55 protein-coding genes and 1 pseudogene (2 of these 56 running past the window's edge) are annotated in these 55,367 nt (G+C 70.9%); 23 read left to right on the forward strand and 33 right to left on the reverse strand.

Going from position 1 to position 55,367, the window contains the following annotated elements; genetic code table 11:
* Positions 1-1,073, reverse strand: partial view of a catalase gene (locus tag PV396_RS09650; protein WP_319202555.1) — the 5' portion only. The gene continues 586 nt to the left of window position 1, outside the view; 1,073 of the gene's 1,659 nt are visible here — the first part of the coding sequence; the start codon lies at positions 1,071-1,073; its stop codon lies off the left edge, out of view.
* Between the two features lie 204 nt (positions 1,074-1,277).
* Here PV396_RS09650 and PV396_RS09655 point away from each other — a divergent pair, with 204 nt between their 5' ends.
* Positions 1,278-2,243 carry a YihY/virulence factor BrkB family protein gene (locus tag PV396_RS09655; protein ID WP_319202557.1) on the forward strand — a complete coding sequence of 322 codons (966 nt, stop codon included), beginning with the start codon at positions 1,278-1,280 and terminating at the stop codon, positions 2,241-2,243.
* 70 nt (positions 2,244-2,313) lie between these two features.
* On the opposite strand, the gene PV396_RS09660 is transcribed toward PV396_RS09655, so the two are convergent.
* From PV396_RS09660 to PV396_RS09685, 6 genes are all read right to left on the reverse strand, one after another.
* The gene (locus tag PV396_RS09660; RefSeq protein WP_319202559.1) at positions 2,314-2,613 is read right to left on the reverse strand and encodes a hypothetical protein; all 300 of its coding nucleotides are present in this window, start codon (positions 2,611-2,613) and stop codon (positions 2,314-2,316) included.
* Positions 2,614-2,774: 161 nt separating this feature from the next.
* Entirely contained in the window at positions 2,775-3,941 is a 1,167-nt protein-coding gene (locus tag PV396_RS09665; protein WP_319202561.1) for an RNA polymerase sigma factor, read from the reverse strand.
* On the reverse strand, positions 3,938-4,357 hold the full coding sequence (locus PV396_RS09670) for a YciI family protein (protein WP_319202564.1): 420 nt from the start codon (positions 4,355-4,357) through the stop codon (positions 3,938-3,940). The genes PV396_RS09665 and PV396_RS09670 overlap by 4 nt, the downstream gene beginning before the upstream one ends.
* Before the next feature lie 138 nt (positions 4,358-4,495).
* Complete coding sequence (locus tag PV396_RS09675; protein WP_319202567.1) at positions 4,496-5,350, reverse strand: DUF3592 domain-containing protein; 855 nt, start codon at positions 5,348-5,350, stop codon at positions 4,496-4,498.
* Positions 5,351-5,812 carry a hypothetical protein gene (locus tag PV396_RS09680; protein WP_319202569.1) on the reverse strand — a complete coding sequence of 154 codons (462 nt, stop codon included), beginning with the start codon at positions 5,810-5,812 and terminating at the stop codon, positions 5,351-5,353.
* A gap of 26 nt (positions 5,813-5,838) precedes the next feature.
* Positions 5,839-6,261: a hypothetical protein gene (locus PV396_RS09685; RefSeq protein WP_319202571.1), complete on the reverse strand. Its 423-nt coding sequence runs from the start codon at positions 6,259-6,261 to the stop codon at positions 5,839-5,841.
* Between the two features lie 150 nt (positions 6,262-6,411).
* Here PV396_RS09685 and PV396_RS09690 point away from each other — a divergent pair, with 150 nt between their 5' ends.
* The 5 genes from PV396_RS09690 (at position 6,412) to PV396_RS09710 (ending at position 13,569) form a co-directional block, all read left to right on the forward strand.
* Positions 6,412-7,785: a hypothetical protein gene (locus PV396_RS09690; protein ID WP_319202574.1), complete on the forward strand. Its 1,374-nt coding sequence runs from the start codon at positions 6,412-6,414 to the stop codon at positions 7,783-7,785.
* Positions 7,785-9,101, forward strand: a complete 1,317-nt coding sequence (locus PV396_RS09695) for a hypothetical protein (protein WP_319202577.1) — start codon at positions 7,785-7,787, stop codon at positions 9,099-9,101. The genes PV396_RS09690 and PV396_RS09695 overlap by 1 nt, the downstream gene beginning before the upstream one ends.
* Before the next feature lie 3 nt (positions 9,102-9,104).
* A complete protein-coding gene (locus PV396_RS09700; RefSeq protein ID WP_416071369.1) occupies positions 9,105-12,095 on the forward strand; it encodes a hypothetical protein in 2,991 nt (996 codons plus the stop codon).
* A gap of 213 nt (positions 12,096-12,308) precedes the next feature.
* Positions 12,309-12,965, forward strand: a complete 657-nt coding sequence (locus PV396_RS09705) for an ATP-dependent Clp protease proteolytic subunit (protein ID WP_319202579.1) — start codon at positions 12,309-12,311, stop codon at positions 12,963-12,965.
* 1 nt (position 12,966) lies between these two features.
* On the forward strand, positions 12,967-13,569 hold the full coding sequence (locus PV396_RS09710; protein ID WP_319202581.1) for an ATP-dependent Clp protease proteolytic subunit: 603 nt from the start codon (positions 12,967-12,969) through the stop codon (positions 13,567-13,569).
* 30 nt (positions 13,570-13,599) lie between these two features.
* On the opposite strand, the gene PV396_RS09715 is transcribed toward PV396_RS09710, so the two are convergent.
* Positions 13,600-14,007: a helix-turn-helix transcriptional regulator gene (locus PV396_RS09715; RefSeq protein WP_319202583.1), complete on the reverse strand. Its 408-nt coding sequence runs from the start codon at positions 14,005-14,007 to the stop codon at positions 13,600-13,602.
* Between the two features lie 264 nt (positions 14,008-14,271).
* Here PV396_RS09715 and PV396_RS09720 point away from each other — a divergent pair, with 264 nt between their 5' ends.
* Positions 14,272-15,159 carry an RNA polymerase sigma factor SigF gene (locus PV396_RS09720; RefSeq protein WP_319202585.1) on the forward strand — a complete coding sequence of 296 codons (888 nt, stop codon included), beginning with the start codon at positions 14,272-14,274 and terminating at the stop codon, positions 15,157-15,159.
* Positions 15,160-15,281: 122 nt separating this feature from the next.
* Here the strand turns inward: PV396_RS09720 and PV396_RS09725 are convergent, their stop codons facing one another.
* Positions 15,282-15,734 carry an ATP-binding protein gene (locus tag PV396_RS09725; protein WP_319202587.1) on the reverse strand — a complete coding sequence of 151 codons (453 nt, stop codon included), beginning with the start codon at positions 15,732-15,734 and terminating at the stop codon, positions 15,282-15,284.
* Positions 15,735-15,845: 111 nt separating this feature from the next.
* Positions 15,846-17,192: a DUF6777 domain-containing protein gene (locus PV396_RS09730; protein WP_319202589.1), complete on the reverse strand. Its 1,347-nt coding sequence runs from the start codon at positions 17,190-17,192 to the stop codon at positions 15,846-15,848.
* 158 nt (positions 17,193-17,350) lie between these two features.
* Between PV396_RS09730 and PV396_RS09735 the strand changes: the two genes are divergently transcribed.
* Positions 17,351-18,640 carry a streptophobe family protein gene (locus PV396_RS09735; protein WP_319202591.1) on the forward strand — a complete coding sequence of 430 codons (1,290 nt, stop codon included), beginning with the start codon at positions 17,351-17,353 and terminating at the stop codon, positions 18,638-18,640.
* Positions 18,641-18,674: 34 nt separating this feature from the next.
* Positions 18,675-19,112, forward strand: coding sequence for a nuclear transport factor 2 family protein (locus tag PV396_RS09740; protein ID WP_319202593.1), 438 nt, complete (start codon positions 18,675-18,677; stop codon positions 19,110-19,112).
* 26 nt (positions 19,113-19,138) lie between these two features.
* Here PV396_RS09740 and PV396_RS09745 read toward each other — a convergent pair whose 3' ends face one another.
* The 4 genes from PV396_RS09745 to PV396_RS09760 all read right to left on the reverse strand — a co-directional run bounded on the left by PV396_RS09745 (position 19,139) and on the right by PV396_RS09760 (position 23,594).
* Complete coding sequence (locus PV396_RS09745; RefSeq protein ID WP_319202594.1) at positions 19,139-20,155, reverse strand: serine/threonine-protein kinase; 1,017 nt, start codon at positions 20,153-20,155, stop codon at positions 19,139-19,141.
* Positions 20,155-20,757 carry a hypothetical protein gene (locus tag PV396_RS09750; protein WP_319202596.1) on the reverse strand — a complete coding sequence of 201 codons (603 nt, stop codon included), beginning with the start codon at positions 20,755-20,757 and terminating at the stop codon, positions 20,155-20,157. Before PV396_RS09750 ends, PV396_RS09745 begins: the two co-directional genes overlap by 1 nt.
* Positions 20,758-20,771: 14 nt before the next feature.
* On the reverse strand, positions 20,772-23,114 hold the full coding sequence (locus PV396_RS09755; RefSeq protein ID WP_319202598.1) for an FHA domain-containing protein: 2,343 nt from the start codon (positions 23,112-23,114) through the stop codon (positions 20,772-20,774).
* Positions 23,115-23,183: 69 nt separating this feature from the next.
* Positions 23,184-23,594, reverse strand: a complete 411-nt coding sequence (locus tag PV396_RS09760) for a hypothetical protein (protein ID WP_319202601.1) — start codon at positions 23,592-23,594, stop codon at positions 23,184-23,186.
* A gap of 332 nt (positions 23,595-23,926) precedes the next feature.
* Here PV396_RS09760 and PV396_RS09765 point away from each other — a divergent pair, with 332 nt between their 5' ends.
* Entirely contained in the window at positions 23,927-24,133 is a 207-nt protein-coding gene (locus PV396_RS09765; protein WP_319202602.1) for a hypothetical protein, read from the forward strand.
* 18 nt (positions 24,134-24,151) lie between these two features.
* On the opposite strand, the gene mgrA is transcribed toward PV396_RS09765, so the two are convergent.
* Positions 24,152-25,147: an L-glyceraldehyde 3-phosphate reductase gene (gene mgrA, locus PV396_RS09770; RefSeq protein ID WP_319202604.1), complete on the reverse strand. Its 996-nt coding sequence runs from the start codon at positions 25,145-25,147 to the stop codon at positions 24,152-24,154.
* A 119-nt stretch (positions 25,148-25,266) separates the two neighbouring features.
* Between mgrA and PV396_RS09775 the strand changes: the two genes are divergently transcribed.
* Both PV396_RS09775 and PV396_RS09780 read left to right on the forward strand, forming a co-directional pair.
* Positions 25,267-26,154 (forward strand): LysR family transcriptional regulator, encoded by an 888-nt coding sequence (locus PV396_RS09775; protein WP_319202606.1) that lies wholly within the window; start codon positions 25,267-25,269, stop codon positions 26,152-26,154.
* 28 nt (positions 26,155-26,182) lie between these two features.
* Entirely contained in the window at positions 26,183-26,698 is a 516-nt protein-coding gene (locus PV396_RS09780; RefSeq protein WP_319202608.1) for a mycothiol transferase, read from the forward strand.
* On the opposite strand, the gene PV396_RS09785 is transcribed toward PV396_RS09780, so the two are convergent.
* On the reverse strand, positions 26,680-27,759 hold the full coding sequence (locus PV396_RS09785; RefSeq protein ID WP_319202610.1) for an adenosine deaminase: 1,080 nt from the start codon (positions 27,757-27,759) through the stop codon (positions 26,680-26,682). The genes PV396_RS09780 and PV396_RS09785 overlap by 19 nt on opposite strands.
* A gap of 41 nt (positions 27,760-27,800) precedes the next feature.
* Complete coding sequence (locus tag PV396_RS09790) at positions 27,801-28,220, reverse strand: VOC family protein (RefSeq protein WP_319202612.1); 420 nt, start codon at positions 28,218-28,220, stop codon at positions 27,801-27,803.
* A 211-nt stretch (positions 28,221-28,431) separates the two neighbouring features.
* Here PV396_RS09790 and PV396_RS09795 point away from each other — a divergent pair, with 211 nt between their 5' ends.
* Together PV396_RS09795 and PV396_RS09800 are read left to right on the forward strand one after the other, a co-directional pair.
* Positions 28,432-29,313, forward strand: coding sequence for a phosphatase PAP2 family protein (locus PV396_RS09795; RefSeq protein WP_319202614.1), 882 nt, complete (start codon positions 28,432-28,434; stop codon positions 29,311-29,313).
* Positions 29,249-29,956, forward strand: a complete 708-nt coding sequence (locus PV396_RS09800; RefSeq protein ID WP_319202616.1) for a dienelactone hydrolase family protein — start codon at positions 29,249-29,251, stop codon at positions 29,954-29,956. The genes PV396_RS09795 and PV396_RS09800 overlap by 65 nt, the downstream gene beginning before the upstream one ends.
* Before the next feature lie 215 nt (positions 29,957-30,171).
* On the opposite strand, the pseudogene PV396_RS09805 reads toward PV396_RS09800, so the two are convergent.
* The 7 genes and pseudogenes from PV396_RS09805 to PV396_RS09835 form a co-directional block, all read right to left on the reverse strand.
* A pseudogene (locus PV396_RS09805) lies at positions 30,172-31,116 on the reverse strand (hydrolase); the annotation flags it as partial.
* A 212-nt stretch (positions 31,117-31,328) separates the two neighbouring features.
* Entirely contained in the window at positions 31,329-32,228 is a 900-nt protein-coding gene (locus PV396_RS09810) for an aldo/keto reductase (protein ID WP_319202618.1), read from the reverse strand.
* 109 nt (positions 32,229-32,337) lie between these two features.
* Positions 32,338-33,708, reverse strand: a complete 1,371-nt coding sequence (locus tag PV396_RS09815; protein ID WP_319202620.1) for an RICIN domain-containing protein — start codon at positions 33,706-33,708, stop codon at positions 32,338-32,340.
* Positions 33,709-33,996: 288 nt separating this feature from the next.
* Complete coding sequence (locus PV396_RS09820) at positions 33,997-34,572, reverse strand: DoxX family protein (protein WP_319202622.1); 576 nt, start codon at positions 34,570-34,572, stop codon at positions 33,997-33,999.
* A gap of 562 nt (positions 34,573-35,134) precedes the next feature.
* On the reverse strand, positions 35,135-36,460 hold the full coding sequence (locus PV396_RS09825) for an aldehyde dehydrogenase family protein (RefSeq protein ID WP_319202623.1): 1,326 nt from the start codon (positions 36,458-36,460) through the stop codon (positions 35,135-35,137).
* A 165-nt stretch (positions 36,461-36,625) separates the two neighbouring features.
* Positions 36,626-37,066 carry a MarR family winged helix-turn-helix transcriptional regulator gene (locus PV396_RS09830; protein ID WP_319202625.1) on the reverse strand — a complete coding sequence of 147 codons (441 nt, stop codon included), beginning with the start codon at positions 37,064-37,066 and terminating at the stop codon, positions 36,626-36,628.
* Between the two features lie 89 nt (positions 37,067-37,155).
* Entirely contained in the window at positions 37,156-37,509 is a 354-nt protein-coding gene (locus tag PV396_RS09835) for a YciI family protein (protein WP_319204036.1), read from the reverse strand.
* A gap of 98 nt (positions 37,510-37,607) precedes the next feature.
* On the opposite strand from PV396_RS09835, the gene PV396_RS09840 reads away from it, so the two are divergent.
* On the forward strand, positions 37,608-38,657 hold the full coding sequence (locus PV396_RS09840; protein WP_319202627.1) for an acyl-CoA dehydrogenase family protein: 1,050 nt from the start codon (positions 37,608-37,610) through the stop codon (positions 38,655-38,657).
* Positions 38,658-38,747: 90 nt separating this feature from the next.
* Here PV396_RS09840 and PV396_RS09845 read toward each other — a convergent pair whose 3' ends face one another.
* The 3 genes from PV396_RS09845 to PV396_RS45070 all read right to left on the reverse strand — a co-directional run bounded on the left by PV396_RS09845 (position 38,748) and on the right by PV396_RS45070 (position 40,880).
* Positions 38,748-39,896 carry an LLM class flavin-dependent oxidoreductase gene (locus PV396_RS09845; protein WP_319202629.1) on the reverse strand — a complete coding sequence of 383 codons (1,149 nt, stop codon included), beginning with the start codon at positions 39,894-39,896 and terminating at the stop codon, positions 38,748-38,750.
* A 148-nt stretch (positions 39,897-40,044) separates the two neighbouring features.
* The gene (gene ssuE, locus PV396_RS09850; RefSeq protein WP_319202631.1) at positions 40,045-40,599 is read right to left on the reverse strand and encodes an NADPH-dependent FMN reductase; all 555 of its coding nucleotides are present in this window, start codon (positions 40,597-40,599) and stop codon (positions 40,045-40,047) included.
* Positions 40,600-40,796: 197 nt separating this feature from the next.
* A complete protein-coding gene (locus PV396_RS45070) occupies positions 40,797-40,880 on the reverse strand; it encodes a putative leader peptide (protein ID WP_360812333.1) in 84 nt (27 codons plus the stop codon).
* Between the two features lie 218 nt (positions 40,881-41,098).
* On the opposite strand from PV396_RS45070, the gene PV396_RS09855 reads away from it, so the two are divergent.
* A complete protein-coding gene (locus PV396_RS09855) occupies positions 41,099-41,539 on the forward strand; it encodes an SPW repeat protein (RefSeq protein WP_319202633.1) in 441 nt (146 codons plus the stop codon).
* A 115-nt stretch (positions 41,540-41,654) separates the two neighbouring features.
* The gene (locus tag PV396_RS09860) at positions 41,655-41,939 is read left to right on the forward strand and encodes a GlsB/YeaQ/YmgE family stress response membrane protein (protein ID WP_319202635.1); all 285 of its coding nucleotides are present in this window, start codon (positions 41,655-41,657) and stop codon (positions 41,937-41,939) included.
* Positions 41,940-41,975: 36 nt separating this feature from the next.
* Here the strand turns inward: PV396_RS09860 and PV396_RS09865 are convergent, their stop codons facing one another.
* Positions 41,976-42,752, reverse strand: coding sequence for a GNAT family N-acetyltransferase (locus PV396_RS09865; protein ID WP_319202637.1), 777 nt, complete (start codon positions 42,750-42,752; stop codon positions 41,976-41,978).
* A 119-nt stretch (positions 42,753-42,871) separates the two neighbouring features.
* On the opposite strand from PV396_RS09865, the gene PV396_RS09870 reads away from it, so the two are divergent.
* Positions 42,872-43,363 (forward strand): nucleoside deaminase, encoded by a 492-nt coding sequence (locus PV396_RS09870; protein WP_319202639.1) that lies wholly within the window; start codon positions 42,872-42,874, stop codon positions 43,361-43,363.
* A gap of 19 nt (positions 43,364-43,382) precedes the next feature.
* On the opposite strand, the gene PV396_RS09875 is transcribed toward PV396_RS09870, so the two are convergent.
* Positions 43,383-44,285 carry a GNAT family N-acetyltransferase gene (locus PV396_RS09875; RefSeq protein ID WP_319202641.1) on the reverse strand — a complete coding sequence of 301 codons (903 nt, stop codon included), beginning with the start codon at positions 44,283-44,285 and terminating at the stop codon, positions 43,383-43,385.
* A 201-nt stretch (positions 44,286-44,486) separates the two neighbouring features.
* On the opposite strand from PV396_RS09875, the gene PV396_RS09880 reads away from it, so the two are divergent.
* Positions 44,487-46,106: an alpha/beta hydrolase gene (locus tag PV396_RS09880; protein ID WP_319202643.1), complete on the forward strand. Its 1,620-nt coding sequence runs from the start codon at positions 44,487-44,489 to the stop codon at positions 46,104-46,106.
* A 60-nt stretch (positions 46,107-46,166) separates the two neighbouring features.
* Positions 46,167-47,264: a chemotaxis protein gene (locus PV396_RS09885; RefSeq protein WP_319202645.1), complete on the forward strand. Its 1,098-nt coding sequence runs from the start codon at positions 46,167-46,169 to the stop codon at positions 47,262-47,264.
* On the opposite strand, the gene PV396_RS09890 is transcribed toward PV396_RS09885, so the two are convergent.
* Positions 47,258-47,692, reverse strand: a complete 435-nt coding sequence (locus PV396_RS09890; RefSeq protein ID WP_319202647.1) for an SsgA family sporulation/cell division regulator — start codon at positions 47,690-47,692, stop codon at positions 47,258-47,260. The genes PV396_RS09885 and PV396_RS09890 overlap by 7 nt on opposite strands.
* A gap of 485 nt (positions 47,693-48,177) precedes the next feature.
* On the opposite strand from PV396_RS09890, the gene PV396_RS09895 reads away from it, so the two are divergent.
* Entirely contained in the window at positions 48,178-49,599 is a 1,422-nt protein-coding gene (locus tag PV396_RS09895; RefSeq protein WP_319202651.1) for a PP2C family protein-serine/threonine phosphatase, read from the forward strand.
* A gap of 5 nt (positions 49,600-49,604) precedes the next feature.
* Here PV396_RS09895 and PV396_RS09900 read toward each other — a convergent pair whose 3' ends face one another.
* On the reverse strand, positions 49,605-51,101 hold the full coding sequence (locus tag PV396_RS09900) for a hypothetical protein (RefSeq protein ID WP_319202653.1): 1,497 nt from the start codon (positions 51,099-51,101) through the stop codon (positions 49,605-49,607).
* Between the two features lie 245 nt (positions 51,102-51,346).
* Between PV396_RS09900 and PV396_RS09905 the strand changes: the two genes are divergently transcribed.
* Together PV396_RS09905 and PV396_RS09910 are read left to right on the forward strand one after the other, a co-directional pair.
* Positions 51,347-52,492, forward strand: coding sequence for an aminoglycoside phosphotransferase family protein (locus tag PV396_RS09905; protein ID WP_319202655.1), 1,146 nt, complete (start codon positions 51,347-51,349; stop codon positions 52,490-52,492).
* Between the two features lie 235 nt (positions 52,493-52,727).
* Complete coding sequence (locus PV396_RS09910) at positions 52,728-54,728, forward strand: N-acetylmuramoyl-L-alanine amidase (RefSeq protein WP_319202657.1); 2,001 nt, start codon at positions 52,728-52,730, stop codon at positions 54,726-54,728.
* An 88-nt stretch (positions 54,729-54,816) separates the two neighbouring features.
* Here the strand turns inward: PV396_RS09910 and PV396_RS09915 are convergent, their stop codons facing one another.
* The gene (locus PV396_RS09915) at positions 54,817-55,314 is read right to left on the reverse strand and encodes a hypothetical protein (protein WP_319202659.1); all 498 of its coding nucleotides are present in this window, start codon (positions 55,312-55,314) and stop codon (positions 54,817-54,819) included.
* A 46-nt stretch (positions 55,315-55,360) separates the two neighbouring features.
* Positions 55,361-55,367: the 3' end of a CGNR zinc finger domain-containing protein gene (locus PV396_RS09920; RefSeq protein WP_319202661.1), read on the reverse strand. The gene runs 638 nt beyond the window's last position; only the last 7 of its 645 coding nucleotides appear in the window; its start codon lies off the right edge, out of view — the gene reads right to left on this strand; the stop codon is at positions 55,361-55,363.

Raw genomic sequence — 55,367 nt, forward strand, 5'->3', positions numbered from 1 at the left:
TGGGTGTCGCTGTAGGAGAAGGTGCGGCCGACCAGCATCTTGTCGTCGGAGAAGTCCAGGCCGTCCACGAGCACACCGGTCCCGAAGGAGATCTGCTCGTTCTCCGCGAAGAAGTTCTCAGGCATGCGGTCGAGCACCATCCGGCCGACCGGCCGAGGCGGGAAGTCCTGCTCCGGCCACGTCTTGGTGTCGTCCAGCGGGTCGAAGTCCAGCTCCGGGTGGTCGTGGTCGTCCATCAGCTGTACGAGGAGTTCCCACTCCGGGTGATCGCCGCGGGCCACCGCCTCGTAGAGGTCCTTGGTCGCGTGGCCGAGCGACTCCGCCTGGACGTTCGCGGCGTCCTCCTCGGTCATGCTGCGTACGCCCTGCCTCGGCATCCAGTGGTACTTGACCAGCACGGTGCGGCCCTCGTCGTTGACCCACTTGTAGGTGTTGACGCCGAAGCCCTGCATATGGCGGTAGTCGGCCGGGATGCCGCGCGGGCTGAACAGGTTGACCAGCATGTGCATCGCCTCCGGCGTCTGCGACATGAAGTCGAAGATGCGCCTCGGCTGCTGTTCGAAGGTCACCGGGTCGGGCTTGAGGGCGTGGATGACGTCCGGGAACTTGATCGCGTCCCGGATGAAGAAGACTCCCAGGTTGTTGCCGACCATGTCCCAGTTGCCGTCCTCCGTGTAGAACTTCACCGCGAATCCCCGCGGGTCCCGGGCGGCCTCGGAGGAGTCACGGCCACCGATCACGGTGGAGAAGCGGACAGCCAGATCGGTGCGCCGGCCGCGCTCCTGGAAGATCTTGGCGCGGGTGTACCGGCCGATCGGCTCGTCGCCCCAGCTGCCGTACGCCTCGAAATAGCCGTATGCCAGGACCCCGCGCGCGTGCACGACTCGCTCCGGGATGCGCTCCCGGTCGAAGTGGCTGATCTTCTCCAGGAACTGGTAGTTCTCCAGCGTGGCGGGGCCACGGGCACCGACAGTGCGCTGGTTCTGGTTGTCGTGGACCGGGTGGCCCTGCCGGTTGGTGAGCACCTTGCGGTCGTCGCCGGGCGCGGGGCCGGTACTGGATACGTCCGTCATGATCGTGAACTCCTTAGGGGCTGACCCACGGCCGCGCGTGGGGGGTGGTGCTGCCGGGTACCCGGCAGCACCACGTCAGTCACTCGATCGGGAGCCCGTTCGAAACGCCCGGCGGCAACGGCCGGTGAACCGGCGGTTCGGGGGCAGTCGACAGGGCACGCACCGGGGCTGGCCCCGGGATCGAACGGAGGGAGCAGGTACTCGATGGGAACCGCCGTCCACGTCCCGCAGACCAGGGACATGATCGGGGAGGAGCTCTCCGGGGACGAGGCGCTCACCGCCCTGCGGCGGTACGGCGGCATACGGCTCCTGGTGGACTCGTTCACCCGGTTCCGCTACGCCGACGGCTTCACCAACGCGCGCGCCCTGGCCTTCCAGATCGTGCTCGGCCTCGTTCCCCTCAGCCTCGCTCTGGTGGGCCTCGCCACGTCCGTGCACACCGAGGCGGTGGGCCGGGTCGTCGAACGGACTCTGGGCGACATCGTCCCCGGGGCCGGCGCCGGCGTGCTCGACGAGGCGTTCGCGGGGACGCGGCGCAGCGCGCACGGCGATGTGTGGAGCACCCTCGCGCTGTGGCTGGGGCTCGCCTTCGCCGTGCTGAACCTCGCTTCGGCGATGGGCCAGATCGAGCGGGGCGCCAACCGCATCTACGGCATCGAGCGCGACCGCCCTTTCACCCACAAGTACGGTCGGGCGCTGCTGCTGTCGGTGGCGGGCGGCCTGCCGATGGTGCTCGGGTTCGTGGTGCTCGTCGCCGGTGAGGCGGTCGGGGACGCCGTCGCCCGGACCCTGGGCTCCCCGAGCGGCGGCGACCACTGGTGGGGGGTCCTCGAGGTGCCGGTGGGACTGGCTCTGGCGTGGATCGCCTCCGCCGTGATCTTCCGCTGGTCGCCGCGCCGCGGCCAGCCCGGCTACACCTGGCTCGCCTTCGGCAGCGCGGTCCATATCGTCCTGTGGGTCACGGCCACCTGGCTGCTGTCCCTGTACGTCGGCAAGAGCGCCGCGTTCGGTGCCGTGTACGGTCCGCTCACCGCGTTCGTCGCCCTGCTGCTGTGGGCCAACGTCACCGGCATCGCCCTGTTCCTCGGTATCGCCTTCGCCGCCCAGCTGGAAGCGGCCCGCGCCGGGATCGAGTCCGCCGTACGTCCGGATCCCGGGCCCGGTCGATGACCCGTTTGATGCCCTGTCGCTGACTTCCGGGGCGGCCGCCACCGCCGCCCCGGAGACGGCCCCGCCTCGCTCAGGCGGCGCCGGTGACCCCAGGGGCGATGAAACGCCTGTACAGGGGGCTGAAGTCGGTGTTCGGGGCGCCTTCGATGCCCGCCTTCTCGATCGCGGGGGCCAGTCGCTGGGCGAAGAAGGTCTGGAAGGCCTCCTCCGATTCCCAGACGTCGATCACATGGAGCCCCTGCACGTCGAACCAGGCCACGTGCACTTCAGCACCGGCCGGGGCGACCTCCTCCCAGCCGACGGTCTCCCGCACGGTGTCGTACTGCTCAGGGCTGACTCCGGCCCAGCTCAGCGACATCACTACAGACATTTTCCGCCCCCTGTGTCCAGCTCCGAATGTGCTCGAGCATCCTCTCGCCGCGGCGTCCGCCGACGAAGAGCGCACAGAGGCGCGGCCTCCCGGCACTCCGCCCCCGCACGCCGGGCGTGCGGGGGCACGCCGGACACACCGGAACCCGGGCGCCCTTCAGGTCAGGGAGACTCCTGGCGGGACCGCTCCCGCATCCGGGTGTTGAGCCGGGCGGCCTGGCGGGTCAGGTGGTCGCGTTCGGCGAGGTTGGGGGCCTTTCGCGCCGCCTCGGCGTACAGCCTTGCCGCTGTCGTCAGGTCGCCGTCACGCTCGTGGAGGTACGCGGCCACGGCGGTGTGGCGCGGCAGTGATTCGTCCAGGGTCGCGAGCGCCGCCAGACCGGCGCGCGGACCGTCCGCCTCGCCGACGGCCACCGCTCGGTTGAGCCGGACGACCGGGCTGTCGGTCAGGCGCGCGAGTTCGTCGTACCACTCGACGATCTGCACCCAGTCGGTCTCCTCGGCGGTGGGCGCGTCCGCGTGGAGTGCCGCGACGGCGGCCTGGGCCTGGAACTCGCCCAGCCGGTCGCGGGCGAGGGCCGCCTGGAGGATCGCGACGCCCTCGGCGATCGAGGCGGTGTCCCAGCGGCCGCGGTCCTGCTCGGCGAGCGGCACCAGACTGCCGTCGGGCGCGGTGCGGGCGGCGCGGCGGGCATGGTGGAGCAGCATGAGGGCGAGCAGCCCGGACACTTCGGGGTGGTCGGCCTGGGCCGCGAGCTGGCGGGTGAGCCGGATGGCCTCGGCGGCGAGGTCGACATCACCCGAGTAGCCCTCGTTGAAGATCAGGTAGAGGACGCGCAGGACGGTGGCGACGTCGCCGGGCCGGTCGAAGCGCACGCCGGTCACAGTGCGTTTGGCCCGGCTGATGCGCTGGGCCATGGTCGCCTCAGGCACCAGGTAGGCCTGGGCGATCTGGCGGGTGGTCAGTCCGCCGACGGCGCGCAACGTGAGCGCGACCGCGGAGGACGGCGTCAGCGACGGGTGCGCGCACAGGAAGTACAGCTGGAGTGTGTCGTCCGCCGCGGGGGCGGGCCCCGGCGTCGGCTCCTCGTCTACGCGGTCCTCACGCCGGCGGCGGGCCGCGTCCGCGCGGGTCGCGTCGAGGAACCGCCGCCACGCCACGGTGACCAGCCAGCCCTTCGCGTCGCGTGGCGGATCGTCCGGCCAGACGCGGACCGCCTCGAGCAGGGCGTCCTGTACGGCGTCCTCGGCCGCCGCGAAGTCTGCTCCGCGGCGGACGAGAACGGCGAGCACGGTCGGGGTGAGGCTGCGCAGCAGGGCCTCGTTCATCGGTGCGGGCACTCCGTGGTGCTGGGCGACGCGGCCAGGAAGGGGCGCAGTTCGAGCCACTCGTGGATCGGCTTGCCGCCCGCGCCCGGAGCGGCCGACAGCTCCCCGGCGAGTTCGACGGCGCGTTCGTAGCTGTCGACGTCGATGATCATCCAGCCGGCGATGAGGTCCTTGGTCTCGGCGAACGGGCCGTCGGTGACCGGCGGACGGCCCTCGCCGTCGTAGCGGACGAACGTCCCCTCGGGGGCGAGTGCCTGGCTGCCGACGAACTCGCCGGTCTCCTCGAGCCGGGCCGCGAAGTCGGACATGTACCGCACGTGGTCGGTGATCTCCTGCGGTGTCCACTGGTCCATGGGGATGTCGTTGACCGCGGCCGGGGCGCCTCGGTAGTGCTTGAGAAGCAGATACTTGGCCATGACGGCTCTCCTTGGTGCGGGTGCGACCCATTGTGGTCGCGTTCACTACGGAGACGGAGCCGGGCACGGGTTCTCGACATCGCCGGCGGAAATCGCCGAAAGATTTCTGTGAGGGCCGGGAGACCGGGCCCCGGGGGGTCACAGGGCGATCGCTCCGGCGACCACGGCCGCGATGCCGACGACCACCAGGATGACGATCCACCCGACGGCCCTCTCACTGTCCCGGCGCTCGGCCGCCAGGTCGGGCGTGTGGACCGTGGGGTCGTCGGGGGCGTAGTGAATGGTGAGGTGGCGGCCGAGTGATCGGCCGGGGTCGGGGATGCCGTCGCGAGAGAGGACGGTGACGTGGACGCCCTCCCGGGTGGTGAAGGTGACGACGGGTGCGTGGTTGACGATCTTGCTGCCCTCCCCGTCCTCGTATTCGTCCTTGGTGACCGCGACGACACGCGCCGGAACGGCGACGGCCGACGACAGCAGGGCGTCGCGGGTGCGCACGGCGCGGAGGTCGGCGCCGCTCGCCATGGCGACGGTGAGCAGCGTGCCGAAGCCGAGCAGCGCCCATGGCCGGCCCCGGGCGACGGCCGCGTGGATGACCAGCCCGATCAGGAGCAGGGCGACCGTGCAGTTGGGCACGACCCGGCCGCGCTTCTCGTCCGCGGGGTCGAGCACGACGCGGAACCGGTCCGGCCGCCCGCGGCGGTAGCGCACCGTGAGTTCACGGCCGACCCAGGCCGCCTCGACGCCCCGGCCGTGCCTGCCGGCGTTCGGCAGGACGAACTCCCGCCCGCTGTCCGGGTCCTGGAAGGCAATCGTCACCGGAATCCCGGGGTCCTTGGCCGCGCCGTGCGCCGGCTGTCCCACTTCGACGATCCGTGCCGTCACCCAGACCGCTCGCTGGGCCGGGGCGAGTCCGACCAGGGAAAGCCCGTAGCCGAGCAGCGCGACACTCGCCGGCACCACCCACCACAGTTCCCACAGCTCGTGCGTGCTCACTCACAGCTCCAGGCGGAACAGACCGCGGCCCGGATCGACCACGGCGGTGAACCTCAGGCCCATGCGCAGGGCGGGGTGCGACGAGCGCTTCCATGTCGTTTCGAACGTCCGCACCCCGGGTCCGCTGATCCGCAGCCCGACGGTGACGCCGCGCGACTCGCCGTCGTCCCAGTCGCTCAGGTCGGTGACTTCCGCCGTCGCCGCGACCCCGACGGCGTCGAGCCGCCGGTTGTTCTCCCTCTCCAACTCCGTGTGGAACCAGAGTCCGAGGCCCATCGGAACGAAGAGCACCGTGCACAGGACGCCCGCGAGCAGGACGCCGACACCGGCGCCGAAACCGCAGGCCAGCAGGCCCGGTCCGCACAGGCCCATCAGCACGGCGCAGACGCGAAGGAACAGCGCGTCGAACGGGCCCAGCCTGTCCACCCGCGTCGGCTCTGGGCTGTCCGTGCTGTCCGGCATCCCGGGTCGCCCGTCCCGGCCTCGGGTCACGGGGTCACACCGTCACCGGCGTAGAGGTAGCCACCGGGGCGGGCGGGGTCGGCGACGAGCAGTACCTGGTCGCCGGGGCGGGGTATGCGCAGCTTGGAGACGATGGTCTGGAGCGTGACGCGGTCGGCGGCACCGGGCGGCTGGAGGACGAGGTCGACGACCGGATCGAAGTTGACCAGCTTGCCGGTGTCGCTGATCGACACGACAGCGGCGGGTACGGTCGGCACGCCCGCGGCGAGCAACTGCTGTACGACATGGCCGGAGTTGTACGCGCCGATGGACTGCTGGACCTTGGCGAAGTCCGACTCGCCGAGGAACGCCCGCGTGGTCCGCCCGTAGAAACCCTTGCCGCTCGCCACCTTGCCCACGATCTCGGCGGCCTTCTCCTCACGGCTCTTGCGCCGCCCGAAGATTCCCATGGTGCTCTTCCCCTCTACCGATGGCTGATCCGCGGGACTGGTCCGCGTGACTGGCCGGCCGACCGGCCGACAATGTGGACGCTAGGCGGCCCTGATCGCCTACCGATCCCAGGTTCGTACGCACATCCGCCTCCGGCGTACGCTCCTGACATGCCGTCTCCCAGCCAGCCGACCGGCGAGCGCCGACCGCGCGCCCTGGTCATCGACCACGCCTGGCGCGGACTCGGCGCGGGCCTCGAACCGCTGAGCGGTCCCGGCGGGGCGCCGCTGACCCGGACGGTCAAGCTGATCGTGCTGCCGCTGATCGTCAGGCCGACGCTGCGTCCCGAACTCGCGGGGGACTTCCTCGCTCCGGGGGAGGCCGCGCTCGTCGAGGAGCTGATCGTGGAGTCCGCCGCGCCGCTGACGGCGACAGCGCAGTGGTTCACGCTGCTCAAGAAGGCCCGCCGGGCGCTGGGCGTGGTGGCGGGCAATCCGCAGGACCTGTACTTCCAGCGCTGCTTCGAACTGGCCACCGAGCACGGGGTGCCCCGGGACGGTGCCGACGCGTTGGCCAGGGCCTTGGTCGAGGAGGTGGCCCACTCCCCCGGCGGACGCACGGTGGACGCGCTGAAGGACCATCTCGCCGACCCCGCCCGGCGCTCCCGGCTCGACGCGGAGCTGGCCGCCGCCTGGGAGAGCCGTCCCCCGGCCGTCGACGCGACCTCGGTGATCTCGGCTCTCGAACGGGCCGCCGATGCCCTGGACGCCTGCGGTGCGCCGGGCCCGGCGAGCACCTCCCCCTCGTACGCGGCCATGGTCGAAGCGGGTGACGGGGAGTCGTTCGGCCGGGCTCTGTGGGCGGGCACGAGCGGTGTCTGGGGCCTCGACAGCCTGCCGACACATCTGGGACTGACCGGGCGGCCGGTACCTCCGCGTCCGGAGGTGGGCAGGGGCGCCTCGACCGCCACGCTGCCCGCGCCGCTGGACCGCACGCTCTTCGAGCGGCTGTTCACGGTCCTTCAGTCGTCGGCCCACCGGGAGGAGTTGGCGACAGTGGCGGAACTCGTCGCGCGGGAGACCGGCCGCAGTTGCGCGCCGCTCGGCCTGCACGACGAGAGCCTGCGCGTCACCGTGGTCCTCGGCGGACACCTCGCGGCCGGCCTCGACCCGTTGGACACCGGGGAGGGCCCGCAGGGACGGACCACCGCGCACCGGGCCGTCAACAGCCGCTGGCGGCGGGAGGCTTCGGTCCTGCGCGCCCGCAGGATGACCGTCTCCGCGCGCCCCGACCCGGACGGCGGCGTCCTGGACGCCCTCGCCCAGGACCTCCGCACCCCGTGGGCCGCCTATATGCGGCGGCTGTGGGTACGGCTGCACGGCCGCGACGTCCGCGACGCACCCCTGGCAGACCTCGCGTCGGCCTGGGCGGTGCTCGACGGGGTGGCCCGCTCGGTGATGATGGACCACCGCGCCCGGGTGCGCTCGGCACTGCGCGCCCTGGCCACGGACCCCGCCCCGGCGGCCGAACCGAGGAGCGCGTGATGGCGCGGGGGGACGAGGTCGTCGACGTCCGGGTGACACGCGGCGAGGACGGCACGGTCCTGCTCACCGCCGGCCCCGGCCGCCGTCCTGTCGACGCGTACGACGATGTCGCCGCCGTCGGCCTCGACTTCACCCGGGCGGTCCTGGAAGTCGCGGGCGCCGTTCTGACCTGGTCCGTCCTAGGCGACCCGGGGCTGCCGTCGGCGGAGGTCCATGACGCGGGGCGGGCCCAGCAGTGGCTGTGGGCGCTCTACGGCGAGCGCGTCGCCGTCGCCGTCCACGGCTGTGCGGCGGGACAGGCAGACGTGCGGGTGACGGCGGAGGTGACGGGACTGGCGGGGGCAGCCGCCCGGCTCGGCCTCGGTCACTGGGCGGCCCGGTGGTGGCCGGCCTCGTACGCGGACGGGATACCCGAGCTCGAACCGGCCCTGCTGGGACTGGAGTTGGCCGCGCTCACCCACCGCTGCCAGCAACTGTTCGACGACGAAGGCGACCAGCTTGACGACTGCGCGGCCGAACTGATCGAGGAGAGCCTGGGCGCCCTCGATCCGCTGATCCAGTGGTGGCGCGCGCAGGCGGAGCCGTCGGACACGGCTCGCCATCTGGAGAGCGTCCTGCGGCTGCTCGACGACGCGGCGGACAGCGTCGGCCTGGACGGGCCGGCGCTGCACCGGCTCCGGTCCTCCCTGGACCTGCGCGGTCCGGCGGGTACACCGGTCGACCTCGGCTCACTGTTCGCTCGGAGGGACGGATTCGCACTCACGGCGGGTGAAACGCTCCCGGTGGGCGGCCGGGTGATCGCCCGGGGATCGGGGACCAACGACTGGCGCCGATACCCGCCGGGCTTCGTCGACGCCGCCGAGCACGCGGTGTCATGGACCGCTCGCGCGCTCGGCGCCCGGCGGCTGATCGAGATCGAGGCCGTCGCACACAGCGCGGCACCCGCGACAGACGCTCTCCTCTTCGCGGAGGTGAACGTGAACGACAGTGCGGCACATCGGGTGCCCCTCGCGAGACGCGACGACCTGTGGACCGGTCACTCGGACCTGCCGTCGGCTCTGCCGGCGGGGATGCAGGTGCCGCGTATCGAGGTCGGTGTCCTGCTGCCGGGCTTCGACCCCGGCCCCGGCACACCGGCCGAGACCGACGTTCGCGTTCAGCGCGAAGCCGTTCGCGCCCTGGTCCGACGGCGGCTGGCCATCGCGGCACAGCCTTCGGCCACCGACACGTCGCCACTCGACACCTCACCTCTCGAGACCTGCTCGGCACCGTTCCTCGCCGAGACCGCCGCCGCTGCCACCGACGAGGACTACTGACACATGCCGGACGCCGGGATCGAGCAGGGCGAGCAGGCCGGACAGGCCGACAGGGGCGCGGGAGTGATGTCGCTGTACGGGGAACCGTTCGACAGCGGTTTCGCCCTGGCCGAGGAACATCAACTGGCGGCCGATCTCACGGGCGCGTGTGCCGTCTACGCAGAGTTGCTCACCGTGGCGGAGTCCGTCGAGGACTCCCCCGACGTTCGGTTTCTGCGGGCGCATCTGTTGTCCGATCTGGCGAGTGTCCGGCTGTCCGCCACGGACCTGGTCGGGGCCGAGGAGGCCGTAGAGTGCTCCCGCGCCCTGCTCGACGACATCGCCGACGTCCCGATGGGACCGCGCGGTCGTCAGCTGTGGCTGGAAGTCCGGCTGAAGACGCTGCTCGCCGGAGCCGATCTGCGGCGCCGGACCGGGCGTCTGGACGAGGCGATGGACTGTCTCGACGAGGCGGCTCTCACGCTGCACGAGTTCGACGATCCCGAAGGGCTGCGCACCGCCGAACTCGGCTCGAACCGCGTGCTGTTGCTGATGGAGCGGGGCGAGTGGGGAGCCGCCGAGGAACACGCGACTGCGTTGCTGTCCACCTTGGAGGCGACCGAACTGGAGACGGTGCCACGGGTGTTGACCGCCCTCGGCATGATCTGCTCCTCGACCGGCCGGTTCGACGAGGCCGAGGACCACCTCGCCCGCGCGGAGGAACGCTTCCGGGCCCTGGGGGACGTCGGCGAGCAGCACTCGCTGCTGGCCAACCGGGCGTACGTCGCGATGCAGCGGGGCGAACTCGACCTCGCGGAGCGGCTGTTCGCCGAGGCGTCCGCGTTCTTCGAGCGGCACCGGTGGTTCGGGAACCTGGCGGTCTGCGAACAGGCACGCGCCTTCCTCGCCGGTCGGCGGGGCGACAACACCGGTGCGGGCGCCCTGATGACGGCGAGCCTGACCCGCTTCGAGGAGATCGGCGCCTCGATCGCCGCCGCCGACACCATGCTGCTGGGCGCCCAACTCGCCTACAACCGGGGCGACATCCCCGAGCTGAAACGGCTGGCCCAGGGGGCCCGCGACGTCTATCAGGCGCGGGAGGTGTACGAGCGGTGCGCGCAGGTCGACCTCATGCTCGCGCGAACCCTCGAGGACAATCTGAACCGCACCGACCACGGCGACCACGAGAGGCGGTCCATCGACAACGCGCTGTCCCTCGCGTTGCCCGCCGCCCTGACCCTGCAGGCGGCACGCTATGACTTCGCCACCGCCCACGCACGTCATCAGTGGCTCCAACTCGCGGACGAGGCGATGGAGTTGGCCTTTCGTCTCGCCGTGCGCCGCCAGGATCAGGGGCTGCTCTTCGAGCTGGTGGAACACCGCAGCGCGGGCACCCTGCTGGCGCTGGACCGTACACCGCCTTCGGCGCCGCGCACCTCGCCCCACGGGCCCGCCGAGGACTCAGAGCACGCCGGGTCGGTCTTCCCGAGCGCGGCCATGAAGACGTACGCACCCGCCGACGCTCCCATGGCCCTGGGCGGTTTGGCGGCCGAGGCCGCGGCCTCGGCCGGGCTGCGCGTCGCGCCGCCGCCGAAGGTACGGATGGCCGCCCAGGGGCCCGGGCGTGTCGCACTCCAGGAGTACATCGCCGGCGCCGAGTTCCGCTATCAACGGCGGATCGTGGACGACGAAGAGGTCCCGTTCTGGTTCACCGACGATCTGACCGGCCGCCCGGTGGTGCAGGTCCGGCTGGCCGACGCCGGCGACCTGTTCATGACCTGGACCTGGGCCGGCGGCGCCCGTGGCTTCGGCACCGGCCAGGGCCTCGCCGCCGAGGTCGATCTGGCGGTGCGGGAGTTGGCAGCAGCGCTGCCGGGGACCGGCGAGGGAGCGGCGGGGGTGCGCAGGGCGTTCGACTCGGGAGCGCTGGCGGAGCCACGGGCCGAGCGACGGCTCGCCCGATTGCTGGCGGAGGCGCTGTGGCCGGAGGGGCTGACGGCGCAGATACGTCAGGTGTCGGAGCAGGCGGGCCGTCCGCTGATACGGATCCAGCCCTCGCCCCGGGTCGCCCAGGTCCCCTGGGAACTGCTCGCGGTCGACGCCGAGTCCGACGTACGGCTCATCGAGCTGGCGGACGTCGTGACCACCGCGCCAATGTCAGTGCGCCGCCAGGCAACCGCGGCCCGCCCGACCCCGGACACGGACACGGACACGGACACGGACACAGGTACGGGTACAGACCCAGTGGTTCTCGTCCTTGACCCCCGGATCCCCGGTTTCCGGGCCGACTCCCCGCTCGGCTCGGTCCTGGGACCGCCCGGATCGGACCCGGAGCTGCTGTCCCTCGTACAGAGACGTCTCGACGAGGGTGCCGTCATGCCGACCGTGTCCTCCCCGGCCGAAGCGCTGCGCCGTACCGATCTGGACCGGGACTGGCTGAGCGCCGTACTGCGCAAGGGCGCCCGCAGGCTTCTGTACGTCGGGCATGTGAGCGGCGCGCCGGTCGAGGGCGGGCAGAGCGAGGACGGCACGCTCCATCTGTGCTGCGGTCCGGGAACCACCGGCCTGTCCGAACCGGTGCGCGGCCACCGCCCGTTGTCGGCGAAAGACCTTCTGCTGGGCGCTCTGCCCCTGCGGGCCGACGGCGAACCCGGGGCTGTGCTGTGGCCCGCGCCGCCGCGGGTCGCGCTCATCGGCTGCGAGAGCGGCGGCGACCTCCGCTTCACCGAGTCGTTCGGCCTCGCCACAGCGATGATCCACAACGGTGCCGACCTTGTCACCGCCACCCGCTGGGTGCTTCCGACCAGCTTCGCCTTCCACCGGCTGGCGGGTCTGCCCGAATCCGTACGCCCGCTGACGGAGGCGATCGTCGCCGTCGACAACGCCCACGAGGACCCGGACCCCGTGGACCGGCTCGGGCGCTGGCAGCGCGAGCGGCTCGAGCGGTGGCGGTCCGGCGGCCGGATCGAGCACTCGCCGCTGCTGTGGGCGGCCATCACCTCGATCACCGTGTGAGGCCCAGGACTTCTCAACAGGAGAAGAACAACAGGTCGAGCGCGAGAGGACGAGCAGGACAGGGCAGGCCGGCGCCTCTGCCGTCGGCGAATCTGCTGCGGGCCGAGAAACCGGCCGGAGGCGTGGAGTCGGGCCGAGAGTGGGAGTGCGGCGCCGTCCGCCGTACGACGAACGTACGACGAGCCACCACCCACGACTCGACAAGGAGCCCCGATGTCCCCGTTCACCACCGCCGGCCCCTGGCCCGCGCTGCTGCCCCGGGCCGAGGAGAGCGACACCCCCGCCTCCCGGTTCGACGACCATCTGGCGGCCCAACTGCTCGGCCAGCGCATCGTGTTCCTCGGTACGCAGGTCGACGAGGTCTCCGCCAACCGGATCTGCGCCCAGCTTCTCGTGCTGTCCGCGGAGGACCCACGCACCGACATCAGCCTGTACATCAACAGCCCCGGCGGCTCCGTGACGGCGGGCCTCGCCATCTACGACACCATGCAGCTGATCCCGAACGACGTGTCCACGCTCGCCATGGGATTCGCGGCCAGCATGGGCCAGTTCCTGCTCAGCGTGGGCGCACCCGGCAAGCGGTACGCGCTGCCGAACGCGCGGATCATGATGCACCAGCCGTCGGCCGGCATCGGCGGCACCACCTCCGACATCGAGATCCAGGCGGAGAACCTGGAGTTCACCAAGCGGACCGTCGAGCGGATCACCGCCCAGCACACCGGCCAGAGCGAGGAGACGATCTCCCGGGACGGCGACCGCGACCGCTGGTTCACGGCCGAACAGGCCAGGGAGTACGGCATGGTGGACCGGGTGGTGGGCGCGCTGGCCGACGTACGCCCGGCCTCCTCACGACGACGGATGGGGCTCTGACATGGGGACGTACACGATTCCGAACGTGGTCGAGCGCACCCCGCAGGGCGAGCGGTCGTACGACGTGTTCAGCCGGCTGCTGTCCGAGCGGATCATCTTTCTCGGCACCGAGATCGACGACGGGGTGGCCAATGTCGTCATCGCGCAGCTCCTGCATCTGGAGTCGTCGTCCCCGGAGCGCGAGATCGCGATCTACATCAACTCGCCCGGCGGCTCGTTCACTTCGCTCATGGCGATCTACGACACGCTGACGTTCGTCCAGGCGCCCATCTCGACGTTCTGCGTCGGCCAGGCCGCGTCGACGGCGGCGGTGCTGCTGGCCGGGGGTGATCCCGGGCGCCGGTTCGTGCTCGAACACTCACGGGTGCTGCTCGGCCAGCCGGCGAGCAACGGTCACCGGGGCACGGTCTCCGACCTGGCCGTGCGGGCCAGGGAGATGGTCCGCATCCGCGCGCAGGTCGAGGAGGTGCTCTCCCGGCACACGCACCACGACGTGGCGACCCTGCGCGCGGACATGGACCGCGACAAGGTGTTCACCGCGGCGGAGGCGGTGGCGTACGGCCTGGCCGACGAGGTGCTGAGCCGGCGCCTCGTCGGTTTCTGACCGGCCGGCCGTACGACGGGCGCGGGTCGGCTAGGCGGCCAGGCAGAGCCCGTTGTACGGCGCCGAGGTCGTCGTCCGCGCGTGGGTGCGGCTTCGGTTGTGCCGGGTCAGCTCGCTCTGGGCCAGGGACAGCAGGTCTCCCAGGTCCAGGCCGAGGGCGTGGGCGGCGGCCGCGAGGACCTCCGAGGAGGCTTCCTTGCGGCCCCGCTCCAGCTCCGACAGGTAGGGCATGGAGATCCTGGCCGCGTCGGCGACGTCCTTGAGCGTGCGTTCCTGCGCGACTCTCTCGCGACGCAGGACGTCACCGACCAGGTCGCGGAACAGCGGTTCCCTGGGCGCGGGCTGCGCCGGGGTCACCGGAGCGGCGGGAGCCGGTGTCGGCGCGGTCTTTGGACGCAGCGGGATCACCCGGGCCTGGTTCGGCGCTTGATTGCTCACCCCCTCAGCCTAGATGCCCTCGCCCCACAGGGAAGACATCGGCATTCCGCCCTGGGTGGAATCAGCACGCGCGACGAACCACGAAGAGGGCGAACCGCCAGGTCAACACCCTTGGTTTCGCACGACCTTCGCACCTCGCGTCCACCAGTTTCTCTTGCACGGAGCAAAATAGTGGGCATGCACGGCGCTCGACCGGGTACGCGCGCAGTCGGGAACCGTTCCATCGTCCGCAACTCGATGTTTTCGTGGGAGAGGTAACAGGTAATGGACACCGCCATGATCCGGTCGAAGGCAGAGGTCGTCGTGGACACCGCCGGGGCCAGGACAGGTGACGACCCACTGCCCGGAGTCCCGGAACCGCGAAAGGTGGCCCCGCGTGACGCGCGGGAGCTGTCCCGCCAGTTCTTCCAGCGCCTGTCCGAACTCGAAGAGGGCACGCACGAACACCAGTACGCGCGAAACACCCTGATCGAGATGAACATGTCGCTCGTGCGGTTCGCAGCCGGGCGTTTCCGGGGTCGCGGCGACGACATGGAGGACATCGTCCAGGTCGGGATGATCGGCCTGATCAAGGCCATCGACCGGTTCGAGCTGTCCCGTGAGGTGGAGTTCACGTCGTTCGCGGTGCCCTACATCGTCGGGGAGATCAAGCGGTTCTTCCGCGACACGACATGGGCGGTGCACGTACCTCGCCGGCTCCAGGAGCTGCGTGTCGAGCTGGCCAAGGCGCGGGAGGAACTGTCGAGCAGGCTGGACCGCGATCCGACGGTCGCCGAACTCGCCACGCTCATGAACCTGTCCGAGGACGAGGTGGTCGAGGGCCAGATCGCCTCCAACGGGTACAACTCTTCGTCTCTCGACGCCGCGTTGACCGGTGACGGACCCGATGACGGCGAGGCGGTGCTGGCCGACTTCATCGGGGTCGAGGAGCACGGGATGCGACTGGTCGAGGACTTCCAGTCGCTCGCCCCGCTGCTGGCCGAACTCAGCGACCGGGACCGGGAGATCATCCATCTGCGGTTCGTCGAGGAGGCCACCCAGGCGGAGATCGGTGAGCTGCTCGGCTGCTCGCAGATGCATGTGTCGCGGCTGATCAAGCGCATCATCACGCGGCTGCGCGAGGGCATGCTGGGGGAGCTCGACTACGCCTGACGCGCGCGCCGGCCCGGCGACGGGCAGGCCTGTGCTGCCCCTCACTCGCTCGATTCGAGCTGATCGGTGAGGGGCAGCACTCACTCGCTCTCGCCGGGAAACTCCCCTAATGGGTGAGGGGCCTACTGGGTGAGGGGCAGCACGGCCCTCACGCACTTGCCGACCGGGACCCTGCGGGCGGTCACCTCGGTGGCGAGTGCGTGGACGATCTCCAGACCGTGCCGGCCGATGCGTTCCGGGTCCCTGGGGTAGCGCATGGGCAGCGTGGCGCTGCTGTCGTACACGGAGACCGTGACCGAGGTGTCCGTGCCCTCCAGTTCGAGGACGTAGGGGCCGTGACTGTGCCGGTCCGCGTTGGTGACCAACTCGCTGACCACCAGCATCAGTTCACCGTCGAGACGCGTGTCGCTCGGGGCGCACCACTCCTTCCTCAGCTGCTCGAGGAAGATCTCGGCGAAGACGCGTGCCTCCGCGATGCACCCCGGCTCGCCGGTGTAGTGCGTCGCCCGTCGCAGCGGTTCGACGGGCTTGTCGAGACCAGTCGGTGTCACTGCTCCGTCCAGGTGGTCGATCATGCGTTTCTCTCTCGGTGGCCGGTCCGGCAGAACCCGGTCGCACCACTGCTCGTACCCCGAGCCGCGCGTCGCAGTCCCCCCTCTCAGAGGTGGCGTTCGTCTCCGGGGACGTCAGGAGGACGACGAGGTGAGGGCCGGCTGGGACGTACTCCCGGAGAGGTTGTCGTCGGGCGGCGACCGGAGCGACTCGGGGGCCGAGGACGGGGGTGAGGAGGAGGGGGCTGCGGATGTCGTCGGGCAGGGGGTGGCCGACGGACTCGCGGTGTTCGGTGTGGCGGGTGACGCGGGCGATGCCGGTGTCCGGGGTGCGGCGGCGGGCGAGGACACGCACGGCAGCGGTGACCTCGGCGACAGCAGGCCGGGCGCTTCGGATGTCGGCTCCGATGACTCCGCGGAGGGTTCCGAGGACGCTGTCGACGGTTCCGAGGACGCCGTCGAGGGGGTCGACGAACTCACCGACGGGGAAGGCCGCACGGCAGGCGGGGCGGTCTTCTGGTCGTGCCTGCCGGTGTCGCCGTGGTGGCGGTGGAACCAGTCGCGGTGGTCCGGGTCGTAGACGACGAAGACGTTGATGACGGTGGTGGAGGGCGCCACGACCACCACATTGGAGCTGCGGTACGCGGGCCAGGCGTCGCCCCGCTGGTGCGGGGTGGTCTGCTGTCGTACCGGGTCGGCGAGCGGGTTGCCGCACGCGCAGCGCACGCGCGGCCGGCCCCGGTCGTCGACGAGGACGGCCGTCCCGGTCTGCAGAACGGCCTGGTAACTGGTGGCGGCCCCGTCGCGGTAGCCGTGGTTGGTGACGCGGGTGTCCATCCGCAGCTGTACGGGGGTGAGTGAGCGCAGATACGCGGGAACCCCGGCGGGCCGCAGGCCGAGGACCGACGCGAACGCCCCGTTCTTCGCGGGGGCCGCCCCGAGCACCCGGATCTGCTTCTCCACGTCGCAGCTGGCGACCTTGCGGGTGCCGCCGTACAGGCCGGCCGCGCCGCCGTCCACGCGTCGTACGACGTTGGCGGCGGCCGTCTCCGAGACCGTGGCTGTGGGGGTGACGGCCGGCGGGGCGGAGCTGTCCTTGGCCGTGGACTGGGTGAAGGGGTACGGCCCCGACTTGTCCGCGGCCTGGAGAAAGATCTCGCCGCCCGCCCGGTCGGAGGTGCCTTCGGAGCGGGTGAGCACGACGATCAGGGCCACCGCGGCCAGGACGGAGGCGGCGAGCACCGCGATCCGGGGCACCGACCGCCACCAGGGCCGGCCGGGTCCGGACCCGGGTCCCGTTCCGGACCCGCCACTCGCGCCTGCGCCTCCGCCCTCTCCCCCGCCCCCGGGCCCGACACCGCTCCCGCCTCCGCCGTCGGCGGGTGGCTGGGACGGGGGTCCCACGGGGGGCTGGGTGGGGCCCGAGAGAGGGCCGGAGGGCGGCCCTGTGGGGCGGTCGGAGGACGGCTGTTCGACGCTCACGGGCTCTTCTTCCGACGTGGGCTCGCGACATACACCCCGATTTATGCCGTTTTCTTCCACAACGTGCCCATTGTGCGCCCTGGTCCCGGGTCGCCCGCAAGCGGAGGCCTCGCTCCTCCCGACAGGCGCACCCGCCGAGCGCTGCTTAGCGTGGCAGGGTGAGCACGCGAACCCCCGCTCCCGTGCCGGCCCTCGCCGAGGAGCGGGCCGTCTCCCGGCACGGCTGGGCACAGGCCCTGGCCGCGGTGCTGACCGGACTCGCCTCCATGGTGCTGACCGCAGGGCTGGGGCTGTGGGCCGCCGGGGCCGGCGATCTGCCGGACGGGGCCTTCCCCCGGGTCGTCGCGGCCACCGTCGTGACGGCGGTCGGCGGCAACGTCGAACTCACGGGCGACGCCGGAGACCTCGCCGAGACAGCGGGCGGTCTGACCGTGATGCCGCTGTCCGTGACCCTGGTCGGGGCACTGGTGACCGGCGCGGGTTTTCTGCGCCCGTTGCGGCACCGGGCCGTCGCCGGAGCACCTGAGCTGGCCGGCTGGGCCGTGCGCATCGCCGTCCTGTGGGTGCTGGGCCTGACCGGCCTGGCGTTCGCGGCCCGCCAGACCTTCGCGGTGTCGCTGGGCGAGGGAACTCTCGGCGACATCGGCGACGTCTTCGGCGACGCACCGAGGATCGGGTTCGCGGCGGACGTACCGCTGACCCTCCTCTCGGGCGTGCTGTGGCTGGCCGGAGTACTGGCGCTGGCCCTGCTGGTCTCACGCGGGGCTCCTCTGCCCCCAAGGCTGCTGCGGTTCCAGGAGTCGGTGCGCCCGGCCGCCCACGCCATGGTCGTACTGCTGCTCTCGTTCGTGGCCCTGGGGACCGTGATCGGGCTCGTCCTGGCGGTGACACGCGGGCAGCCCGCGCAGTCCCTCGCGCTGGTGCTGCTGGGTATGCCGAACTTGGTCTGGCTGGCCCTCACCACCGGGCTGGGCGCCACCTGGGAGGGGCGCGTCGACGGTCCCTTCGGGCTGCCGATGCCCCATGCCCTCGACGAGGTCCTGCGCACTTCGGATACCGCCACGCTCAATCTGGGCACCCTCGCCGACTTCGACGGCAAGGTGTGGTGGCTGGTGGTGGTCGACGCCGTACTGCTGCTGGCCGTCGCCTTCCTGATGGCGGCGCACTCACCCGCCCGGACGCGGGCCTGGCAGCACGCCGTGCACATGGCGGTCGCGCTCACGCTCACGGTCCTGATGATCTGCCTGGTCGGACGGATCTCCGCCCACTACGGTCTGTCCGTGCTGGGAGTCGGGGACCTCGGCGGCAATCTCTCCGGCACCCTGTTCCTGCACGCCCGGTTGTGGGGTGCGCTCGGCTTCGCGCTGCTTTGGGGGCTGGTCACCGGATTCCTGGGTGCGCTGTTGGCCCGGCGGGTGCACCGGCGAGGCGAGGTCGACAACCGCTAGGCGGGGCTCGGGGAGGCGTGGGAGGGTGGCCCCCATGGCGCTGAGTGTCGAAGACCGGTTGGCCGTGGCGGAGTTGATCGCCCTGCACGGTCATCTGGTCGACGAGGGACAACTGGCCCGTATGGCGGAGGTGTTCACCGAGAACGTGGTGTACGACCTCTCCGACGTCGGCCAGGGCCAGGTCAGCGGCCTTGCCTCGCTGACCGACGCGGCGCTCGCCCGGGGCCCGGCGAATCCGGTCGCTCATCACGTCACGAACGTGGTGGTCGCCGAGCGGCCCGACGGGCAAGTGCAGGCCCGCTCCAAGGGTTTGGCCGTCATGGCGGACGGCACCTGCGGCTCGGTGACGTACGACGACACGGTGGTGCGGGGTGACGGGGGCTGGCGTATCTCGTACCGGAAGGTGTCGGCGCGGCGCGTGCCGTTGGGTGGGCTCGGGCGGGAGCAGGACCAGCCGCCCGTCTCCGCGTAGGACAGCCGCGCGTCGTCCGGGGCCCGTTATCTCGGTCGCCGGTGGCCGATGCGGGTGAACACCGGGCGCGCCCAGGCCGGTGGGCGGGGTGGCCCTTCCTCGGCGGACCCGGGCAGCCGGACCACCTGGGTCGGTGCGTGGCCGGTGTGCGCGGCACCCGTCGAGGCCATGCGGAGGGCGGCGACGAAGTCGAGGCACGAGTCGTAGCGGTCGTCGGGGCTCTTGGCGAGGGCTTTCGCGAACACCGGGTCGACGGCGGCGGGGAGTTCGGGGCGCTGCTCGGTCAGCGGCGGTGGCTGGTCGTACTGGTGGGCCCACAACAGGGCCATGTCGTCGTCGCGTTGGAAGGGCGGGCGGCCCGCCAGGACCTCGTGGACGACGCACGCGAAGCCGTAGACGTCGCAGCGTCCGTCGACCGGGCGCCCGGAGATCTGCTCGGGCGCCACATAGTCGAGGGTGCCGACGAACTGGCCGACGGTCGTGAAGCCGGTGAGCGACAGCGACTTCTTCGTCAGGCCGAAGTCGGTGAGGTAGACGTGCTCGGGATGGTCGCTGTCGGTGCCCCGGGCGACCAGGATGTTGCCGGGCTTGACGTCCCGGTGGACCAGGCCGTGTTCGTGGGCGGCGTCCAGCGCGGAGGCGACCTGGGCGGCGATGCGGATGGCGACCGGGAGCGGCAACGGGCCCTTGCTGTCGAGGAGATGGCGCAGATCGCTGCCGGCGACGTACCGCATGGCGATGTAGAGGATGCCGTCGGTCTCGTCGGCCTCGAAGACCGGGACGATGTGCGGGTGGTCGATCGCGGCGGCCACCCGGGACTCGTGGGTGAAGCGTTTACGGAAGGTGTCGTTGCGGGCGAGTTCGGGGGCGAGGAGTTTCAGGGCGACGGTGCGATCGAGCCGCAGGTCCCTGGCCCGGTAGACGACGGCCATGCCACCGCGGCCGATCTCCTCCTCGACGCGGTAGCCGGCGATCTGCTTCCCGAGCAGGTCGGAGGGCCGTCCCGCATGCGACCGGGTGTCGTGGTCCGGGCCGCGCTGCATCAGCCGTCACCGTCGGCGCCGCCGATGCCGGCGTCCCCGACCACCCGGGTGTGCGCGTGGCCCAGGTCGGGCACCACCTGGGTCGGCTCATGGGTGGGGGCGGCGGGTTCCCGGTCGGCGGCGTACGTGCTCAGCCGGGTGCCGTCGGTGTAGACCCAGCGTTCGTGCTCGGCGTCGTACAGCCATACGGACTCGCCGTCGACGACGATCCCGATGCGCTGTCCATGAGTGAGCCCCCGGAAGGACTCCCGGTCGAGTGCGCCCTCGGTGAGCTCCTCCACGGCGCCGCGGTAGCGGGTCAGCGCCTGTTCGGCGCGGGCCAGCAGCGGGCGGGGGTCGGCGGTGCGGGCGAGCGGGGCGCCGGCGGCGGGCGGGTCCTGGGGTACGGCGACCAGGAGCCGTCCGTCGATCCAGGCGGACCAGCCGTTCGCGCACCGGACCTGCCCCCAGTCGCCACGCCGTTCGACCAGTTCGACCGGCAGCAGCGCGTCGAGCGGCACGGTGGGCCTGGCCGGGTCGGGCTCCTCCCAGGCGGCCAGACCGCCCTGCGGCACGACGTGCGTGGGCCGGAACCCGGAGATCCGGAAACCCGGGGACGTCATCTCGCCCACCCCCTCTACTTCCGCATGACAGCCGGTTCGTGCCGCCGCAGCAGCCGCAGGACCAGGTATCCGAACACCGCCGAGAGCACGACCAGCATGCCCGCGTTGATCAGCCAGATCCCGGCCGAGTGTTCGAACAGCGGGTCGCCGGTCAGGTCGCCGGGGACGATCCGCGACAGGCCGATGGTGCCCGCCATCGCCCCGAGCGCCCATCGCGACGGCACCAGCCAGGAGAGCTGTTCGATGCCGGGGACGCCGTCGAGTTTCAGCAGGGCCCCGCAGAACACGACCTGGACGATGGCCAGGAGCACCAGCAGCGGCATCGTCACCTCTTCCTTGCGGACGAGGGCCGAGACGAGGAGGCCGAGCATCATCGCGGCGAAGGAGAGCAGCGCGACGGCGACCGTGATCTCCACGAGGGGTGGCATCAACACGCCTTTTCCGCCAGGTGCGTTGAGGTCGACGCCGAGGAGGGCGACGAGGGTCAGTACGACGGCCTGGGCGACGGTGATCGTGCCGAGGACGACGACCTTGGACATCAGATAGGCCGATCTGGACAGTCCGACGGCCCGTTCGCGCTGGTAGATCACGCGTTCCTTGACCAGTTCGCGCACGGCGTTGGCCGCTCCCGTCAGGACGCCGCCGACGCAGAGGATCAGCAGCGCGTTCATCGCCGTCTCCTGCGTCAGCCTGCTGCCTGCCAGCGCCCTGGCCATCGCGCCCATCACGAACGGCAGCGCGATCATGATGGCGAGGAAGGTGCGGTCGGCGCTCAGCGCGGCCGTGTAGCGGCGGACCAGGGTGCTCAGCTGGCCGCCCCAGCTCTGCGGCTTGGGCGGGGGCGGGGCGGCGTCGACCGGGCCCGACCTCGGCAGCCGGGGCTGGGCGGTCGAGTTGACGATGTACTGCTGGTGGAACGGAGAGAAGCGGTAGTCCCCCGCCCAGTCCCTGTCCTGGTCACGCTCGAAGGCCTCGAACGCCTCCGGCCACTGCTCGTACCCGAAGAAGGCGAGGGTGTCCTCGGGCGGCCCGTAGTACGCGACCTTGCCGCCGGGTGCGAGGACGAGGAGCCGGTCGCAGACGTCGAGGCTGAGCACGCTGTGGGTGACGACGATGACGGTCCGGCCGTCGTCGGCGAGGCCGCGCAGCATGTGCATCACCGAGCGGTCCATGCCCGGGTCGAGGCCCGAGGTCGGTTCGTCGAGGAAGAGCAGCGACGGTTTGGTCAGCAGCTCCAGGGCCACGCTGACGCGCTTGCACTGACCGCCGGAGAGGCTGTGCACGGGCTGCCGGGCGCGCTGTTCGAGGCCCAGTTCGCGGATGACCTCGTCGACCCGTTCCCGGCGCTCCGCCTTCGCGGTGTCCTGCGGGAAGCGCAGTTCGGCGGCGTAGGAGAGGGCTCCGCGCACGGTCAGCTGGGCGTGCAGGATGTCGTCCTGCGGGACGAGGCCGATGCGCTGGCGCAGTTCGGCGTAGTCACGGTAGAGGTCGCGGCCGTCGTACAGGACCGTGCCGTGGTCGGCGGGGCGCTGCCCGGTCAGGGCGTTCAGGAGGGTGGACTTGCCCGCGCCGCTCGGGCCCACGACGGCGAGCAGGCACTTCTCCCCCACCGGGAAGGACACGCCCTCCAGGAGGGTCTTGCGGCCGTGGTCCACGGCGACGGTGAGGTCCTGGACGTCGAGGGAGACCTCGCCGGTGTCGACGTACTCCTGGAGCTGGTCGCCGACGAGGCAGAACGCGGAGTGGCCGACGCCGACGATGTCTCCGGGGGTGACGAGCTCGCGGGCGACGGGCCGGCCGTTGAGGAACGTGCCGTTGTGGCTGCCGAGGTCGACGATCTCGTACGTCCCGTCCGGACGGGAGCGCAGTTCTGCGTGCCGGCGGGAGACGAGGAGGTCGTCGACGATCAGGTCGTTGTCGGTGGCGCGGCCGATGCGGACCGTGCGGGTGGACAGCGGCCGGACGGTGGTGGGCTGCCGGAAGGTGCCGGTCATGGCCGGCATGGAGACCGCCGAGGGGCGTTCCCGGGCCGGCGGGGGCGGGCTGACCAGGACGGCTCGCGGTCCGTCGGCGGGGCTGCCGAAGCGCAGTACGCTGCCGGGCCCGACGTCCCGTTCCCTGACCCGCAGCCCGTCGGCGTAGGTGCCGTTGGTGCTGTTCTCGTCCTCGACGGTCCAGTGGTCGTCGTCGGGGCGCAGCACCGCGTGGTGCCACGAGACCCGGACGTCGTCGATGACGATCTCGCTGAGCGGGTCGCGTCCGACGTGGTAGTCGTGGCCCGGGCTCATCACCGTGGAGCCCGTCTCCGTCTCCAGGACGAGTTCGGGCGCCGACGGCGTGACCCAGCGGTCTACCATGCCAAAAATTCTAGCGATTCGTCCGCATATATGCCTGGGCAGCCGCCAGGAGCCGGGCAGCCCGGGCGGCTACGCGACCGGCACGACGAGCGCCGGGTTGGTCCGCTGCATGCGCAGCGCGTCCACGGATTCGGCGAGGAGTTCGTACTCGGTGGTCTCGTCGTACGTGGCGATCCGGACGAGCCGGCCGGCCGCCAACTCGTCGGCGACCAGGTCCTGCTGGTACGGGTCCAGGGTCCAGGCGCGCAGCAGGCCGGGGACGTCGGGCACGGTGGTGGCCACCGGGACGAGCGAGTTCGGGGGGAAGTACGGTTCGTCGGGCTGCGGATCGAGCCGTTCGGCGATCCAGTTCGCCCGGTCCCGTAACCACCACAGGGCCAGCGCCAGGGTGGGTGCGCGGTAGGTGCCGAGCGGTACTCCGATGCGCCGACCCGCACACACCCCGTACGCCGTGACATGGCAAAGGAACTCGTCGTGCACGATCTTTCCCCCGATCGCCTGCCGGCCTTGCCTCGCTTTCCGTGCGGTTCTCTCGCTGTACTCGTTGCTGCAGGTCACTCCGTGGTCACTCAGTGGTGCAGTGTTCTACCAGTCGAGTATCTTCACTATTGACACTCTGTCACCACGCCTTTCCAGCCAGTTTCCAGGCATTCTCCTGGCATATTCCTGGCAGGTATGGACCGGAATCCGACGGGACAGTCTCTTTTCCTGCGGACGGATCTCCCGTGATTCACGAGGATCATGTGATTCGCGATGAGTTCTTCGCTTCCCAGTGGTCTCCATAGCGAAGACCACTGGGAATGGAAGGCCCCATGACCACCAGCGAAAAAGTCGACAAGGCCGACGAGGAATTCACAGCCGTACTGCGCAAAAGCCCGGCACCCAGGGGCTGGACCTACCTGGTCTGGCCAGAATCCGTCACGTTCTTCGGTCTCTCGAAGGCCGAGATCCGAAAGGCCATCGGAAAGGAAGGGGGTGCCACCGTGACAGTACGGCCGGCCGGACGATTCCGTTCATGACGGAGGACCTGACATGGGTCAGGCCTTGACGATCGCCTCGATCCGGGCCAGCTCCTCGTCGGAGAACTCCAGGTTCTCGATGGCCGCGACGCTGTCCTCCAGCTGCTTCGGGCTGCTCGCGCCGACCAGGGCGGAGGTCACCCGGCCGCCGCGCAGGACCCACGCCAGGGCCAACTGGGCCAGGCTCTGGCCGCGGGACTTGGCGATGTCGTCGAGGGCGCGCAGCTGCTGCACGAGGTCCTCGGTGATCCGGTCGGAGTTCAGGAACGGGCTGTCGCTCGCCGCCCGCGAGTCCGCCGGGATGCCGTCGAGGTAGCGGCCGGTGAGCAGGCCCTGCTCCAGCGGGGAGAAGACGATGGAGCCGACCTGCAGCTCGTCCAGCGTGTCCAGCAGGCCCGACTCCTCCGGACGGCGGTCCAGCATCGAGTAGCGGGGCTGGTGGATGAGGAGCGGGGTGCCCAGGTCGGCCAGGATGCGGGCGGCCTCGCGGGTCTGCTCGGGCGAATAGTTGGAGACGCCGACGTAGAGCGCCTTGCCCTGCTGGACCGCCGTGTGCAGAGCGCCCATCGTCTCCTCGAGCGGGGTCTCGGGGTCCGGGCGGTGCGAGTAGAAGATGTCGACGTAGTCGAGGCCCATGCGCGTCAGGCTCTGGTCGAGGGAGGAGAGCAGGTACTTGCGCGAGCCCCACTCGCCGTACGGGCCCGGCCACATGAGGTAGCCCGCCTTGGTGGAGATCACCAGTTCGTCGCGGTACGGGGCGAAGTCGGCCTTGAGGGCCTCACCGAAGGCGGACTCGGCGGCGCCGGGCGGCGGGCCGTAGTTGTTGGCCAGGTCGAAGTGGGTGACGCCGAGGTCGAACGCGCGGCGCAGGATGGCGCGCTGGGTGTCGACGGTACGGTCCCCCGGGCCGAAGTTGTGCCACAGGCCGAGCGACAGCGCGGGGAGCTTCAGACCGCTGCGTCCGGTGCGTCGGTAGGGCATGTCCGCGTAACGGTCGGTGTGTGCGGTGTACAACGCGACTCCAGAAGGGTTGGCACAGCTGACGTGATCATTGCTGGTCCCACTCTTCCTCGGCGGCGGGCAGTGGTCCAACAGGAGAATCCGATGGAATTCAGCGGATAGGCTTCTCAATCATGGAACTACGCCACCTTCAGCACTTCGTCGCGGTCGCGGAGGATCAGCACTTCACCCGGGCCGCCGAACGGCTGATGGTGTCGCAGTCGGGCCTGTCGGCGTCGATCCGCGCGCTCGAACGGGAGCTGCAGACCCCGCTGTTCGTGCGCACCACTCGCCGGGTGACTCTCACCCCGGCGGGGCGTGCGCTGCTCGGCGAGGCCGAGCGGATCCTCGCCCAGGTGCGTTCGGCCCACGAGGCGGTGGCGGCGGTGCAGGGGGTGCTGCGCGGGATGCTCGCGCTGGGCTCCGAGCAGTGCATCGCCGGGGTGCATGTGGCGGGAGTCCTCGCCGCGTTCCGGCGGCAGCACCCGGACGTGGAGATCTCGCTGCGGCAGGCGGGCGCGGGCGCGTTGGCCGAGGAGGTGGCCGCCGGACGCCTGGACCTGGCCTTCGCCGTCCGTGGGACGCAGGAGGAGACCGACCACTTGCGGGCCGTACCGCTGAGCAGCGAGGCCATGACCGTGCTCTGCCATCCGAGTCACCGGCTCGCCGTGGCCGGCGCGGCCGTGACCCCGGAGGACCTGGGCGGCGAGGTGTTCGTCGACTTCCACCCGGACTGGGGGCCGCGCCGCACCACCGACGCCGCCTTCGCCGAGGCGGGCGTACGCCGGTCGGTCGCCCTGGAGGTCAACGACGTGCACAGCCTCCTCGACCTGGTGGACGAGAACCTCGGGATTGCCGTCGTACCCCGGCACTTCCGGCACAAGCGCGCCTCGCTCACTGCGCTCCCGGTCAAGGGCACCGGCGAGACCGTGTACGAGACGGTCGCCCTGCTGCCGCCCTCGCAGGCGACCAGTCCCGCGGCACGGGCGCTCATGGCTCTTCTGGAAACAGAGGAGGCATGACGGACCCGGATGCGGAAGGGTGGACCCCATGCATGCAAAGGACATCCTCATCGACGGGTACACCCGCATCCAGGAAGAGGTTCACGCCGCCGTCGAGGGCCTGGGCCCCGACGAGCTCAACCACCGCCCCGGCCCGGACGCCAACTCCATCGCCTGGCTCGTGTGGCACCTCACCCGGGTCCAGGACGACCATGTGGCCGGCGCCTTCGGCCTCGACCAGGTCTGGCTGGCACAGGACTGGGAGAAACGCTTCGGCCTCGATCTGAAGCCCCGTGACATCGGGTACGGCCACACCTCCGCGCAGGTCGCCAAGGTGCGGGTCGACTCACCCGAACCACTGCTCGGCTACGTCGACGCCGTGCACGCCCAGAGCCTCGACGCCCTGCGCGGTCTCACCGCCGAGGACCTGGAGCGCGTCGTCGACGAGCACTGGGACCCACCGGTCACGCTCGGCGTCCGGCTGGTCAGTGTCCTGGCCGACGATCTTCAGCACGTCGGCCAGGCCGCCTACCTGCGGGGACTGCTTCAGAGCGCCGAGGCGTAGCCCGGCAGGACGACGTCCTCGATGAGGGCCTTGCGCTCGTCGAACGGGATGAACGCGCTCTTGACGGCGTTCACGGTGACCGTGCGCAGGTCCTCGACCGTCCACCCGGCCTCCTCGACCAGGAGGGACATCTCGCGGGTCATCGTCGTGCCGGAGACCAGGCGGTTGTCGGTGTTGAGGGTGACACGGAAGCCCAGGTCGCGCAGGGCGGTGATGGGGTGCTCGGCGATCGACGTGGCCGCGCCCGTCTGGAGGTTGGAGGTCGGGCACATCTCCAGGGCGATGCGACGGTCGCGCACCCAGCCCGCGAGACGGCCGAGCTTCCCGGCCGCGAGGTCGGGGATGTCGTCGGTGATGCGGACCCCGTGGCCGATGCGCTGGGCGCCGCAGACCTGGAGGGCCTGGTGGATGCTGGGCAGGCCGTGGGCCTCACCGGCGTGGATGGTGAACGGCACACTCTCGCTGCGCAGGTGTTCGAAGGCGGCGAGGTGGTCGGCGGGCGGGAAGCCGTCCTCGGCACCGGCGATGTCGAAGCCGACGACACCGGCGTCCCGGAAGGCCACGGCCAGGTCGGCGGCCTCACGGACCCGGTCGAACATGCGCATGCCGCACAGCAGGGTCCCGACCCGCACCGGGGTGCCGGCGGCGGCGGCCTTCGCCATACCGGCCGCCAGGCCCTCCTGGACGGCCTCGACGACCTCGGGGAGGGTCAGCCCGCCGTTCACGTTCAGTTCGGGGGCGTAGCGCACCTCGCCGTAGACGACTCCGTCCTCCGCGAGGTCGAGGACGTACTCCTCGGCCGCGCGCAGCAGGCCCTCGCGGGTCTGCAGCACAGCCAGGGTGTGCTCGAAGGTGGCTATGTAGCGCACCAGGTCACCGGAGTTGGCCGCTTCGAAGTACCAGGCGGCCAGCTCGTCCGGATCGGTGGTGGGCAGGGTGTGACCGACCTCGGCGGCGAGCTCGACCAGCGTGGCGGGGCGCAGGCCTCCGTCGAGGTGGTCGTGCAGCACGGCCTTGGGAAGGCGGCGGATGGTGGCGGTGTCGACGGGGGACGCGGTCATGTGCGGTGCTTCCTCGGCAGGTGGTGGTGCGGTGGGATGGGTCAGTCGGTGGCGGGCTGGAGAAGGTCCCAGCGGTTGCCGTACAGGTCCTGGAAGACGGCGACCGAGCCGTAGGGCTCGTGGCGCGGTTCCTCCAGGAAGGTCACGCCGGCGGCGCTCATCCGGGCGTGGTCGCGGGCGAAGTCGTCGGTGTGCAGGAAGAAGCCCACGCGTCCGCCGGTCTGGTCGCCGATCCGGGCACGCTGGTCCTCGTCCTTGGCCCGGGCGAGCACCAGGCCGGTGCCCGCCGCACCGGTGCCCGCTCCCGCCGAACCCGGCTCGACGACGACCCAACGGGAGCCGTCGGGGCGCGGGGAGTCCTCCACGAGCCGGAAGCCGAGCGCGTCGGTGTAGAAGCGGATCGCCTCGTCGTAGTCGTCGACGACGAGGGTGACCAGGGCGATGCGTCGCGTGGGCTTCATGCGGTTTCCTCGGCCGTTGGGGTGGGGTGACGGGTGGGGACGGGGGGGACTGGTGGCGCGATGGACGTGCGGCCGACGTGGGATCACATGCGGTTGACGGGTGAGGTTATACGTAACACCCAGAGCGTGTCACCTCAGTACCCGCAGGTGTGATGTCCTCCGCATCGGCGGGTCGCGGGAACGATCGCCGGAGCGTGATCGTCGAGCAGGTGTGAACCGTGAGCAAGCCGTCGCCAGGCCCGGCTCCCCCGCGCTGGGGAGCCTGGTCGCTTTCGGGTTGCTGGCGCTGCTGGCCGTCACAGTCGTGGCGCGGGGCGGCGGCACCCTCTTCGGCGACCGGGAGTTGCTCGACTGGTCGCTCGCCCACCGCCCGGACGTCGTCGTCATCCTCGCCCGCGCGGTGACCCACACCGGCACGGGCTTCGTCCCGTACGCCCTGGTCGCCCTCGCCGGTCTCCTCCTCGGCCACAGCGCCCGGCACCGCATTCTTGCGGCAGCCGCCTGTCTGACCTGCCTGGTCGCCGCCCAGGCCGTCCGGTTCTCGGTGATGGCGCTGCTGTCCCGGCCCCGGCCCGCCGCGGCACACTGGGCGACGGACGCCGGCTTCTGGTCGTTCCCCTCGGGCCACACCACCACGTCGGCCGTCACCGCCGGACTGCTCGTCCTGGCCGTCTGGATACGGGCCCCGCGCGGCCGGCATCTGCTCGCCGCCGCGGTCGGCTGCTGGGGTGTGCTGGTCGGCCTCACCCGGGTTTATCTGGGCGTCCACTGGTTCTCGGACGTCGTCGGCGGCTGGCTGTTCGCCGTGGGGTGGCTGGGGCTGGTGGCGTACGGGGTGGCCCGCTTCGCGCCGGACGCGTGGGCGGACGTGCTGCGCGGCGACCGAAGTCCGTCGCGCGAGGCGCCGTCGCCCGGCATACCGGGGCCGGGATCAAGGGCCGGATTCGTCCGTGGCAAGGTGGGGATCGTGCCGGAGTCCGACTGCGGCGCACCACCATCGAGCGCTGCCCTTCCTGGAGTTGACTGCCATGTCCGAGCTGCCGAAGCCGACCGGATCGCCCTCCCACCAGAACGTGACGTTTCCCAGCGCTGACAGCACCGCGCACGGATATCTGGCGCTGCCGCCGTCGGGGAGTGGGCCCGGCGTCATCGTCATCCAGGAGTGGTGGGGCCTGACCGACCACATAGCGGACGTCACCGACCGGCTCGCGCGCGAGGGTTTCGTCGCCCTGGCCCCCGACCTCTACGGCGGCAACGTGGCGCACGAGAACGAGGAGGCGCTGCGCATGATGCAGGCGCTGCCGGTGGCGAAGGGCGTCGAGCTCCTCTCCGGCGCGGTCGACTATCTGCTGGCGCGGCCGGAGGTCACCTCGGAGACGGTCGGCTCGGTCGGTTTCTGCATGGGCGGCGGTTTCGTCCTCTACCAGGCCGCGGCCGACCCGCGTGTCAGCGCCGCCGTGCCGTTCTACGGTGTGATCCGGGGCGAGCTGCCCGACTTCTCGGGCCTCAAGGCCGAGGTGCTGGGCCACTACGGCGAACTCGACGCGAGTATCCCGGTGGAGAGCCTGGACCCGCTGCGCGAGGCCATCAAGGGGCAGTCCGGGATCACCCCGGACCTGCGGGTGTACCCGGCCAACCACGCGTTCTTCAACGACGACCGCGAGGTGTACGACGCCGAGTCGGCGGCCCGGGCGTGGGAGAGCACGGTGCCGTTCCTGAAGGAGCAGGTGCGCTGAACGCGGGTGGGCCGACCTCTGGTTGGCCGAACGCGGATGGGCCGGCCATGATGGGCCGCAGCTCGGGCGGCCCGCACGCGGGGCGCTGACGCGGGTGGGCTGCACGCAGGTCGCTGACGCGGGTGGGCTGCACGCAGGTCGCTGACGTGACAGTGGGCGGGCCCGGGGTGTTCTCCCCGGGCCCGCCCGAACCTTTCCGGTCCCTTGACTCAGCTGCTCGCGCCCGCGAGCCAGGCCGTGGCGTTGAGGGCGAGGGGCGCGTTGGTGGCGCCGGTGTCGTTCCAGCCGTCGTAGAGGGTGTTTCCGGACTGGCCGGTGCCGTCGTCGATCGGGGAACTGTCGCCCCAGAACGCGATCCGGCCACTGCCGAAGGTGCTGGTCAGGAAGAAGGCGCCGGTGTTGCCCGAGTAGCCGGAGCGGTAGAGGAGTCCCTTCACGGCGGAGTTGTCGGCGGGCTTGAGGGTGGCCGTCGTACCGCTGGCGATGAGGCTCTTGGTGACCGTGCCGAAGGTGCCGTGCAGGACCGGGTTGGAGGCGGCGCTGATGGCGGCCGGGTAACCGGAGCTGATGGACAGGGAGTCGATGGAGAAGCCGAACGGGTCGGTGGAGTCGACGCTGTTGTTGGTCATCAGGTCGTTGAGGATCTCGACGGCGTCCTCGCCGTCGTTGTTGCGGTCGGCACCGGTGTGGTCGGAGATCATGAAGAGGCCGCCGCCGTTCTGGACGAACTTCATGATGGCGGTCTTCTCGGCGGTGGTGAACAGCGTGTTGGGCTCGGGGAGCACCAGCGTGTCGAAGTTCGACAGGTCGGTCGCCGTGGAGCCGCCGTATGCGAGAGCGGAGCCCGAGGGCAGCGTCTTGAGGCTGTAGTCCCCGGTCTGCTGGAGGGCGACGCCCCAGGAGGAGAGCGCGCCGGTCCAGTCGGACTCGTCGGAGGGGGCGGAGTCCTCGGAGAGCGGGTCGGGCTGGTTCTTGGAGATGATCCAGTCGGCGTTGCCGGCCGTCTCGGCGTGGGCGTTGTCGAAGAGGATGCGGTGGGGGGTTGCCGCGGTCGCGGCGGTCGCGGTGGCGGTGGCCTGGACGGCGACGCCGGTGGCGATCAGGCCGAGCACGGCCAGCGTCGAGGCGAATCTGTGCCGGGACTCGGTGTTGGCGTACATCTGGCATTCCTCCATGGGTGGGGGGGAGAGCTGGGGGAAGTGCGGTGCGGGTGACGAATCTGCGCGCGTAGACCGGGCGTTGACGGCCTCCCGGTCCACACAAGGCAGGACCGTACCGACAAGATCCACGGCGCGGGGAGGCCGGTCCGGGGTTTCACGTAAAGCTCTTACGCACGTGTAACCACCGGCCAGAAAGGGGTACTTGACGCCGATTAAGGCCGATGTGCGGCGCCGAGTCGGGCCAACTCGTCGCCCGTGAGCCGCAGTCCGGCCGCGGCCACGTTGTCCACGACGTGCTCCGGGTTGCCGGTGCCCGGGATGGCGAGCACGTGCGCCCCTTGGTGCAGGGTCCAGGCGAGCCGCACCTGGGCGGGGCTCGCGCCGTGCGCACGGGCGACGGCGAGCACCGTGTCGTCGTGGGCGTCGGTGGCGCCGCGTTCGCCCCCGCTGCCCGCGACGGCGAAGAAGGGTACGAAGGCGATGCCCGACTCCCCGCACAGCCGCAGGAGTTCGTCGCCCTCCGGGTCGGGGCGGTCCAGCGCGTACCGGTTCTGTACGCACACCACCGGGGCGATCGCCTGCGCCTCGGCGAGGTGCTCGGGCCCGACGCCGGAGATGCCGAGGTGGCGTATCAGGCCGGCCGCGCGCAGGTCAGCGAGCGCGCCGAAGTGTTCGGCGATGGACTCCTGTTCCAGTCGGCGCAGATTGACCACGTCGAGGTGGTCGCGGCCGAGTTGGCGCAGGTTCTCCTCGACGTGCCCGCGCAGTTGGTCGGGGCGGGCGGAGGTGGCCCACTCCCCCGAGTAGTCGCGGTAGGGGCCGACCTTGGTCACGATGACGAGCTCGTCGCCGTACGGGGCCAGGGCGCTGTTGATCAGTTCGTTGGCGGAGCGCAGCGCGGAGAAGTAGAAGGCGGCGGTGTCGATGTGGTTGACGCCGAGTTCGACGGCCTTGCGCAGCACGGCCAGCGACTGTTCACGGTCGCTGGCCGTGCCGAGGTGGAAGGCGGCGCTGCCGGTGAGCCGCATGGCGCCGAATCCGAGCCGGTTGACGATGAGATCGCCGAGTTTCCAGGTGCCCGCGGCGTCCGCGGTGATCGTCTCCGAGGTCATCGACGGAGTCTCGCACGCACCCTGGACACCACACCGGCGTTGGTGCCGCGCTTGGGCGTGCCTTTGCGCTCCGTTGGCCTTGGCGTCCCTTGGTGTCCCTTGGCGTCTTTTACGGATAGACGTAGGTGTTCAGCGTGGCCACCGCCGAGGCCGGGTTGCCGAGGTCGTAGCGGTCCACGGCAAGGAAGTTGGGCTTCTTGCGGGCGGCCGGCTGGCAGAACCGCTGGGCCCGGTCGGTGAGTTTGGTGTTGTCGGTCGTCGCCGTGGAGGCGATCGCCACGTCCCGGAAGTGGTTCATGACGAAGAGGGGCTTGAAGGCTCCCTCGGTTCGGGTCAGCGGCGTGTTGGAGTCCGCGCCGTACCAACGGCTGTAGCAGGACCAGTCGGAGGTGCCGAGGCCGCCGCCCATGGACCAGTAGTTCTCCACGGTCCATTCACGCTGGTACATCACGCCGAAGGTGTCCCGGGTGAGTCCGGCGCTCTGGTCGGCGGAGCGGCTGTGGTCGGTGAAGATCAGCAACCGGTCGTTGGCGGCGAGCAGATCGGTGATCTTCGGCCAGCCGTTCTGCCGTACACCGGTCTGGTCGGGCCGGTAGAGGACGTCCGACAGGCCGTTGACACGGGCGAGTTCGCCGCGCAGGACGCCCGGGTCGACGTAGTCCTCCAGGAAGACGGTGACGACCTGGGTGGGGTTCTGCTTGAGGAAGTCGACCATCCGCTGCAGGTCGACCCAGAGGGCGACCGGGCTGCCGACGAGAGTGCAGCTGTTGTGGCAGAGGATCGCGCCGTCGGAGGTCTGGTGGATGTCCAGCATGAACCCGCGTACGCCGTCGGCGAGTTGCTGGTTGATGCCGCGCGCCTGGTTGGGGACGAGGTTGACGAAGGGCGGGGCGAAGCCGCCGTCGACTCCGTTGGCGTAGGCGTTGTGGGCGGTGAGGAACGTGACCTGGTCCAGGGTGCGTTGGTCGGCGGGCGGCATAGGGCCGACAGTGGGCGCGACCGGGGTGAGGTACCAGGCGGCCAGTCCGCCCGAGCCGCCGATGGTCAGCTGGTCGGGGTAGTTGGCGCCGGACGGCTTGGCGGCGACTGTCAGATAGCGGCTGGTTCCCGGGGCCTTGAGCGTGTACTGGTCGGTGCCGGACGGGGTGATCTCCCAGGGCGCGTCGGCGCTCGTGCAGGCGACCGTCCGCGCCTGGTCGCCGGAGCGGCCGAGACAGGAGCCGGCGGTGTCGGTGCTCTCCAGGAGGTACGAGGTGCCGCTCGCGCGCAGCGTCCACTGCTGGCGGTCCTCGTTGCCCTTGGGCCGGTGCTGTTCGACGGCTCCGGCGTCGTCGGCGGCGTTGAGTCCGGTGGTGGCGCTCTGGACGTAGTAGGCGCCGGCGGCCGGCACGGGGGCGGCCAGGGCGGGTGGTGCGGGGGTGGCAACTGCCGCTGCCAGTGCGGCTGTTGCGGTGAGGAGAGCGGTGCGGGGGGTTGGCATCTACAGGGCCCTTCAGCGACTCGGCGGCTCGACGACTTGATCGGCAGGGGCATGACATCACGAAGCCGCGCACGAAGTCAGCACACTGGCGCACGAACCTTCGGCCACAAGCGCCACTCTTCTGCCATTTCGGGCTGACCTTGGATGCGTTTCGACGCCACCGAGACTGAGGGCGCATGGTTCTTGACGCCGCTGTGGGCGAGAGGACACGCCTCGCTCACCCCGTTGACCGTTCACCGGCATGCCCGTCCAACGCGCCGCTGCCGAGTCCGACGGACTACGCCCGCGTCAGCCGGTTTCCTGCCCGGCGACCCGGGTGACAGCCGGGTCCTCCGTCTTCGCGGACAGCTCAGGACTCTCAGGACTTTCAGGGCGCTCGGGCCGCCAGAACGTCGCCAGGAGCCCCGCCGTGGCCACCACCGCCACCCCGAGCGCGATGCCACCGCCTGCCCAGCCGGTGACCTCGATGTCGGCGGCGTGGTCCACGGAGAACTTGCCTGGCCCGAGGACGCCGAGCGCCACGGAGACGACGGCGAGCATCAGGACGTATTCGTAGCCGTCCTTGAACACGAAGAACCCGTTGGGCCGGTGGGCGAGGAGCCCCGCGACCAGCATCACCGAGACGATCGCCGCGCAGGCGAGCGGGGTGAACAGGCCGAGGACGAGCAGTGTGCCCGCGCCGACCTCGGTGACCACGCTCATCCACGCCTGCAGTGTCCCGTGCCGGAGCCCGAGCCCGCCGAACCAGCGTGCCGTGCCCTCGATCTTTCCGCCGCCCCGCCAGTGGTTGAGCCCGTGCGCGATCATGATGACGCCCAGGACCACTCTGACGACCAGTACCGCGAGTGCTTCCGCGTTCGTCAACTCGCCCTCCCCTGCTGCCATTCGGCGGCTTGCGCCGCCGCTGCCGCTGCTGATTCGTCGCGTACGAGCACGCGCTCCTCAACGAACGACAGCACCTTGAGGCGATAGGCCAAAGAGGTCAACCCATGCGCAAGTTGTGTTACCCGCCCGCCTGTTCGCCCTCCGACCGGCCCGCGACGCCCGCACCCGGCTCGCGGCACGGCCCCGCGACCACCGCCGCGCCACACGTCGGCACGCGGCGGGGCGTCGGCCACATCCAGGTCGGGTGACTTCAACAAGGCCAATGACGAGTTCGCGAGCGTCCGGGCCACCGCCGAGGAGCCTGCCGGGACCTGCGAGTTCCTCTGCGTCGACCGACCGCACAGCCCGCCCGGACGTCGACCTCCGACCTGCATGCCTACGAGGCTGGCTCAGATCCCAGGGAAGCGAGCCGGGAAGGACGATCCCGGCCCGAACCCCGAGGCGCGCCGCCCGACACCCCCGTGGGCCAGCCAGGAAACTGAGGCGCCGGGTCTGGGACCCAAGGGCCCCGCCCAAAATCAGACCCCAGCCGGCGTCGCCCTCAGTTCAGCGGCTTCGCCAGTACCGCCTTGCGGTGGCTGAACGTCTCGATCGAGTAGCGGCCGTGGTAGTTGCCCATCCCGCTCTCCCCCACCCCTCCGAACGGCAGGTCGGAGACGGTCAGATGGGCGAGCGGCAGCCCGTAGCCGAGGCCGCCGGAGGACGTCTCGGCGGCGATCCGCTCGCGGGTCGTGCCGGACTCGGTGAACACGTACAGCGCGAGCGGCTTGTCGCGGTCGTTGATGAAGCCGATCGCGTCGTCCAGTCCGGCGACCGTGACGATCGGCAGGATCGGGCCGAAGATCTCCTCCCGCATCACGGGCGACGCGGGGTCGACGTCGGCGAGGACGGTCGGCGCGATGTACTTCGTCGCCCGGTCCTTGACGCCGCCGGTGACGACCCGGCCCGAGTCGAGCAGGCCGGCAAGGCGGTCGAAGTGGCGTTCGTTGACGATCCGGCCGTACTCGGTGGACGTGGCCGGGTCCGCGCCGAACAGCTTCTCGACGGCCTTGGCGAGCGCCGACTCCAGCGCGGCGGCGGTCTCCGGGTCGGTCAGGACGTAGTCGGGCGCGACACAGGTCTGGCCGGCGTTGAGGAACTTGCCCCGGACCAGCCGGTCGGCGACGACATCCGTGTCGACGCCGGTGTCCACGAACGCCGGGGACTTGCCGCCGAGTTCGAGGGCGACCGGAGTGAGGTGCTCGGCGGCGGCGCGCATCACGATACGGCCGACAGCGCCGTTGCCGGTGTAGAAGATGTGGTCGAACCGCTCGGCGAGCAGGGCCGTGGTCTCCGGGACGCCGCCCTCGACGACGGCGACCGCGTCCGTGTCCAGGTACTGCGGCAGCAGCCGGGCCACGATCTCGGAGGTGGCGGGGGCCAGTTCGCTCGGCTTGACCACGACCGCGTTGCCGGAGGCCAGCGCGCCGACGACCGGGGTCAGCAGAAGCTGGACCGGGTAGTTCCAGGGCGCGATGACCAGGACGACGCCCAGCGGGTCGTACTGCGTCCAGGCGGTGGCGTCGGCGCCGAGGCGCTCGGGGACCGGCGCGGGCTCGGGGCTCAGCCAGCCGTCGAGGTGTTCGAGGGTGTGGTCGATCTCCCGGATCGTGAAGTCGATCTCGGTGCGGAAGGATTCGGTCGAGCTCTTGCCGAGGTCCGCGTGGAGAGCGGCGGCCACGTCCTTGCCGTGCTCGGTGAGGAGTTCGCGCAGGCGGCCGAGCTGCGCCTTGCGCCACTCGACGGGCTTGGTGCGGCCCGTACGGAAGGTGGCGCGCAGGCGCGTCACGATGTCGGCGGGTTGCTCGGGGGACGTGGGGTGGTTCACGGTTCCTCGCTCACGTGGTCTGATGCGGTTGTCTCGGGCGCGGAAGGCCGGCTCGACGTACTCGACTCACCTGCCCAACCTCTCACGCCTCAAAATATATTCCCTATACATGAATATAGCTTTGTGTGATCGAGCATGACTGTGCGTGTCGGTGTCGGTCGGGTGTCAGACCTGAGCCGTCGTCCCGTCGAGCGTCGTGGCCAGCCGGTCCAGGAGGGCGCTCAGCAGTTCGTCGTCGCCGTCACTGAGGAGCGGCCAGTCGGCCCGGACCTCGCGGTCGAGGCGGCGCCAGTACTCCTGGCCGCGCGGGGTGAGGTGGACGAGGACGCGCCGCCGGTCGCGGGCGTCGACCCGTCGGTGCACGAGGTTCTGGTCGACGAGGTGGTCCACCAGCCGGGTCAGCGTCGGCGGCGGCAGGAAGGCGGACTCGGCTATCGCGGTCATGTGGTGGCCGGCGCCGTCGGAGAGCAGGGCGAGGACGCGCCAGGCGTCGAGGGAACAGCCGTGCTCGTCCAGGACGGGCTGGAGGCGGCGCGCGGCCAGCCGTTCGGCCCGGGTGAGGAGCCGCAGAAGGTCCTGGGGCCGGCGCTGCGACGGTGTGGGCATCCTGCTGCTCCTCGGTCCCGGGAATGCGTACATCGTATGAGACGGACGGGAGTTCACCGGGATCACCCCGTCATCGCATCACCGGCGCCTCAGTCGTCCACCTCGCCCAGGAAGGGCCGGACCTCGACCGGCAGGGTCGTCGCCAGCGCCGCCTTGCGTCCCCATTCCAGGGCGGCGTCGAGGTCGGGTGCCATGAGGAGGCAGATCCCGCCGAGGAACTCCTTGTGCTCGGCGTAGGGCCCCTCGATGATCTCGACCTCGTCACCGAGAGGCCGCACCACGGTCGCCGCGTCGGGACGATGGAGTCCGCCGGCGAAGACCCACGCCCCGGCCTCACGCAACTCGTCGTGGAAGACGCTCAGTCTGTGGTTGATCTCCACCATCGACTCGGGTGCGGACGGTTCGCCGACCGGCTTCATCGCGCTGAGCAGGTAGTACTTCATCGCGTCCTCCTGGGCATTGCGGCTCTGCCTCATCTCCTACACGAAGGGAGCACTTCTGTAGAGACACAACGCACCGCGACACCTGGAGAATCTTGTTCATGACCGCCATCCCGCACCCGCTCGTCACCGTCGCCCGCCGGCTCGCCGCCGACGTCCTGGCCCCGCAGGCCGAACGGGTCGACCAGGAAGGCGTGCCCGCGAGCACCATCAAGGCCGTCAAGCGGTCGGGGCTCCTCGGGGTGAGCGCGCCCAAGGAGTACGGGGGTGCGGGCGCGCCCGCCGCCGTGGCCCGGGAGGTCGCCGAGATCCTCGCCGGCGCCTGCTGTTCGACCTGGTTCGTACAGACCCAGCACCACACCCCGGTGAAACTGCTGACGGAGTCCCGGTTCCCGGTGCGGGAACGCCTGTTGGGCCCGCTGTCGAGGGGCGAGCTGATGTCCGGGATCGCGTACGCGCACCTGCGCTACTTTCCTCGCGTCGCGGTGCGGGCCGGGTACGAGCGCGGTAGTTGGCGCTTCGACGGGACGGTCCCTTGGTACACGGGCTGGGGGCTGAACGACGTCATGCTGCTCGCGGGACTGTCCGACACAGATGAGGTGGTGTTCGCCTTCGCCGACGCCCGCGAGCAGTCGGGGCTGCGGGCCTCGCCGCCCATGCGTCTGGCGGCGCTGACGGCCGCCCGTACGGTGTCGCTGGAGCTGAAGGGCCTGAGGCTGCCGGAGGAGGCGGTCGTGCTGCGTGTCCCGCGTGAGAAGTTCGCGCTGGCCGACCTGGAGCGGGCCGCCAACACGAACCCGGCCGTGTTCGGGGTGGCGTACGCGGCCCTCGATCTCCTCGCCGCCCACCCGGACGCCACGGCGACGGCACGCTCACTGCGCACCCGCCTCGACGCCGTGCGCCGCACCGCGTACGCCCTCACGGACCACCGCCGGCCCCAGGAGCACATGACGGACCGGCTGGCGCTGAAGACGCGGGCGTACGACCTGATGCGTACGGCCACGACAGCGGCCGTCGTCGCCGGGGGCGGCCGGTCGCTGGACCTGAACAGCCCGGCCCAACGACTGGCGCGCGAAGGCCTGTTCCTGCTGGTACAGGGCCAGACGTCGGACGTACGCGACGCCCATCTCGGGTCTCTGGCCTCGCCCTAGCCTTCGGCGCCCAAGTGATCGCCGGGCAGGGCGGGTGCGGGCCGACGCCCCCCGAGGGCGCCGGCCCGTGTCGCTCCGCTCACGGAACGCTCAGCTCGCGAACGGCACCTGGCTCTCCGGAGCGGCGGCGGCCGGCGCGAACGGGTGTTGCCACAGGCCCCGGGCGGCCAGCCGGGGCAGGACGCCCTCGCCGAACCAGTACGTCTCCTCCAGGTGCGGATAGCCGGAGAGGACGAACTCGTCGATGCCCAGGGCGTGGTACTCGGCGATACGGTCGGCGACCTCGTCGTGGCTGCCCACGAGCGCGGTGCCCGCGCCGCCGCGCACCAGGCCGATACCGGCCCACAGGTTGGGGTGGATCTCCAGCCCGTCCCGGTTGCCACCGCCGTGCAGGGCGAGCATCCGCTGCTGTCCCTCCGACTCACTGCGGGCCAGCCCGGCCTGGATCTCCCGTACGGTCCCCGGATCGAAGCCCTCGAGGATCCGGTCCGCCTCCGCCCAGGCCGCCTCGGCGGTGTCGCGGGTGATGACATGCAGCCGGATGCCGAACCGCAGGGTGCGCCCGTGCCTGGCGGCCAGCCCCCTGACCCAGGCGATCTTCTCGGCGACCTGGGCCGGCGGTTCGCCCCAGGTGAGATAGACATCGACGTGGCGGGCGGCGACCTCCCCGGCGATGGGCGAGGAGCCCCCGAAGTACACCTCCGGCACCGGGTCGGGCACCCGCGCCAACTGGGCGTCCTCGACCCGGAGGTGCTCACCGGTCAGGTTGACCGTCTTGCCCTCCCACAACTCCCGTACGATCTCGAGGAATTCGCCCGTACGACGGTACCGGGCATCCTTGTCGAGGAAGTCGCCGTAGGCCTTCTGCTCGTGGCTCTCGCCGCCCGTGACGACATTCAGGAGGAGCCGTCCGCCGCTCTGACGCTGGAAGGTGGACGCCATCTGCGCGGCGAGGGTCGGGGAGACGGAGCCGGGGCGGAAGGCCACCAGGAACTTCAGGCGCTCGGTGTGCCGGCTGACCATGGCGGTGGTCAGCCAGGCGTCCTCGCACCAGGCGCCCGTGGGGGTGAGCGCGCCGACGAAACCCAGGTCCTCGGCGGCACGGGCGATCTGGCTCAGATAGGCGACCGTCGGCGGCCGGTTTTGCCCGAAGGCGGTCGCCGGGGTGCCGTGGCCGCCGCCGACGACATGTCGGCTGTCGCCGTTGGTGGGGAGGAACCAGTGGAAGGTGAGGGACACCGAAGATCTCCGATCGGGAACGTGGTGTTGCGGCAGGCCGTGGCGCGTGGCGGAGCGGATGAGGGCGCGGAGGGACGGGCGGAGGTGGATTTTTCGCACCAATGCCGGTGCGTATGCGGGGAGTTGAGGGACCTTCGCGGCCCCGGGTTCAGACCGCCGCGGCGAGGAGCGGGGAGCTGCCGAGGGCTGCCGAGAACTGACCGAGGACCTGGGTGAGCGCCTCGGCGGTGGCCGGGGCGACGGAGATGGAGCCGTCCTCGTGTGCGGTGATGTCCTTGTCGAGGGTGAACCAGCCCTGGACGATGTGGGCGGCGCCCATGGAGTTGAGGACCGGGCGCAGCGCGTAGTCGATGGCCAACACGTGTGCGGTGCTGCCGCCGGTGGCGAGTGGCAGCACGGTCTTGCCGGTGAGGGCGTACTGCGGGAGCAGGTCGAGGAGCGCCTTGAGGACACCGGAGTAGGACGCCTTGTAGACCGGGGTGCCGACCACGACGCCGTCGGCGCGCGCGAACAGTTCGGTGGCCTCGACGATCGCCGGGTGCCTGAAGTCGGCCCCGAGCAGGGCTTCTGCGGGGATGGTGCGTACGTCGAGCGGGATCACCTCGTGCCCTTGGGCGGTCAGCCGGGTGTCCAGGTGGCGCAGGAGTTTTCCGGTGCGGGAGGAGACGGAAGGACTGCCGGAGACGGACAGGACGGTGGCCATGGGACTTCCTTCTGCAGGCTTTGCGGAGCCCGGGCGCCGCTGCTCGGCGGGGTGCCGGGGGTGCACGGGCGGTACGAACGTCAGACGTTGACCGCTGCGGGCCGTTTTCGGGCACGCCGATTCCCGTCCGGAGTGAACTCCGGCAAGGGGTCAGGCAGTTGGGAAGACGGGAAAGACGCGGCGGATCGGGACGGGGATCAGGCCGCGGAGCAACAGGAGGCACTGGAGACGCGCGCGAGGTCGACGTGCCGTCGCCGCGTGAGGTCCAGTCGCATGTTCATGTCGTCGATCGTGACAGTCGCCGAAGACGACAGTCAAGGAAAACCCGACCGATCTCGCATCCCGGACCCTCCACCGCACGACACTCAGCGTGCGCGGCAGGTCACCCAGGATCACAGGACTGCACATAAGGGATAAATAAGAGCACAATATGAGTACGCGGCGTAAACCGCAGACCGCATCACCGCGGTCAGGCCTGCACAGCCGAAGGAGACGAGTCATGGCCAATGTCTCGCACACCAGAGGTGACATCCACAGCCACCCTGATGTATCCGAAATGCGGGCACGGTACGCCCGTATGCTCGGCGGTCGCGATGTGGCGCTCGTGGACGGACCGGTGTTCCTGGTCGGTCTGTACTGCGCCGCGTCCCCCTGGATCCTCCACTACACGACAAGCCAGCCCTCGCTCGTGACCCACAACCTGATCATGGGTATCGCGATCGGCCTGCTGGCCCTCGGGTTCACCAACACTCCGGAGCGCATGTACGGCCTCAGCGGGGCCCTGTGCGCGATGGGAATCTGGATGATCATCTCGCCGTGGATCGTCGGCGACAGCCCTGACGCGGGTGTGGTGCTGAACAACGTCATCATCGGCGCCCTGGCCCTGTGCCTCGGGCTGTTGAGTGCGGGCGCGACAGCGAGAAGTGCCCCCAGGGCATAGCCGGAAGCGGGTCCGGTCCATGAAGGGACCGGACCCGCTCCCCGCGTGAACGGACTGACCCGGGCGACAGCGGGCACCAGGAGGTCATGGGCACATACCGGCAGGAGGGGCGGAAATGACGATCTCGAGCATCATCGGCGCCATCATCATCGGTACCGTCATCGGCATACTGGGCCGGCTCGTCGTCCCGGGGCGCCAGCACATCGGCGTCCTCTGGACGATCGCCGTGGGCATCGTGGCCGCGCTCATCGGTTCGGCGATCGCCGCCGGGCTCGACGTGTCCGACACGGACGGCGTCGACTGGGTCGAGTGGCTCATCCAGATCGGGCTCGCCGCCCTCGGTGTGGCCATGCTGGACCGGGCGAAGGCACCACGGCGCTCACACAGCAGGCGCCGGTGACCGGGCGGGGACGAACTATCGGGGCCGTGCCTGCGGTCAGGGCTGGTACACGTACGGCGTCGTCGTCGTGAGGGGTTCGAAGCCGAGGCGTTCCAGGATGGGCCTGCTCTGGTTTGAGGCGTCGACCTGGAGGTAGCGGTAGCCGCGTTCCACGGCGGCGCGGGCGCGGTGGGCGACCAGGGCGCGGTAGATGCCCTTGCCGCGCCAGGCCTCGACCGTGCCGCCGCCCCACAGCCCGGCGAACCGGGTGCCCGGTACGAGTTCCATGCGGGCCGCGCTCACCGGTTCGTCGCCGGCCAGTGCCACGACGGCCACGACCGTGTCGGGGTCGTCGGTGAGCCGGGCGAGCAGTTGGTGCCGCAGCCGGGAGCTGTCGGTGCCGAACGCCTTCTCGTGCACGTCCGCCACGAGGTCGACACCGGCCCGGTCGGTCACCGGGACGAGACGGATGCCCTCGGGCGGCTCGGTGTCGAAGGTCAGCCCGGCGACCTCGCCGATCATCAGCGTCTCCTCGGGTTCGGGCGTGAACCCCGCCGTGCGCAGCCGTTGCCCCAGATCGACGGGGAGATCATGGCCGTAGAGCTTCCACTCGAACGCGCGCCCGAGGGCGCTGTAGTGGCGGATCTGCTCGGCGATCGTCTCGTCGGCGCGCACCGCGTCGAGGTCGGACCAGACGACCCCGTTCCACCCGTGGGCGTCGGCGACCTGGCGCACCACGCCCCCCAGCCGTTCGATCCGGGCGCCCGGCCCGTCGGGCTGCGCCCCTTCGCGCATGTCCCGGTCGTAAAGGGCGAGCACACCTACATGATCCATGGCGTTACTCCAGCACCCCGAGCGGGCAAGCGCAACGGTATGGGCAGCCGCAATACGTCACGTTTCGAGCCATTCGCACCTGTGAAGCGGCGCCACACCTCGAGGAGACCCGGTCAGCCATGGTGAAGAACCACGAACTGCCCTACCTGCGCCGCTGTGTGGAACTGGCCGCCGAGGCCCTGGCGGTCGGCGATGAGCCGTTCGGGTCCGTCCTGGTGGGCGAGGACGGAGCGGTGCTGGCGGAGGACCACAACAGAGTGGCCTCCGGCGACCGCACCCGCCATCCGGAATTCGAGCTGGCCCGCTGGTCGGCCGCCCATCTGACTCCGGAGCAGCGGGCGGCGGCCACGGTCTACACCTCCGGCGAGCACTGCCCGATGTGCGCCGCCGCACATGCCTGGGTGGGCCTCGGACGGATCGTGTACGTCGCCTCGTCCGAACAACTGGCCTCCTGGTTGCAGGAGTTGGGGGTGCCCGCGCCCCCGGTACGGACCCTGCCGGTCAACGAGGTCGCGCCCGGCGTGACCGTCGAGGGACCGGTACCGGAACTGACCGCACAGGTACACGACCTGCACCGCCGCTTCCACACCCCCAAACCCCAACAGGACTGACCTCTACGGGCGTTCACCCCTACCCGAGTTCGAGCGTGGTCACCCCGAAGACCCTCTCCCGCGCGAACTCCCGCACCGGTCCCGTGTACATGCGCGCCGTCTCGAAGGACGGCGCGAAGCCGGCTTCCTCCACCATCGCGACGGCAGCCGCGTTCGTCTCGGGAACGTCGATCGCCACGTCCGCCCCCGCCGCCTCGCCGGTCAGCGCGGCGAACAGCGCCCGGGCGTCGTCGACGGTGTCGGCGAACAGCGGGCCGATGCGATAGGCGTCCCGGCCGGGGCGGACGACCCCGTAGCCGGTGACGGCCCGGTTCGCGGGGCCGCCGGCGCTGCCGTCCGCGTCGGCTTCGCGGACGAAGGCCCGGTGTCCCGGGCCCGTCAGCCAGTACTCCAGGAAACGGGGCCGGTCGGCGGGGGTGCAGCCGGCGTCGTACACCGCGATGGCCGCCAGATCCTCCCGCCGTACGGGACGTACGCGCGCCGGGGGCACCGCGGCGGGGGCGGTTCCGGTGAACCGGAGGGTGCGGTGGGCCGGTTCGAAGCCGGAACGGCGGTAGTTGTCCTGCTGGGCCACCACCCCGTCGAGGCCGACGGTACGGGTGCCCGCGTGGGCCAGCGCGGTCTTCCAGGTGGTGATCCCGTAACCGCGCCCGCGCAGATCGGGGCGGACGAGATAGAAACCCAAAAAGGCGTACGCGTCCCCGTAGTTGACGACCGAGATCGCCGAGACCGGTTCCCCGCTCACCCTGCCGATGAAGAAGCCCTCAGGATCCTGGGCGAAGAACCCGGCGCTGTCCGACAGCCCCGGATTCCAGCCCTCGTCGGCCGCCCAGGCCGTGACCACCGGCCAGTCCTCGGGCGTGGCCCGGGTGACGACGAGGTCTTCGGGGGTCGGCGAGAGGGGGCCGGCGGAGGAGGTCATGGATGTTCTCCGTTCCGTTCAGTGGGGGGGGAGCCGGGGCGGGACGCGGGCTCATCCGACCACGGATCCGGAAGGGGCCGCGACCACGCGATGCGACCCGCACGTCTGTTCGACTGTCGGGAGGCGAGGTCCAGCGGGCCCGCCTATCGTGTTCGAGGGCGCAGTCCCGGTCCGCAGCCGGGCACGCCCCCTGGAGGCAATATGCGGTCCGCGTACCCACGCCGGGCGCTCGCCTCGGCCGCGACCCTCGCCCTGCTCGGGACGGGTGCGCCGACGGCGACCACGGCGGACGACGAGCCCGACCTGTCCCGCTTCTACCACCAGAAGATCAGGTGGTCGACCTGCCCCGCGGGGGCCGCGTACGAGGTGCCGATGAAGGGCCTCCAGTGCGGCAAGGTGACCGTCCCGCTCGACTACGCGAAGCCGGGCGGCGGCACACTCGAACTGGCGTTGGCACGCTATCGGGCGACCGGGAAGTCACGGGGTTCCGTGCTGCTGAACTTCGGCGGCCCCGGCGGTCCGGGCGTCAGCCAACTCGCCTACGACGGCAAGGACTTCATGGGCCTGACGAACGGCTACGACGTCGTCTCCTTCGACCCGCGCGGCGTCGGCAGGTCCTCCCCCGTCAGCTGCGGCGAGGACACCGACAATGACAGCGACAGCGAGGTGACCGGCGGCGAGATCGAGGACAATCCGCGGGCCGCCCTCGAGCAGCTGCGCAGGGCGGCCCAGGCCTGTGCACGGCACTCCGGACCGGTCCTGCGGCACATCGGCACCGTGAACGCCTCCCGCGACCTCGACGTGATGCGTCAGGCCCTGGGCGACAAGAAGCTCAACTATCTCGGATTCTCGTACGGCACCCGGCTCGGCGCGGTGTACGCGGCCCAATTCCCCAAGAACGTGGGCCGGTTCGTCCTCGACGGTGTCGACACCCTCACCGAGTCGCTCGCCGAGCAGGGTCTCGCGGGCGCCGCCGGGCAGCAGACCGCCCTGGAGTCCTTCCTCAACTGGTGCGTGACGGACATCGCCTGCCCGTTCGGGCCGGACGCGCGCACCGCCCGTGAGCGGGTCGTCGCCCTGGTCCGCTCGCTCGACAAGGACCCGGTGCCGACTGGCTACGGTGACCGTTTCTCGGGGCAGGACCTCGTGGGCGCCATCGGTCAGGGCCTCTACAGCGAACAGATGTGGCCACCTCTGGAGCGTGCCCTCTCCGCGCTGGTCGAGGACGGGGACGCACGAGGGGTCATGGGGTTCGGCGGCGGCGGGGGGTTCGGGAGCGCGGATGCCACTGTCCCCGTCCTGCCCAGACTGATCCCCGTCCGCGAGAGCCCCTCCCCGGACTCCGACGGCGCGCTCGTCGACGAGGTCGACATACCCCTCGACAACCTTCCGTCCGCCCTGATGGCGATCAACTGCGCGGACAACCCCGACCGGCCCACCGCGGCACGGATCACCAGGGAGCTCCCGTCCCTGCGCGCCACGTACGAGCGGGTTTCCCCGGTGTTCGGCCGCTACCGGCTCACCGAGGTCCTGACCTGCTACGGCCGCCCCAAGGGCACGGACTTCATCCGCACCCGGGTCCGGGACCTGGACACGCCGAAGATGCTCCTGGTGGGCACGCGCGGCGACCCGGCCACGCCGTACCGCTGGACCACGGAGACGGCCGAGCGGCTCGGCTCGTCGGCCGTCGTCCTGGACAACAAGGGCGAGGGCCACACCGGGTACGCGTCCTCGAAGTGCGTGCAGCGGAAGGTCGACGCGTTCCTGTTGTACGGGTCCCTCCCGCCCGACGGCAGCTCCTGCGGTGCGGAGGACGACTGAGGCGTGCTCGTACCGACTACTCCGAATGCCTGACCCTCGAATCGGCCCTAAGGTGCACATATGGAGCACGCTCTGAGTACCGCGACGCTCACCGAACTGCGGCGCCCGCGCCCCTACCCCGCGGTCTCCGTACTGACGCCGACGCACCGCCGTGAACCCGACAACGCACAGGATCCGGTCCGGTTGCGCAACGCCGTCGCCGAGGCCAAGAGACGCATCGAGGCCGATCCGGCCGTCACCCGCGAGCGGCGCGTCGATGTCATCGAGCAGCTGGACCGGGCCCTGACCGAGGTGGATCTCACGCACGCCGAGGACGGCCTCGCGATCTTCGCGGCGCCCGGGGAGCACATGGTGTGGTCGCTGGCCCGGCCGGTGCCCGAGCGGGTGGTCCTCTCGGACACCTTCCTCACCCGGAACCTGGTCGCCGCGCAGGCCGCCGAACGGCCGTTCTGGGTACTGGCGGTCGCCGCCGACCGTGTCTCACTGTGGAACGGAGGCGCGGACCGCGTCGTCGAGGAGAACACCGCGGGATTTCCGCTGAGCCGAAGCCTGGAGGACCCGGATGCCGAGCGGCAGGAGCGCGTCGGCGATCTGCCGAGCGTCTTCCGGGACGAGCACACACGCCGCTTCCTGCGTGACGCGGACAGCGCGCTGGGCCGCGTCCTACGGGCGCACCCACGTCCGCTGTACGTGACCGGGGAACCGGCCGCCCTGGCCGCTCTCGCCGAGGTCGGCACCGCCACCAGGGACGCGGCACACGTCCCGCACGGCGGCCTCGGGCACGCCCGCGCCGAGACGGTGTGGCAGGCCGTGCGTGCTGTGGTCCTCGACCGGCAGCGGGCGGACGCCGACGCGGTCCGGCGGGAGCTCGAAACGGCGCGTGGCAGGCGGGAGTTCGCCGCCGGCGTGGACGAGGTGTGGCACAGCGCCGCGGAGGGACGCGTCCGACTGCTCGCCGTCGAGGAGAACTACCGCGTGACGGTCCGGGACGACGACGGCGACCATCTCGTGCCCGCCGCGGGCGGAGACCTCGACGCCCGCGAGGACATCGTGGACGAGATCGTGGAGCGGTGCCTGAACACCGGGGCGGAGGTCCGCTTCGTACCGGACGGGACGCTCACCGAGGCGGCGGGGATCGCCGGGGTGCTGCGCTACTGACCTTCGCTTCCCGCCGAGGGAGCGCCGAGGAGGCCGGACAGTCCGCGGTCCACCGCGTCGCCGAGATCCTCCTTCCCCGCCGCCACGACGGCGAAGGTGCGGAGCAGGAAGCGGCTCAGGGCGGGTGTGTCGAACTGGAGCAGGGCCAAGCCGTGCGGGGAGTGGAGTTCCAGCACCGTGCGCGCGGGCCCGCACGGCCAGATGTGCACATCGCCGCCTCCGGCGGGCCGCCGTACGCCCTCCTCCAGCAGGCTCCTGGCGAAGGTCCAGCTCACCCCCTCGCCGTCGAGGGCGACCTCCGCCGGGAAGTCGATGTGCACGGCCAGTGGATCGGTCGAGGCGTAGCGGAGCGTGGCACGGACGGGGAGCTCCTGCTCCTCCGAGGTGATCAGACGTGCGCGCGCGGGCTGTTCGAGGGTGACATCCATGGCAGTCTCCGCTCCCGTTCGGGCCGACGATGGTGATGCCGACGCGTTGTGCCGACGTGGTGTTACGACCCCGAAACGGCCTCTCCGATTACGCGGAATCCTCAGCTTTTAATGTGAGCTGCATCACTGGCGCACACGGTTTTCCGCGGGGATCACGGACCGCTGGGCGATTCGGGGGCAACCTGACGGTGCGCCCCGGCAGCACACCACCACACATCGCACAAACGACCGTCGAACAGATGCCTGAATGAGTTGCCATTCATCTCCACCGATCCGCCAAGTCGCGTACCCCACCTACGACTTGGCACACCGGGCGCGTACCGTTTCCGCACCAGGAAAACCGGCCGAGAAGACTGTGGCATATGCCAGAAGCACCACCGCCTCGTGTGTTGCCAAATCCCTTACAGGGCGTCGCGGGCTGTGCAACAGTCGTAACCGGTCCTTCCGTCAGCCTTGGTCGTACCGTCCCTTCATCGGAGTGCGTCATGCCGCCCCATCTCTCCGCGGACCATCCAGCCGCCCAGCCGCCCGCGCGCGGCTCGGTCGACGCGCTCATCACACAGACGCGACAGCTCAAAGGTGACGTGGACGCCGTACGCCGGGACGCACCGGCCGACGGATCGGACCCGCAGGAACGCTGGCAACGTGCCCTGTACGACCTGGCACTCCATCAACTCAGCGAACTCGACGACCACTTGGCCCAGCTGCGGGACGGACCGGAACCCCTGCCCGAGGCGCCCGCCGTCCGAGCCGTGCCGACCGCTCCCCGGGGCGACTCACTGCTCAGCCGCGTGGGCAGCGCGGAGTGGAATCTCCTTACGGACGAGGCCAGTTGGTCCGGCGAGCTGTACGAGATCCTCGGCCGGGACCCCGCCGCGGACCCCCTCACGCTCGACGAGCTGCCCTCCCTGGTCCTCGACGAGGACCGGCCGACGCTCACCGTGATGGTCACGGCCTGCCTGATCGACGCCAAGCCCATCGACGGCGAGTTCCGCATCCTGCGGCCCGACGGCGACGTACGCACCGTGCACATGATGGGCGAGCCCGTACTCGACGCCGACGGCAGCACCGCCTCCATGTGGGCCGTACTGCGCGATGTCAGCGAACTGCGCCGCAGCCGGCGGACGGTGGACGAGAGCCGGGACTCCTTGCAGCGCCACCGGCACCACGCACAGTCCGAGCGCCGGCTCGCGGTCGAACTGCAGGAGGCGGTGCTGCCGCCGTGGCGCGGTTCCCTGCGGCTCCCGCACCAGAAAACCGAGACCCTGGACCTGGCCGCCCACTACCTCCCCTCCTCGACGAGCGCGCTGGTCGGCGGCGACTGGTTCGACGCTCTCGAACTGTCCGACGGGGACACCCTGTTGAGCGTCGGCGACCTCACCGGGCACGGGGTGACGGTGACCTCGGGCATGGCGATGCTGCTGGGCGCGCTGCGCGGCATGGCCGTGGCGGGCACCCAGCCCGGTCAACTCATGACCTGGCTGAACCAGTTACTCGACGCCTCCGTCCAGCCGGCCCTGGCCGGCGCGGTCTGCTGCCGCTACCGGCCCGAGACCCGCACCCTCACCTGGGCCCAGGCAGGACACCCCGCCCCGCTGCTGTTCCGCGACGGGACGGGACGCGTGCTGGACCCACCGGACGGCGTGCTGCTCGGCGCGACCTCCGGCGCCGTCTACGGACAGGCCGAGGAGACCCTCGAACCCGGTGACATCCTTCTCCTGCACACCGACGGACTGGTGCCCGGGCTCCACGAAGGCACCGCCGCCACACCACGCCTGCTCGAACTGGGCCCCCGCTTCGGCGAGGCTCGCACGGCGCAGGAATGCGTACGGGCGGTGGTGGAGGAGTTCGGCGAGACAGAGCGCGAGGACGACGCCTGTGTACTCGTCGCCAGGGTGACCCCGTAGGGGGCCTAGACCCGCGCGTTGTTTCCGCCCCTCCCCTTCGCCTGCTTGGGCAGGGACAGTTTGATCTCCTCGCGGAGCTCGTTGATCTTCGGGTAGCTGGAGTACTCGGCGGTGAGCCGGTACATCTCGCGCAGCCGGTCCCAGGTGCGACGGGACGAGTTCGAGCCCATCGACACCAGGGCCAACCGCGCGTACCCGGCCGCCTGTTCGGGGTCGTCCGCGATGAAGCAGGCGGAGGCCATGGACAGGAAGTCGAAGATCTTCGACCGCTCCCGGCCGTCGACCCTCAGTTCCAGGGCCTTCTCCGCGTAGTACTGGGCGTGCACCGCCGCGGCCGGCTCGTGCTCGGCCAGAGTGCGGTAGGCCAGGGCCTGCATGCCGTACAGGTCCTCCGCCTTGAACATCTGCATCCAGCTCGGCGGCGGCACATCACCCTTGTCGGAGGCGAAGAGATCCTCCGCCTGGCCGAGGGTGCGGCGCATCGCCTGGCCGCGCCCCATCGACGCCTGCGCCCAGGCCTCGACGGTGTACAGCATGGCCTGCGTACGGGGCAGGGTCTCCTCGCCGGAACCGGAGTTGGCGAGCTTCATGAGGTCGAGTGCGTCGTCGGGCCGGCCCAGGTGCACCATCTGGCGGGCCGCCCGGGAGAGCGCCTCCCCGGCGCGCGGCCGGTCGCCGCCCTCCCGGGCCGCGTGGGCGGCGATGACGAAGTACTTCTGCGCCGTGGGTTCCAGGCCGACGTCGTGCGACATCCAGCCCGCCAGGACGGCGAGGTTGGCGGCGACGCCCCACAGGCGCCGCTGGAGGGGTTCGGGATGTCGGTAGGCGAGCATGCCGCCCACCTCGTTGAGCTGGCCCACCACCGCCTTGCGCTGGAGTCCGCCGCCGCGGGCGGCGTCCCAGGCCCGGAACACCTCGACCGCGCGTTCCAGTTCCTCGATCTCCTGCCACCCGATGGGAGCGGCCTCGTACCGGTCGAAACCGGCGGGATCGACTTGCAGGGGGTCGTCCAGGACGGGTGCGTCGGCGGACAGAGTCGGGTCGGTGTGCAGCCAGTCGTGCATGGCACTGCTGAGTGCGGAGCCTGCGGTGAGCGCGACGCCCGCGCCCACCAAGCCGCGTCGGTTGAGCATGAGGTCCATTCCCGTGAATTCGGTGAGGACCGCGGCAGTCCGTTCGGGCGCCCACGGCACGCCGTCGGGAGTTTCCGCACTCCCGCCGCCCGGCCGTTTCCCCACACGCCCGTGCCGGACCAGACCTAAGTCCTCGATGGTCACGACACGGCCGAGACGCTCGGTGAACAGGGCAGCCAGTACACGCGGCACCGGATCGCGCGGAATCTCTCCCGTGTCGATCCACCGCCGTACCCGCGAGGTGTCGGTCGCCAGCTGGGGGTGGCCCATGGCCGCCGCCTGCCGGTTGACCAGCCGCGCGAGTTCGCCTTTTGACCAGCCGGCCAGGCCGAACAGGTCGGTCAGACGAGTGTTGGGTTGTCCGCTCACGTCAAGCCCCCAGGTTCTCGGCTGAGTTGACAGTAACCGTCTGTCAGTTGCTGGGCGACTATTCGCCAGGGTTCGCCAGGCTTCGCCAGATGGTGTGCCACCGGGCAAGGGGTGTCAGGTAGGAAAGCGCCACCCCGACCCGGTCTCCGTCCGGTTACAGCAGGTGCACTCCCCAGGGTGTGTCTGGGAGGCCGGGCCGGGTAGCGCATGACCGTCGCAGGCACACGAAGGGATCTGTTTCTCCCATGTACGCAGCATCGTCCTCCGTGTCCGCCCCTCCCCGGCTGCTGCACCCCCGCCCGGGTGGCAGCGGCCCCTATCTCGACCCCTCGCGTCCGGCTGCTCCGGCCCTCGGTGCCGGTGCCGGCCGGGGACGGCGGCTGCCGGGGATCGCCACGCAGCCGCTCAGCGGGAGACTCGACCTCTCCGGACCCCAGGGCGCCCAGCTGCGCGCGGCGATCGCCTCGGTGCACCGGATCTGCCCGGAGTTCGCGCCGGTGCAGGTGCTGCGCCGCAGCGGACGCTCCGTACTCCTGGTCGGGACGACAGGGCGCAGCACGGCCGTCGCGAAGTGTTTACTGGACCATTCCCCGGCCTGGGCCGAACGCATCCGGCACGAAATAGCCGCATACCGCTCGTTCGTCCGGCACCGCCCGCCGGTGCGGGTGCCCCGGCTGATCGCGGCGGACCCGGACAACTGCACGCTGGTCATCGAGCGGATGCCCGGCCGGGTCGCGGCCCTGCAGCGGCACCCGACGGAGGCGCCGCCGCGTGCGGACATCAGGGCGGCGCTCAGCGCGATCTGCCGGCTCAACAGCTGGCGTCCACCGGCGGGCACCTTCGACGCCCCGCTGGACTACGCGGCACGGATCTCCCGGTATCACGAGTTGGGGCTGCTCACCGACCGGGACATGGGCGATCTGCAGAAACTGGTGCACGGCATCGCGCACTCGGCGGGCCGCCAGGGCATGGGCCAGTTCTGCCACGGCGACGCTCTCCTGTCCAACATCCTCCTCTCACCGGCCGGTCCAGTGCTGGTGGACTGGGAGCATGCGGGCTGGTATCTGCCGGGGTACGACCTGGCGACACTGTGGGCGGTCCTCGGTGACGCGCCGGTGGCCCGGCGGCAGATCAGCCAGCTCGCACAGTCGGCGGGACCGGCGGCGCGGGACGCCTTCCTGGTGAACCTGATGCTGGTACTGACGCGCGAGATCCGTACGTACGAGCTGGCGGTGCAGCGTTCGATGCACGAGTCGGCACCGGTGGCCCCGGGACCGGCCGGACCTGGTCCCGTGCCGTTCGGCGAGGAACAGCGGCTGCTGCTGAGGCGGCTGCACGACGACTGCCAGCTGGCCCGCCGGGCCGTGCGGGCGGCGGTCGGCACTCGCTGAGGGGGACGTGGGCCCGTGATGCGCCTCGACAACGGCGCGTCGCGGGCCTTCGCCATGTCCGCCGGGGCAGGGCGTGCGACCGGGCCGCCACGAAAGTTCCCGCACCCCTCTTGACATGGGAAGTCTCCGGTCTTTGGGCATGATTGACGGACCGTCGGGCAGCCGAGCCACTAAGGTGCGTACCGGCCCCGCACGTCCGCCACTCCCCCACACCCGCCCGACCCCGGAGGCCGTTTTGCGAGGATCCGCCACCGCCCCCACTCCCCCCACCGATCCAGGACGCAGACGTCTGCGCAGAACCGCCGGCACACTCGCCTCCGCGGCCCTGCTGCTGCCACTGCTCGGCGCGGCCCCTGCCGACAGCAGTGCTCCGGCCGACAGCGGCTCCTCGGCCACCCGGCTGCAGCGCGCCTTCGCCACGGCGGCGGACCAGTACCACGTGCCGCAGAGCGTCCTGCTCGCCGTCTCCTATCTCCAGTCCCGCTGGGACACGCACGCCGGGGCGCCCAGCGTCACCGGCGGCTACGGCCCGATGCACCTCACCGACGCCCGGACCGCTCTCGCGAACGCCCCGCACCACAGCGAGGGCACGGAGGACGCGCGCGGCGACAGCGCCCGGCAGCCCCTGCACCCCACCACCGAGGTGCCGGCACAGGCCGAACTCCCGCCCCGACTGAGCACGTTGACGAAGGCGTCCGAGCTGACCGGCCTGCCCGCCGAGCAGCTCCGCACCGACCCGGCCGCCAACGTGGCCGGGGGCGCCGCACTGCTGGCCGCCGCCCAGCGGAACCTGGCCGAGCCGCTGAGCGCCGACCCGGCGGACTGGTACGGAGCGGTGGCCCGCTTCTCCGGCGCCGATGACACCGCGACGGCCGCCGCGTACGCCGACGACGTGTACGCCGTACTGCGTGGCGGCGAGCAGCGCACGACCGACGAGGGACAGCGGGTCGCCCTGGCGGCCCGACCCGAACTGGCCCCCGACACAGCCCAGTTGAAGCGGACAGGGCTGCGCAGGGTGTCCGCCGAGGGCACCGAGTGCCCGACGACCGTGTCCTGCGAGTGGATTCCGGCGCCCTACGAGGAGTTCGGCGACAACGACTACGGCAACCACGACCTGGGCGACCGGCCGACCTCCCAGCGCATCCGGTACATCGTCGTCCACGACACCGAGGGCGCCTGGGAGGGCGTGCTGAACATGGTCCAGGACCCTACCTATGTGTCGTGGAACTACACGCTGCGCTCGACGGACGGGCACATCGCGCAGCATGTGAAGGCGAAGGACGTGGCCTGGCACGCGGGCAACTGGTACGTCAACGCCAAGTCGATCGGGCTGGAGCACGAGGGGTTCCTCGCGAATCCGGAGGCCTGGTACACGGAGGCGATGTACCGGGCGTCGGCCCGGCTGGTGAAGTACCTGGCGGCCACGTACGACATCCCGCTGGACCGGCAGCACATCATCGGCCATGACAACGTGCCGGGGCCGACCACCTCGACGGTCTCCGGTATGCACACCGACCCGGGCCCCTACTGGGACTGGCAGCACTACTTCACACTGCTGGGCCGCCCCTTCGAGCGCACGGCTCATGTACGGGGCGACAGCGCGGTGGTGACGATCCGGCCGGACTACGCGTCGAACAGGCCGACGTACACGGGCTGTGTCACCCCGGGCCAGGCGTGCCCGGCCCACGGCTCGAGCGAGGTGCGGCTGTACTCGCAGCCGGACACCGCGTCGTCCCTTGTCAAGGACATCGGCACGCACCCCTCGGGCAGCGGTGTCTCGTCGATCGACGTCAACGATGTCGGCGCACGCGCCTCCACCGGCCAGCAGTACGCCGTCGCCGAGCGCAGGGGCGACTGGACGGCGATCTGGTACCTGGGCCAGAAGGCCTGGTTCCAGAACCCGGCCGCGAACCCGACGGCGGTCGCCGCCGTCGGCGCGCTCGTGACACCGAAGGACGGTCTGACGGAGATCCCGGTGTACGGGAGGGCGTACCCGGAGGCCTCGGCCTATCCGGCGGGTGTGCCGGCCCAGGCGGTCTCGCCGCTGTCCTACAAGCTGCCCGCCGGGCAGAAGTACGTGGCCGGGGACAAGGTGCCGGGCGAGTACGACTACGCGGTCACCTTCGACACGACCTCACACCGGGTCGTGGTCGGCAAGGATCAGTACTACGAGATCCAGTTCGGCCACCGGGTGGCGTTCGTGAGGGCGGCGGACGTACGGCTCACGCTGTCCTGAGCGACCGACTTCCTGAGCCGTCGACGACAGAGGTGAGGGCCGGTTCCGCCACGTGGCGGGACCGGCCCTCACCTCTTTGAACAGCGCTTCAGGCCGTCTGGAACAGCTCCGCGGGCAGCGGCTTGAGCAGGGCGTACAGGTCGTCGGTGATCGGGCGGTCCCAGGCCGCGATGGTCACCAGGACGTTGTCGCTGCGGTCGAACTGCACGCAGGCGATACGGCTCTCGGAGAGCTTGAGGCGGCGCACGATCAGGAGGTTGTCGCCCTGCATCACCGGGACGTCCTCGGTGCCGACGACGGTGACCTCCTCCTCGTTCTCCAGGGCCAGCAGCAGCTGGGCGACCTCGAAGGGGATCTCGTCCTCGGCGACGTCACGTGCCGGGGAGCCCTCCGGGAGGTTGCCGATGACCATCGCGGGGCCACGGCCGCCGAACAGGTCGTAGCGCAGGAACACGCCCTGGCAACTGCCGTCGGGCGCGGGCAGCAGGCCCGCGCCGAGGTTGCCGGGCCAGTCGCCCGGATCCATGGCCAGAACATCGAAGTCGGGGCCGGCGGGAGTGGCGCTGCGGCGGCGGAGGAACGACATACGGCCATGGTACGTGTCCGGCCGAACCTCGTGTCCCACGGGCGCGTCAAACC

The organism is Streptomyces sp. ME02-8801-2C, assembly GCF_033793965.1.
Classification (GTDB): domain Bacteria; phylum Actinomycetota; class Actinomycetes; order Streptomycetales; family Streptomycetaceae; genus Streptomyces.

What these genes read in the sequence shown, in the direction of transcription:
- PV396_RS09870 (WP_319202639.1), top strand. Translation starts at nt 42,872, where the DNA reads ATGGTGAAGAACCACGAACTGCCCTACCTGCGCCGCTGTGTGGAACTG.
- PV396_RS09720 (WP_319202585.1), top strand. Translation starts at nt 14,272, where the DNA reads ATGGACACCGCCATGATCCGGTCGAAGGCAGAGGTCGTCGTGGACACC.
- PV396_RS09690 (WP_319202574.1), top strand. Translation starts at nt 6,412, where the DNA reads ATGCCGTCTCCCAGCCAGCCGACCGGCGAGCGCCGACCGCGCGCCCTG.
- PV396_RS09905 (WP_319202655.1), top strand. Translation starts at nt 51,347, where the DNA reads ATGTACGCAGCATCGTCCTCCGTGTCCGCCCCTCCCCGGCTGCTGCAC.
- PV396_RS09880 (WP_319202643.1), top strand. Translation starts at nt 44,487, where the DNA reads ATGCGGTCCGCGTACCCACGCCGGGCGCTCGCCTCGGCCGCGACCCTC.
- PV396_RS09725 (WP_319202587.1), bottom strand. Translation starts at nt 15,734, where the DNA reads ATGATCGACCACCTGGACGGAGCAGTGACACCGACTGGTCTCGACAAG.
- PV396_RS09915 (WP_319202659.1), bottom strand. Translation starts at nt 55,314, where the DNA reads ATGTCGTTCCTCCGCCGCCGCAGCGCCACTCCCGCCGGCCCCGACTTC.
- PV396_RS09840 (WP_319202627.1), top strand. Translation starts at nt 37,608, where the DNA reads ATGACCGCCATCCCGCACCCGCTCGTCACCGTCGCCCGCCGGCTCGCC.
- PV396_RS09855 (WP_319202633.1), top strand. Translation starts at nt 41,099, where the DNA reads ATGGCCAATGTCTCGCACACCAGAGGTGACATCCACAGCCACCCTGAT.
- PV396_RS09655 (WP_319202557.1), top strand. Translation starts at nt 1,278, where the DNA reads ATGGGAACCGCCGTCCACGTCCCGCAGACCAGGGACATGATCGGGGAG.
- PV396_RS09875 (WP_319202641.1), bottom strand. Translation starts at nt 44,285, where the DNA reads ATGACCTCCTCCGCCGGCCCCCTCTCGCCGACCCCCGAAGACCTCGTC.
- ssuE (WP_319202631.1), bottom strand. Translation starts at nt 40,599, where the DNA reads ATGGCCACCGTCCTGTCCGTCTCCGGCAGTCCTTCCGTCTCCTCCCGC.
- PV396_RS09810 (WP_319202618.1), bottom strand. Translation starts at nt 32,228, where the DNA reads ATGACCTCGGAGACGATCACCGCGGACGCCGCGGGCACCTGGAAACTC.
- PV396_RS09765 (WP_319202602.1), top strand. Translation starts at nt 23,927, where the DNA reads ATGACCACCAGCGAAAAAGTCGACAAGGCCGACGAGGAATTCACAGCC.
- PV396_RS09860 (WP_319202635.1), top strand. Translation starts at nt 41,655, where the DNA reads ATGACGATCTCGAGCATCATCGGCGCCATCATCATCGGTACCGTCATC.
- PV396_RS09710 (WP_319202581.1), top strand. Translation starts at nt 12,967, where the DNA reads ATGGGGACGTACACGATTCCGAACGTGGTCGAGCGCACCCCGCAGGGC.
- PV396_RS09755 (WP_319202598.1), bottom strand. Translation starts at nt 23,114, where the DNA reads ATGGTAGACCGCTGGGTCACGCCGTCGGCGCCCGAACTCGTCCTGGAG.
- PV396_RS09800 (WP_319202616.1), top strand. Translation starts at nt 29,249, where the DNA reads ATGTCCGAGCTGCCGAAGCCGACCGGATCGCCCTCCCACCAGAACGTG.
- PV396_RS09830 (WP_319202625.1), bottom strand. Translation starts at nt 37,066, where the DNA reads ATGCCCACACCGTCGCAGCGCCGGCCCCAGGACCTTCTGCGGCTCCTC.
- PV396_RS09750 (WP_319202596.1), bottom strand. Translation starts at nt 20,757, where the DNA reads ATGACGTCCCCGGGTTTCCGGATCTCCGGGTTCCGGCCCACGCACGTC.
- PV396_RS09660 (WP_319202559.1), bottom strand. Translation starts at nt 2,613, where the DNA reads ATGTCTGTAGTGATGTCGCTGAGCTGGGCCGGAGTCAGCCCTGAGCAG.
- PV396_RS09775 (WP_319202606.1), top strand. Translation starts at nt 25,267, where the DNA reads ATGGAACTACGCCACCTTCAGCACTTCGTCGCGGTCGCGGAGGATCAG.
- PV396_RS09890 (WP_319202647.1), bottom strand. Translation starts at nt 47,692, where the DNA reads ATGGATGTCACCCTCGAACAGCCCGCGCGCGCACGTCTGATCACCTCG.
- PV396_RS09815 (WP_319202620.1), bottom strand. Translation starts at nt 33,708, where the DNA reads ATGCCAACCCCCCGCACCGCTCTCCTCACCGCAACAGCCGCACTGGCA.
- PV396_RS09895 (WP_319202651.1), top strand. Translation starts at nt 48,178, where the DNA reads ATGCCGCCCCATCTCTCCGCGGACCATCCAGCCGCCCAGCCGCCCGCG.
- PV396_RS09780 (WP_319202608.1), top strand. Translation starts at nt 26,183, where the DNA reads ATGCATGCAAAGGACATCCTCATCGACGGGTACACCCGCATCCAGGAA.
- PV396_RS09700 (WP_416071369.1), top strand. Translation starts at nt 9,105, where the DNA reads ATGCCGGACGCCGGGATCGAGCAGGGCGAGCAGGCCGGACAGGCCGAC.
- PV396_RS09885 (WP_319202645.1), top strand. Translation starts at nt 46,167, where the DNA reads ATGGAGCACGCTCTGAGTACCGCGACGCTCACCGAACTGCGGCGCCCG.
- PV396_RS09790 (WP_319202612.1), bottom strand. Translation starts at nt 28,220, where the DNA reads ATGAAGCCCACGCGACGCATCGCCCTGGTCACCCTCGTCGTCGACGAC.
- PV396_RS09695 (WP_319202577.1), top strand. Translation starts at nt 7,785, where the DNA reads ATGGCGCGGGGGGACGAGGTCGTCGACGTCCGGGTGACACGCGGCGAG.
- PV396_RS09685 (WP_319202571.1), bottom strand. Translation starts at nt 6,261, where the DNA reads ATGGGAATCTTCGGGCGGCGCAAGAGCCGTGAGGAGAAGGCCGCCGAG.
- PV396_RS09705 (WP_319202579.1), top strand. Translation starts at nt 12,309, where the DNA reads ATGTCCCCGTTCACCACCGCCGGCCCCTGGCCCGCGCTGCTGCCCCGG.
- PV396_RS09785 (WP_319202610.1), bottom strand. Translation starts at nt 27,759, where the DNA reads ATGACCGCGTCCCCCGTCGACACCGCCACCATCCGCCGCCTTCCCAAG.
- PV396_RS45070 (WP_360812333.1), bottom strand. Translation starts at nt 40,880, where the DNA reads ATGAACATGCGACTGGACCTCACGCGGCGACGGCACGTCGACCTCGCG.
- PV396_RS09680 (WP_319202569.1), bottom strand. Translation starts at nt 5,812, where the DNA reads ATGCCGGACAGCACGGACAGCCCAGAGCCGACGCGGGTGGACAGGCTG.
- PV396_RS09835 (WP_319204036.1), bottom strand. Translation starts at nt 37,509, where the DNA reads ATGAAGTACTACCTGCTCAGCGCGATGAAGCCGGTCGGCGAACCGTCC.
- PV396_RS09745 (WP_319202594.1), bottom strand. Translation starts at nt 20,155, where the DNA reads ATGCAGCGCGGCCCGGACCACGACACCCGGTCGCATGCGGGACGGCCC.
- PV396_RS09670 (WP_319202564.1), bottom strand. Translation starts at nt 4,357, where the DNA reads ATGGCCAAGTATCTGCTTCTCAAGCACTACCGAGGCGCCCCGGCCGCG.
- PV396_RS09740 (WP_319202593.1), top strand. Translation starts at nt 18,675, where the DNA reads ATGGCGCTGAGTGTCGAAGACCGGTTGGCCGTGGCGGAGTTGATCGCC.
- PV396_RS09665 (WP_319202561.1), bottom strand. Translation starts at nt 3,941, where the DNA reads ATGAACGAGGCCCTGCTGCGCAGCCTCACCCCGACCGTGCTCGCCGTT.
- PV396_RS09865 (WP_319202637.1), bottom strand. Translation starts at nt 42,752, where the DNA reads ATGGATCATGTAGGTGTGCTCGCCCTTTACGACCGGGACATGCGCGAA.